The following is a 48,430-nucleotide window of genomic DNA, read 5'->3' as shown; positions in this document are numbered from 1 at the left end:
GATTGATTCAGGCAGTGAATCATCAGATCACCACATCAGCAAGATTCTAAACAGAAACAATTGTTACATTGGCAGAGCTCCGCAGTCATTCCATTATTCGGAAATAATGGAATGCCACAAGAAGGCCATTGAGGACAATTACACGACGGCCGTTGACTCCGCATCAATGCTTGAACACTACGGACACGAGCTGTTCTTCGTTCCGTGTTCCCACTTCAACATCAAGATCACAACCCCTACGGATCTTTACCTGTTCCAGTGTTATGAGAATAACAAAAAAACAGGCATAAAGGCATAAAAGCATAAAACCAGAATAAAAACATAAAGCTAATAATAAAATTCAATACAGGGATTCTTAAATGTTCTCGTTCTTTAAAAAAAATACACAGACATCCGCTCCAAAATCATCAGATAACACTGCTGAAAAAACAACAGTTCAAGTTGTTAAAAGCACTGTAAAAACAACTCAGGTTACGCCCGCAAACAAGCCAGCCAAAAAACCGACCGTAGCAAAAACTCTTACTCCGGCACAGAAAAAAGAGCAGGATGAACTGAACAAGTGTATCTCTGACTTTTCGACAATAATGAGGAATGAAAGAATTGGAGATTTGACAGTTGATTGCACACGAGAAAATCTGTTAAATACGGACAAGATTTTTACCCTCGTTATCTTTGCAACAAAGTGTTATTTTTCAACCAATATTCTTGAAGGTTTAAAAAAATACGTTCCTAATGGCATTCCTGTTGTATTTGCTTTAGACAGAACCATAAAAAAGAATAAAGAAGTTTATTCCAAAATCAAAGAATTGGAAGCATACGAAAACGTCGCTTCGTTCTACTTTTCCAGAGGAATGACTGCCAAAGACAGACTTCAGCATGTTTTGCCAAGAATCAGTTCCAAATTTGTAGGTATTTTTACCCCCAGAGACAAAATTAATGTTCGTTCTTTCCAGCAGGTTATCGAAAACCAGCTCAATGCCAATGCAGACGCAGACATCTTTTCGTTTAACGGCGGGTTTAATCTTGCTTCAACTAAAAATGCCTCAGTATCAGGGCTTTCCGGCCTGTTTTTCAATAAGAACTTTTTAGAAAAATCTTTAAACGCTATTCAGAATAATGCTGATTACTGGCTGGGATTCTATCTTCTGAATCAGTCCAAGAACGCAAACGTAAAATGCGTTGAAGACAAAGAAAAATATTGGCTTTCCGTCAATACCGATGACTATTCCGTTCCGGATCTTTCTTTCTTTATGAGAGACTCCATAGATGTACTTAAAAACCTGTGCAAGGATACTGACAGCATCAATCTTTTCGTTGATTATGTGATCGAATATCTTCAGAATTCCGTGGCTTACAAAAAATGCAGCGACAATAAGATTGCGCTTGTAGCTTCCGGATGTGCAATTCTGTGTTCCTCTATAAAAAAATACTATTCAACAGAAGAATGGAGAAAGATTATATACAGATTCTGCGTCATATTTGATTTTGACCAGATTACCAAAAAGGCGTTTATACAGAACATCCATAAAAAGGCCGTTACATCAATTATCTCTGTTAAAAAGGATGTTGTGGCAGTTCTCGAAACTGACTTTATGCAGGATTTAAAGGAATCTCTTCTTCCTGCCCTTGAAAAGAAATATACGGTTATTTACGAATCAAAACCACAGTACTATGACTACCATTTCTTTTACTGCATGGTAATGAGAACGGAAATTCAGCCTGCTCAGTATGTAATAAGCTCCAATGACATGCATAAGTATATTACCAGCGGAAAGCAGGTAATAATTCTTTGGCATGGTTTGGGAATGCTGAAGGAAGTTGCTGAAGCAGACAGAGTTAAATATCCGATGAACTATATGGTTAACTCTGCAAAATCATGCGTTGAGCCTTATGCAAAGTCATTCCATATGCCGGTTGATAAGGTACTTCCTCTTGGGCAGGTTCAGACAGATATTCTGTTCGATAAGGCATACTTGAGTTCATGCAGGAAATCCATCTGCGAGCTTTACTCCATTCCACATGATGCTCAGATTGTATTCTTTGCTCCTACATTCAGAAACGGAACCCCAAATAAATACTATGATTTCGGTGTTGATATAGAACTTTTATCCAAAGCATTGGCCGACAATAATATTTACATCATCACCAAAAAGCATCATGTTTTCTCTCACATAATGAGAGACAAGGGAATTGACACCTCAGGCGTCAAGAATTCACAGAATGGTCATTTTATTGTAGATGAACAGCATACATTTGTTGAGCTGATCTGTGCTTCCGACAAATTTATAACAGATTACTCCTCCGGGTTATTTTACGCATTTATACGAGATCTTCCTATCGTGCTTTATGCACCGGATGTTAAGAGTTATCAGGAAGGACCTAACGGATTCATGATTAACTATCCATCGGACATCCCTGTACCGTTTGTCGGTGAACCTGATGCATCTTTGCTGATGGATGCAATCCTTAATTCCGATGATTCTGTTAATACACCTTCGTATAAGAAATTTAAAGAAATTCACGTTGGCTCATGTGACGGTAACGTATCCAAAAAACTGCTTGATTACTTTGCAACATGGGACGGAAAGAAGTTTGCAGATTTAACCATCTAAGAAGAGAAATGTAGTTATGAAAGAATCATGGGCAAAAGAAAATTCTCTAATAATTGAAGATTTACAAAGTATTGTAAATGACAGGGTTATTCCGTGGAACAGGTTTAGCGGAAAATCTGTATTGGTTACCGGTGCCACCGGATTGCTGGGTTCACTAGCAGTAAAAACCCTGCTTTATTGTGCTGATGTTTACAATGTTGACTTAAATGTAGGAGCCTTCGTAAGAAATAAAGAGAAAGCTAATGTTGTTTTTGGCAATCTTCTGAAAGATCACTCTAACCTGACTTTTGAGGTTGGAGACATTTCACAGGAGATTAATCTGTCCGGAAAGTATGATTTTATAATTCATACCGCCAGTAACACATCCAGCAGTGACTTTGTAAATAGGCCTGTAGAAACAATTCTGACAACAATAGACAGTACAGCTGGTCTTTTAGAATACTCAAAAATTAATAACGTTGAGTCCGTAGTATTCCTGTCTTCAATGGAAGTTTACGGCACTTTAGATCATGAACTTGCTAAAGAAAGTGATTCAGGAATACTTGATCATAACGTTATTAGAAATTGTTATCCTCAGAGTAAGCGAGTTGCTGAAAATCTTTGTGTTTCATACTTTAAAGAGTATGGCGTACATTCCAAGGTTGTCAGACTGACACAGACCTTTGGTCCGGGGATTGTTCCTGATGACCAAAGAGTATTTGCTCAGTTTGCCCGTTCCGTAATCAATAAATCAAATATTGTTCTTCTTACTAAAGGAGGAACAAAACGAGATTACCTGTATACGGCTGATGCCGTCAGAGGAATTATCTCTGCATTGCTGCTGGGTGATGACGGAGAAATATATAACTTATCCAATAACGAATCCTACTGTTCAATTCTCGAAATGGCAGAGTTGTATAAGCAGGTATCAAATAATGAAATTGATATCGAATTCAACACAAATGCTGATGTGTCAAAGTATTTAGGGGAATTTTATCGATTGTTGGATAATTCAAAAATTTCCAAGCTTAACAATTTTCCACGAGTGAAGTTTGAAGAACAAATAAGAAGAACTGTTTCCTATCTTCAATCTTTAGAGAATTAATCTGTGAATTTATTTTTCAAAAATTCAATATTTGTTGAACTTTTATAGAAGGTATTTTTATGAAATATGGTCTTTTGGTTAACGAAAATAACAGCAATATAGGTGATGATATTCAGTCATATGCCGCAGCTCGTTTCCTTCCCAGAGTTGATGTTGTTGTAAATCGCGAAAAATTGGATGTATTTAAATTAGGGGATGGACGTGAACCTGTAGCTCTTATTATGGCAGCCTGGTTTATGTGGAGAAAATTCCATATGCCACCTTCACGTCAGCTGATTCCTCTTTTGGTAGGATATCATCACTATGACAGAGATACTGACCCACTTAAGAATGCTTATGCCATCCCTATTTACAGAGAGTTATATGATGGTATAGGGGGACAGTGGTTTAAGGATTTCGGTCCGGTAGGATGTAGAGATCTGTATACAACTGAAGTATTCAAAGAAAAGGACATTCCTTGCTATTTTTCTGGATGCGTTACCTTAACTCTTCCAAAACAGCCTGAAACAAAGGATAAGGGAACTTACGTTGTTTTTGTTGACCTGAATAAGGATGTTGAAAGTAAGATCAGAGCGATGATTGGTAATAAATATAAAATTATCAACGTTACTCATACAACAGAAAACATCAAGGGAGCTTCATGGGAAGAAAGAAAAAAGAGAGTTGAAAAGTACCTGACTCTTTACCAAAATGCAAAGTACGTAGTTACAAGAAGACTGCACGTTTCACTTCCTTGTCTGGCAATGGGAGTACCTGTAATGTGCATTCAATCCAAAACAATGAACGATCCTAACAGATTTGAGCCATATAAGAAGTGGTTACATTTTTGTAATAATAATGAATTTCTGGCTAAAGGATATGATGGTTTCGACTTTATAAACGGAACTCCTAATAAGAATGATTATTTAGAAACCAGAAATAATCTTATTAAAAAAATTGAAGACTTTGTCAGCTATTGTGAGAAGAACAAAGATAAAAGTCTAACGTTTTTCAGCAAAATTTCCTATACAAGACTACAGGAATATAGATGGCGTACTTCTTTTATGCGTTCTATCTTAGACAGAACTCATGTAGAAGCTAAAGCAATGCAAACACAATTGCGAGAATTATTGAATAATAAATAACGCAAACATTATGAATGGTCTGAAATAACATTTTCAGACCTAAATCTTATGCCGAAAACACAGTGCATACTTATCTATGACACTAGATAGCAAAGAAATAAACTTTTTTCATAACATGTCAAAAGATCGACCTAACTGATCGTGATGGTAAGTTATTCTAGTGTTTGGCAGTAAGGGTTTTATTAAGAACTGATTACTTTACTTTAAGGTTATTATGAGAATTATTACGAATAGAAGATTTTATGTAAATTATTCTAAAGACTATCAAATTCAGGATTTTTACACTATCAATGATGATAATGAAGAAAATGCATTCCCCACCTGCGATGCAGATTTTATTTATTTAATGTTTTCTAATGATTTATTTTCTGAGGGGAATATTGATCTAATAAATGAATCCACAAAAATTTTATCAAAAATTTCGCATGATTCACCTCTCTATTTGGCTGGTATTGGTTGTAAATTTGAAAATGAGAAGGATTTTTCTCATTTAAGTACTCAGTTGTTAGAATCTATTAAAAATTTCTTAAATGAAGTATTTAGACATACTGAGGTCATTGGTGTAAGAGAGAAAATTACTAAAGAATTTCTATCAAAGGTTTTCTCCTTTTCAAAGAATAAATTTAAAATAATTTTTGAAAAAGATAAGACTCGTGCGTACAACACTAAACTTATAACCGATTATTTTTATTCAGTTAAAGCCAATGTATCTACAGATCTAATTAATTCTTGTTTTGTGTACAATAAAAAACCATTTAAGGCTTTTGATGTTCTACAAAGTAATTTCAAGAAAGATATTGTTGCGTCCAAGCCTTACATTTCTTCCGACAATAATACATGCTATTTAAATAGTGATATCTCGATAAATGGAAAAATAAAAAAATTATGGGTTTCTGTTGATAATAACTACAAACAGTATTTAGATCTAGAAACCTCTGATGCGTTTCTTCTTGCTTTGATTCCTTATGCTATAAGAACAAATCATGATATTGTAATGGAATACCCTGTCTCTGATGAATTCCTTCATAATGTAAATGAATATCTGTTACCTAATCTATACGCAGCAGATCCTAGATTATACCATATCAAAATTAAGGCCAAAACAACAACAGTAAAGAAGAAAGGGGACGCAGTGGGATGCGGACTATCATGTGGTATAGATTCTTTTTATTCACTCGCAAAATATTCCAATGATGATTATCCTTCGCTAAAACCTACACATATTTATGTTGGAAATTACTTTGACGAAGATACAGACATAGATTACATTCATGACAAAGTATATAGAACAGCTAGCAAATTAAATCTCCCTGTTGTGAAAACTAACTCTAACATCACTTCTTTGTATAACCGATTTATACATGTATATGTTCATTTCTTTAAAATAATCTTCGCTGTTTATACATTAAAAAATCTCTTCAAAACATACATATATGCAACAGCAACAAGTCACAATCAATATACTATTGATGGTTGCAGTACTCTTGATACAGCAAAATATGAATTACTGTTAGTTGCGACTTGCAATACTAGTAATTTTCATATAATTGAAAGCGGAGCTGGGTATCCTCGTCATATAAAAACAAAAGTTATTACAGATTTTCAGCCAAGTTATGACACATTGGATGTTTGCTTAGATACATCTACACCTAACAACTGTGGAGTATGCAAAAAATGTCTTAGAACATTATTTGCCTTGGATCTATACGATAGCCTGGATAAATATTCTAAGGTATTTGATATTGATAAATATAAGAAGAATAGGAAACGTTACTTTAAAGTATTTAATAAATGTGATAACAATATATTTCTAAAGGAGTTATATCCTGGTTTAAAAGCAAAATATCCTACTTTATTTAAATAATATACTTTTTATTGGCAAATAATACTTCTTCACATAATGATTGGAAGAAGTATTATTCCTCGATAACAATAGAAATGTTCAAACGTATAATATATTGAATAATATCATTAAGTGAAGAAGCTTATGTCCCCAGCATCCCTTGACAAATCTACTATTACAAAATGTAGCATAAACTCAATACCCTTACTTCAATGTCCCCACTATGCTCACGACTACGAAAGAGGAAATAGAATTATTTTTTTACAGTGCGACAGAGATCTATCCAAAACCGAAATTAGGTTTGAAAAGGACTGTTGCAATAACACGTTGATACTAGGAAAAAATGTCACACTTAATGGAAGTAAAATAATATTTAAGGGAAATAATTCAAATATTTATATTAATGAATCTAAAAGAAATTATAAACTCATTATTCATATTTGTAGTAATAGTCTGCTTTATATAGGCAAAAATTGTTATTTCAACGATTTTAATAATTCTAAAGCTATTTTTTTTGTTTATGAACACCAAAACATAATTATTGGGGACGACTGCCTATTTTCCTACAACGTAACTTTACGTAATTCCGACAGTCATTTAATCTACGACATAGATACCTCCCTACGATTAAACAAATCAAAGTCAATCGTAATTGGTGACCATGTTTGGGTTGGCCCAAATACATTTATTCTAAAAGGAACTATCGTTGGTTCTGGCGCCATTATAGGTGCGAATTCTGTTGTCTCAGGGAAAAAAATTAAATCAAACACCATTTGGGCAGGAAACCCAGCGAGACAAATAAGGACAAATGTGCTATGGCGTAGTAAAAATAGTAACAATTTTACCGACTTTGATTCATTAGAATTCGCTAGATTTAATAATGATAAGGGATTTGGTATTTTTAAACAAGATGAAGAAAATACATTATTGAGATCCTTGGATTGTATTACAGTAGAGACGCTCTTAAAAAAGAATAAAAATCGTTTTTCTTTGTAGGCGGGAGTATTCTCAGAGACCGGGTATTATGGGCGTAAACAGACCCAAAATTTGGCATCTAAAATTTATCAGACTTCGCCATATGTCATACAGAGATTATTCCAATAACAGGTTTACAAACATTTTCTATAAATTCATCGTAAGTAGTGCCATGCTTTTTTAGAATCACGATTTATTTTTTTACATTCAATTAGTATGCATAGCACTTTCCAAAATATGATTCTTTGCAATTAAATTTTCGGTAATAGCATCGATGGCATTAGCAGTGTTAAATTTTATCGAATCAAAGCATTGACGAAATGAAATCCATCACCCTTTCAGCAACCTTGCCGTCACACTCCTGAACATTATACTTTCTGTACTCTAGATACGCCTGAGTCTGAGGAACGGAAAGACTTCTGTAGTAACCGTTAATAAATTCATCGGCATCGGGTTTATCAACCAGAGGCAAAGGAATATCATTAGGATAATCTATTTCAAATCCGTTTGGTCCCTTCTTATATTCTTCAATATCGGTAGCATATAAAAATATAGGCAATTTTAAAATAAATGCATAATACATGCTTGATGAATAATCTGTAACAAAACAGTCACAGGAACACATCAGCTCAATAAAATTAAATGACGAATCCACGATAAAATGACCGTTTTCTGAATCGTGAACTCCGGATTCATCCGTTCCGAAATCTCGGAAATCCTCCTGAAAAATATGATGTCTCTTGGTGATTACGTACAGATTGTGTTCTTTCATTTTCTCAGCCAGTTCATCTATATCGATTCCGAAATTGTAATAATGTCTTTTCCCGCCCATTCTGAAAGTCGGAGCAAAGAAAATGACTTTACAGTCATCAGGAATACCGTATTTCTGACGAACCATTTCCCTTGATGAATTTATAAAATCTTCGTCATACAGTCTGTCAGTCTGAACACATCCCAGACCAATTGCACTGTCTGTATGGAAATGCGCCTTATAACCTTCCTCGCAGACTTTGGATGAACATATGATGGTACCCACACTGTAATTCTGAGGAGTAAAAACAGTTTTTTTAAGCCACCCTAACCCATGCCACAGCGTAATGTGACGCTCAGGATAATAATACATGTCCCTGCGTAAGCTTACGGAACTGAGTGTCAGTCTGGCAGCCCTGGAATGCATTTTCAGGATAAGGTTGTTTAATCTGTAGTAATCAACGTATGATCTTTTAAGCTGATAATCAACCGAATACTTTTCCGAAATCAGTTCAAAAAATCTTGATTTTCCGATATCGGTCATTTCCGGATTTTCAACTATAAATATATCAGTCTGATTCTCTTCCACGAGAACCGGAAGTATTCGGCATATCATGCCGTATACTTCCTTATAAGTAAATGTATGGCAGAAATCCACAGACCTGCAAAATACCTGCTTCCACTTTTCCACATCAAGCTTATGTATCTCACACAGATAAAGAACATAGCACACAGAGGTAAATATTAGTGCTTTTTTCAGAACATCAATGTTACAGCGGAAAAGATCTCTTACAACCTGATTAAATCTTCCTAAAATAACGTCAGCCCCATCGCTGCCGAAATTCACGGACTCAAGTTCCAGAATGGTCTCTTTAGCAGCTCCGGCAATATCCGTTAACGTAATTTCACTTGATGCTATTTTATTAAAGAGATACTGTTCTTCATAAATACAGACACTTTCCTTTGCAACATCTTTAACAATACGGTTCAGTAGCCACTGATTCTTATTGGTGTCAGCATTTCTTAAAGATTCAGTCAGAAATTCACTTCTGAACACGACTCCGGAAATTCCCGATAATGACCAATTCTGATAAATACTTCCGTTCCCGGACGATTCTCTGCCTGCATTCCAATATTCCGAAGAAACGTAAACATCCTTGCCATCGTTCTCGGATATTACAGCGTCAAGTCTGTTTATGAAGGACCTAACATTAATTTTATCCATAAAGGTATAAAACACCAATTTCTCTGACCTGAGGCATTCAGTTGCCCTCAGAATCAGATCCACATATGAATGGTTGTCTGATACATCAACAATCACTGCATTACGTTTTCTTTTTAACCACTTAATCTTGGATCGAACCTTTTTCGTACAGTCAGAGGGATTGGTGTATATGAGAGTCCTGTAACCTACCTTTACAAGGTCATTCAGCGAGTCGAAAAGATTGTCGGAAACGTATCGACCAAAACAGAAGGCAACGAACGCATACTTCTGTTTCTCTTCCTTTTGAAAAACGTTTTTCAGTCCATCCGCAATATCCGCAGACAGACATTCATACTTTTCCTTATTAAGAATCTTCATCACTATAGAATTAACTAATTCTTCAGTGACATATTTGGTACCAAGCAGTGTATTTGTTCTTTTAATAACATTTTCAATAAGCGGTTGAATATTAAACATAATCAGTCCAGACCGTCACCTTAACGGATAACTCTCTCTTATTCTTATCAAACCGGGGTAACATTCACTTCCTAACGGTATTTTGGGGAAATCCATATCATAGAAAACGTCACGTTAATTTTAACCTTTCCCGAAGAACAGTTTTACAGTATTTAATGCTTCCGCGAAACTGTTATTCTTACAAAGGAACAAATAAGCACGAAGCAAATCCCACTGTCCGTTATAATGCTCCCCGTATACGGAAAGTATATTAAATACTGCCTTTACGGATTCTTCCCCGTCTTCAGGTTTTACGTTACTGAGTTTCTTTAAAACATACTCAGTGGAATACCTGTTGTACTTTTTATCCATAAAAGCCTCAAGAAGGCCGGAATCCTTAAGCCAAAGGAATTTAGTCTCCTGAATACGCAGAAGTTTTCTGAAATATCCCGATGACAAAACATTTGTAACCGAAGACTCCACGTCAGCATAGTATACCTGAATGTCCCTACTGATAAAATGAATTCTCAAATCACTGCAGAGCAGCTGCCAAGAATACAGGGTATCCTCCCCTACAGCACCCTCAATCTGGTTATGGGTAAAATTCTGCAGAACCTTTCTTTTTATAAGCTGTACGTGCAATCTCACGGACAAAAATTTCAGTTCCGGAAGGATGTCCTTCATTCCGTGTTCGAAGAAAAAAACGTCCTGAACCTTGGATATCTTTCCACAATTGTCCGCCCTTCTGATACAGTCGGTGCAGACTAGATGATTACCAGCCGAAATATCGTAATTTCCGGATTCAATATCGGCATAAAGCTCGGCATAACCGTCATTAACGGCCTCATCATCAGGATCAAGAAACGCCACGTATTTACCGGTGGCAAGCTCCACACCCTTATTACGCGGGCGGGAAGCACTTCCGCTTCCACCTGCCGGGAATCTGTATAACCTAACGTTACCGTAATGTCTTAAAAGATAATACTCAACTGCCAGAGTGTTAAAATCGGTACTGCCGTCATCAACGAGAATAACCTCAGTATCGCTGAATAATGAGCTTCTTAAAAGAGAGGCAAATGCTTTGCCGTAGAGTAAATAACCATTGTTGTAAACTGGAATTATCACGGATATCTTATACCCGGAGGTCTCCTGCCCGGTTATCTCCTCAATTCTTGAGGCATTAAGACATTCGTAACCGTCATGCCCGATTCCGGTCTGACAGTTACCTTTCTGAATCATGTCTGAAGTCAGCAGATTAAAATGATCCGCAGCATATCCGTTATCTGAATCATATATCCCCTTTAATATGTCCCCCGTCTCAAAATCATCAATCCAGAATACGGTATTGTAAAGAGATTTATATGAACCTGTGTAAGAATGTTCCATTCCCTGAACCAGGCCTTTCGCACTCATGTACGCATCTTTGGTGATAAAGCTTGCGGAAGTATATTTAAAGGCATTTACCATGTCTTCAAGATAAAATTCCTCATAAAAGAATTCATCGGAGAACCAGGCAATTACTTTATGCTTTTCAAGGAGCTTCTCCGTCAAATCACCATATGATACAAGCTGCTTTTTGGCATACGTCTGCCGCTCGAATGATTCCTTTATGCCGTCGGTTATATCCTCACAGACCACAAGAACATCGGGAGCAGAAACATTTAAATCAAACCCTGCTTTTTTCAGCATGCTGCAGAACTGATCAAACACCGTATACTTTGAATATGCGGTTCTGACGTTAACCATTCTGCTTTCATACAGATATTCCTCGCTGAGGCAGGACATAATGCGCCCCGCTTCGGAAGCCTCACCGACCATGCTGACGTTAGGGAAATAATTATTCACCGTGGAACCGTAATTGGCAATAACGGCCGAACCGCATGCGGATAGCGATACGGTTTTCCGTAAAACATCTTCATCGGATGAGGAGGAATCCAATGCAACGGCCCAATTAAAAAGCTTAGGTACAGCATACTTTAAACGGTTGGGAATCTTAGGAGAACAGAATCCGAAAAACTCTTCCGGGAATGTCCTTCCGTATCTGTTTTCAGGATAATTGACATCAAAAATCTTAAGTGATTTTCCTGCTCCGGTGACTCCGCTAAAAATTGCAGACAATCCTTCACAAAATCTCTTATCCTTTCCGTTCCAAGCCCCGGTGTAGAACACGTCATAAGGAGCTGACTGAGGACTGTTAATTGGATTGTAAATTGCCGGATTAAAAAACGGATCCATACTTAATACGGTGGAGTTTCTGCAGTCCTTAACGTATTTACGGATTTCTTCCTTTCTTTGTGAAGTGACAACATATCTGCACTTTTTTGCATACTCCACAAAACTCTCATAATCACCAACCTGATAAGCCGCAATGAAAAACGTCTGTATGTTTCGGGTATTACAATCATCAATGAGATGCAAAAGCTTTCTGCGTGATTCCCCCTTCAGATCGAGATGATTCCATCCTGAATCTTTTCCGTCATGGAGAGTCACAAACAGACAGTCAAAAGAGGGCCTGTCACAGACGGTGGCATAATCTTCAGGCGATATTCTGATAACGTCCGCAAAAACATCCCTGACGGTAAACATGAAATCATCATCGCCAACCAGACCAATCCTTAACGGAATGATATCATAGTATTTATTCTTCTGTTCATTAGGTTCCAGATTTTCCGCTCCCAAACGTTTCCGAAGCCAGTTTACCTGCTCTTCCGTCATTTGGGGAACATCTGACTCTAGCTTTTTCATTAAAGCATAAGATCTCAAATCATCAGAGCCTGAACAGAACGACTCACCTGATTTGGGTAAGAACTCCATGGATGACTTAAGCATGTTGACTGAACGTTCACACTTTCTTAATCCAAGCCACGTGCCTATTTCCTCACCGTTACCGTAGGCAAACGCTTTTTCGGCAAGTCTTAGGGCCTCGTCAGGATTAATTTCATATGCTTTTTTTGCAAGTGAAAACAGCCCCTCTGCCAGAGCAGCATCACAAAGATTACTTGCATATAACTTTTGTTCTTCAACGTCAAGTATAAAAGACTGCCCGCCTCCTTTGATCCCGTTAAAAAATGCAGACAATCTGTCATGGAATCTCTTATCCTTTCCTTTCCATTTTCCCTTAAACAATACATCGTAAGGGGCTTTGTGCAGGAAACTAATATGATCGAAAAATCTCAGATTAAAAACAGGCTTCATACCTAACACAACAGAGTTTTTGCAATCCTTAACGTATTTCAACATTTCTTCCTTTCTATGGGAAGTAACTACGTATCTGCACTTTTGTGCATATTCAACAAAACTCTCATAATCTCCAGTCCCATGATAATCCGCAATGAAAAGCGTCGGTATGTTTCTGGTATTACAATCATCGATGAGACGCAGAAGCTTTCTGCGAGCTTCCCCCATCAGACCAAGATGATTCCATCCTGAATCTTTTCCGTCATGGATAGTAACAAACAGACAGTCAAAAGAAGAACTGTCACAGACGGTGGAGGAATCTTCAGGCGATATTATTATGACGTCCGCAAAAATATCCCTGATTGTAAACATGAAGTCTTCGTTGCCCACCAATGCAATCCTTAACGGAATAAAGCCATTGTTTTTATGTGCATTAAGTTCATGATTTTCTGCTCCCTTACATTGCCTCAGCCTGCCAACCTGTTCTTCCATCATTTTGGAAACATCAGACTCAAGCTTTTTCATTGCAGCCAATGATCTCAAATCATCCGTACCTAAACAGAATAACTCACTTGAGTTATGTAAATAATCCATTGCTGACTTCAGCATGTCAACTGAACATTCATACATTCTTAATCCAAGCCAAGTACCTATTTCCTCACATTTTCTGCAGGCAAAAGCCTTTTTGGCAAGTCTTAAGGCCTCGTTAGGATTAATTTCATATACCTTTTTAGCTAATGAAAACAGCCCCTGAGCCAGGGTAACATCACTCAGTTCTCTTGCATATAACTTTTGTTCTTCAACGGCCGGAATCAGTGAATTCAAGCTGACTGACTTTTGAGACATAATAATGTCATAATTTTCGTTAACGTATTCCAGTTTTTCCCTGTCATACTTTGTCTTAAAACACGAATTTGGAATCTGACTCAAAATACTTTTGGCCGTAATGAACATTTTAATGTCACCGAATCTGAATCCGAGCCATTTGAGTTTTTCCATACTCGGTGACATAAAAAATGATTCCTCGGCAATCCTTAGTGAATCGTATTCTGCCACGTAGAAAGATTTTTGGGCGAGCCAAAACAGATTATCGGCAAGCTCATCCCCGAATACAGAATTCTGACGAATGGAAAGCTCTTTGGCATCGAAATCCCAAACCCAACCATATAAAGATTTAAATATATGAATAATTGACTCAAACACAATGGAATCTCAATAACTGAAATTAAAAATAGACTTTAGCCACAGTATCGGAAGTTCCTGAATATCTCCGTTAAGAAGTGTTCTTCCCTCGCCAGATTTTAAGTTCCCGTTCCAAATAAAATAAGGTACGGTTCCTTCAGGCTCCCCGAGGCAGGCATAAGGTTTCGGCAGGATCGGCACATGATCCCCATAAAACGCCATGGAAACGGGATAATTCTTTTCCCTAAAGTTTCCGGTAAGCTTTTTCAGCATGTCATTCTCGTTGGAAAGATGTCTTAGATATATGGCAAGCTCTCTGAAATCATCGGATCCCCTTTCCTTAAAATACCCCTGTACCTCTTCATTGCTAATGATTTCCAGATTTAGCGGACCATGGTTTTCCATGGTTATCATGAAAATGAATAGCGGTTTTCTGCCGTTCCATTCATCGCAGAGATCTATCATTCTGTCCGCAATTGCCGAATCACAAATATAAGGCCCGAATCTGTCAGCTTGGGAAAAACTTCTTATATCAAGAAATTCATCAAACTGCCACTTTTTAAAAATTACATCCCGGTGATAAAACCCTGAATGATAAGGGTGTATGCACACGGTATGATACCCTCTGCTCTTAAGGTAATTTACAAAGGACACAATTTTCCATGAGGTTGAAGATATCTGATAAGGACTGAATCTGTGCCCTTTCATGACCTCTGGAGCAATCCCGGTAAGAAATGAAAATTCCGTTCTGATGGTATTGGCTCCCCATGCCGGGACCTTCATTTTACCGCACATCAGGCTTTCTGAACGGATTGCGTCATAATCTTTTAGGACTTCTTCCTTTATGTTCTGATTCCATTCACGGGGATCAAAGAATGACTCACTCTGAATGGCAATAAGGTTCGGCAGATCTTTATTCCCTTCCGGGCTTAATTCACTTACGTCAGCGGTTTTATCTTCCGCTTTTTCGGACAATACATTGGCATCAGTGTGTTCATGCCCGACGATAAGAGACTCAAAAGGAGACTTAACCTCCGGTTTTTCCAGATAGGCAAGAAAATAACTCCAGAGAAAAACCGCAAATCCCATGTTATTCAAATCTTCACCGATATTGAAGGTATTAAGATTCTTTATGTCACGGGTACACCAAAGCACCAGAAGGCTGCCCATTTCAATTCCCATGACGGTAAGAAACGTAACGGCATCGGTAAATCTGTCAACCTTCGACGGATCAATGCAGAAGCCACAGATAATGACGGCCACGGCCGTCATTATTCCCAAAATTCCTGATACTCCCAGAAAAGGAAAGTACAGACGCGGGAACCTGAATGCATCGGTAAAATAATCATAATCGGAAAAAACCAGAGGTTCCTTAAGATTAAGGTACTTGGCGTTATTGATGACAATCAGTATACAGTAAAGCAGGAAGGTAACCATCGCGGAAAAAATAATCTTTCCGGTAATAAGAAGCATGAATCCGTATATAAAGCCGAAAAGACTTAAATGGATGAGCCCGATCTTAAAATCAAACTTTACATGACGGATTTTCGGCTTCACTGAAAGTTCAGCCGCAAATGTCGCCAATGCACAGAGAAGACCTGCTCCCATTATGTACGGCAGAATCATTTACTTCATTCTCCCGTAACCGAACAGAGCCGCTATCGGAGCCGCAAGGCAGTGAGGGAGGAACGACAGGGACCAGATTCCTAGATTTAACGGGAACGGGAACGATATGCGGGCAAGATTAAGATAAAGACCTCTCGCAATAATACCCGCCGCCTTATCTGAATGCATCAGGAACGGCTTAGGTCCCGGCATTGCCCTGCACATCGGTGAATCAATATATCCCGGGAGAATCACGTTTATTTTGATACCCTCAGGCTTTAACCAGGCACGAAGGGAGTTTCCGTAGTTACGGAGAGCTGCTTTGGTGGCACAGTACGTAGGGGTATATACAAGACCGTAATATGAAGCCAGTGAAGAAAGAATCGCTATCTGTCCCTTACGTCTTTTACGCATGGCGGGAAGAACGGAGTCAATAAGGGCTATGTCGGACAGCAGATTAACCTCCACCAGGGCTTTTGCCTCTTCAAAAGGTTCGCCTTCAAGATCCTCACCGATGTTGGTATTAAGACCGGCATTGGCAATGAGAAGATCAACCGGAAGCGTATCACCAAGGCTGTGGCCCCATTCCCTCAGTTCATCGGTGTTTCTTAAATCAAGCACCTTTATGTCAACTTCCGCACCGAGGCGTTCACACTCAGCCTTTACCTCACGAAGCTTGTCTTCATTCCTGCCGCTTAACGTAAGATGCATCCCCCTGCGGGCAAACTTTCTGGCAAGAGCCCCGCCAATTTCACCGGTAGCTCCGGTAATGACCACATGCTTTAATCCACTGAGATAATTGCTGTAATTTTCGGTAATACTCAAAAACAGGGATATACCGAAACCTGCGGTACAGATTGAGGTATAGAGAAGAGTCCAGCAGTTACCGTATCCGATGCTCAGCATCACACCGAAGAGAGCATATACGAATGAAACAATTTCGAGTATCAGAATTGTTAAGGAAACCCTGTTTCTGCAAAGTTTTGCCCCGCCCTTCGGAGTCGGAACAAAAGCCACGTTCACACCGAATGACACTTCAAAAATGGCCATGAAATAATATAAGGACAAAGGCAGATACATGAAAACGTAGGCCACATATTCCCAGAAACCGCGACCTGATGATGCCGGTACGGAACCATCTTCAGCCTTTTCTTTACCTTTATCGTTTTCAGAAACATCTCCATCCTCATCTTTTGCTGTGCAACCGAAAATTCCGGAAATATCAATTCCGCCGACACTGTTACATCCCCATACAATCGCCGTAATCAGAAATACGGTACATACGATGTCAAAGAAACATCCGAGATGTTCAGACACCAGAACGGCCGGAACGGTAAGAAGCAGCAACGCATAGAAGGATGCCAGTAAAAAATTTTGGGACATCATGAGTACGGCATTAACCTTTCTTGATACAGAGAAAGACGTATTCACGATAACCTCACCTGCGTGTAAAAAGGCATTTTTAACGAGACCGTAGGCCCATCTGTGTCTCTGCAGTCTTACTGCCGACATGGTTTCAGGAAGTTCCTCTTCGGATACGGTGTCAGCCAGATATCTGCAGTTCCAGCCCTGAAGCTGAGCCCTGTAGCATATGTCGATGTCTTCAGTCAGAGTTCTGTCACTGAATCCGCCCACGTCATCAAGGCACTTTCTTCTCCATACGCATGAAGATCCTGTTATGTTTACCAGATCCCCTGTCTTATTAAGATTTTCGGTCATGCCGTCCTTGTGACTGATTTCCCCTTCCAGAAATCTCGTCAGGAAATTGGCATTCTTATTTCTGAAGGAAATTGCCGTCTGCAGAAATCCAAGGGATTTGTCATTAAAGCACGGCACGGTTTTCATTAAGAAATCTGACGGAGGAATGCAGTCTGCATCGAAAATAACAATTAAATCACCTTTGGCTTTAGACAGACCGTAAGTTATGTTTCCGGCCTTAAAACCGTCCCTGTCTTCCCTTGAATGATACCGGACATAACCTGAATTCAGACAGCCGTCTTCGATATCGGCACCATCACTCATTCCGCGGAAGGTATTGAAATTATCAACCGTACGCTTAATGATTTCCGCATTTTCCGGATCAGAATCATCAAGAAGGAGAATTTCATATGCCCCGTCCACATACTCGATTTGGGAAACAGCCTGTATCAGCTGACCAACCACAGCTGTCTCATTGCAGACAGGAAGAAGTATTGAAACCTTTGGCACGTCATTCGTGTCATATTCGGAATCATCCGCAGCTGAATCAGCTGCCGCATCGTCATTGTCCGTGGGATCTGCAGCGTCGCGTGCCGAACCGTTCGTATTTTTACGGCCTTCAAAAACCTCGTAGCAGGTAAAAACCACAAAAAAGGCAACAAGAAGAAATAACAGGATCTGTATAATTACGGAAAAAATCATTTTTAGGGATACTCCGATAATTAACCGGATATTTGAATTACGAAGAAAGAGTAATTGTCGAATACCGGGTTACTGCAATAAAGCCCCGGCAAACGCATATTATCGGGGCTGATTAAACCTACTTATCAATCATTTCTTACGGAATGACAATACATAATTTTCATACAGATTTTACATAAACTTCACAAAAAAATCAGTACAAACGCTCTGAAATGATAACTAGAGCCCCATATCCTCGGCCATCTGTTCAAGTCTGCGTTCCCATGAGTAATGTTTTTTCACGAACTCACTTCCGGCAAACGCCCTTTCCATGTTTTCTTTTGAAGGAGCTTCCACCATGCCGGGCAGGATGTCTGAAAGTTCTTCTGGATTATCCACCGATGTACAGAAGTCCTTAAAATGAAGATCGACTGCCTTTGATCTGTTGGTCAGCAGGATACCGCCGCATGCAAGTATTTCTATAAGTCTTCTGGAATACATGGTTTCCGAATCAGTGACGGAATTAACGTTAAGGCAGACGTTGTAATCCTTATAAACCTGAGCAGTTTCCTGATTGGTAAGACTCGGATAAACGTTTATGAAATCACTTTTGGGGAACCTGAATTCAAAATAACCGGACATTCTGGAACTGTTACGGTCATAAGCATCCAGAATTACCGATTTTCTGTTACAGACGTCAAAAACCGCATCAAGAAACAGTCTTCTGGAATTGAGTATCTTACGGTAATAGGATCCCACAAAACACATTCTCTTTTTGGTGAAGTTAAATCCCGTAAAATTATGAATCCGCGGCTGATACGCAATCTGCATGACGGAAACATGCTTTGCACATGTTCCGTCAGAAGAATTACGTGCAACGCGTTCCCTGTATTTCGGAACACAGTTACTGTCAGTTGTATAGATGTAATCGCATTTTTCCGCCACGTCAATGAACGGTTCAAAATACGCCCCGTCATCCTTATTCCAAAAAACGGTCGGAATATGAAGATCATTGGCAAGCTTTATCAGCTCGGAAAATTCATTCAAATCATTGTTTCCGAACACGGCCAGATGCTTAACAAGCCTGTAGCTCCAGCTCCAGCGGTAGCCGTGAAATGCTGATTCCACAAAAACCAGATCAGGTTTCCAGTTAACCAGAACATCCTTAAAATTATGAGGTGTGAGATTTCTGACTCTGCATTCAAAGGAAAGATTCACGGACGTAAGATAATCCGTAAGGAGAGCAACCTTAAGAGAACCGAACTTACCGTCTCCGGCCCGGTCTTCATTTATGCGTGGATAATCGTACATGAACGTACGCGTCATTCTGATAATGTTGCCAAGCATTATGAATAAACCTCACCGGTAAACTGATTCCACTGTCTGTGGTTTATCACATATTGTCTGGCCTTGCGTCCCTTTTCACGAAGTCCTTCAGCGTCATAGATATTTTCCTTAAGAACACGTGCAAGATCATGAAAATCTCCTGACTTAAAGAAAAGGCATCCGGAATCCCCCAGACCGAGTTCATCCCTGAACACCGGAAGATCTGGAACGATAACGCATTTTTCCTTGGCCATTGCTTCCACCAATTTAATCGGAGGAACTATTCTGCACACCTCAAAAGGTTCCCTTGGGATACAGACAAGAGAACAGTCATCCTGTTTTCTCTCGGCTTCATCAGGAGTCACCATACCATGAAAAAACACGTGATTTTGAAGTTTCAGTTCGGCAGACAGATGTTCCAAAGCCTTACGGTACTCACCGTCGCCCAAAATCTCAAGTCGGACTTGGAGATGTTCGTCATGAACCAGTACGGACATAGCTTTTAGTAGTGTCTGTATCCCCTCGTAAACAATTAACGAACCAGCGTAAACTATCGTTACGGGAGGCTTACCGTTATGGAAATCATTACTTTCAGTGCCTGACAAATTACCGATTTCAGCCTCATTGTCTGCTTTATCCTTGGGCTTAATTATTTCCACATCGGCACAGTTAGGAAGCAGTCTTATTACGGACGGCGATACTTTCCAATTGTTTCTGATGTATTCTGACAGCTGTTCAGATATGACAAACACCTTATCGGCATTTGTAGCAACCATGGCCTCAAGGCTCAGTCCCAGCTTAAAATTATGGGATTTTACAAATTTCGGGTCACGGGATATTCTTGTCAGTTCCCAAAGCCCACGCATCTCATACTGAAATGGAATGCCGAGTCTTTTAGCAGCGATTAGTGCAGGGAGCGCATTGACGTGATTTGAAGCGGCATGAACGCAGGATATTCTGTTTTTAATGATATATTCCTCTATGCGCTTCGAGGCCTTAGCAACATACATAGCCGTAATAAAAAAATTTCTCGGAGATCTGAGATGATCATATGTAATTCCGTCAATTACGTTTGATTCACTTTCAGGGTATTCGAGGGAATCCAAGCGATCCCATGGATATCCAGTTCTAGTCAGAACAAACAGTTTTTGCTGTGCGTCTGGATTAATCTCGTTATGACGGACAAAAGCAGTCTTCAGTGATTTCAATATTTCATGAGTTCTTTTGGTATATCCGCTTATGTGAAAAGGCAGACAGCTTGCCGGAACATATAAGAAATTCCCCTTTTGCGGGGTAAAATCACAAGGAGGATTTGCACGATCTGCCGAGCTGATTAATTTTCTCAGCTTAGAAATGGTATAAGAGCTGTGTAAATCAAACATAAATTCCATTTTCCCAATGATTTGTTCTCACGAATGAAACACTTTAACAAAAAAATTAAAAATATTATCCGTACCGTATCTATTTTTTTTAATTTTTATTCCGAACGTCTAAATTTCGTGCTATAGATATAAAAAATGCCCAGCACACGGAACAACCGGAGAACAGACTCCGGCTCTCCTGTTAAAAACGGCAATCCTTAAAAATAAACGTCTTCACTTTCATGGAGTTTCAGATATCCGCATCAGTCATCACCGGCATCAATGCTTTTTGAAAGCTTAAACAAATCTTTGATTTCACCAATGGACATTTCAGTAATCCATTTTTCCCCGGACTCTACCGTAAGATCGGCAAGTTCCCTCTTGGCTCGAATCATTTCATCGATTTTTTCTTCAAAGGTGCCTTCACAGATAAAACGATAGACATTGACGTTATTTTTCTGCCCGATACGGAAAGCTCGGTCTGTCGCCTGATTCTCTACTGCCGGATTCCACCACAGATCATAATGAATCACGGCGGATGCGGCAGTTATGTTAAGACCGGTACCGGCGGCTTTCAGGGAAAGGATCAGCACAGGACGGTGACGGTCGGTCTGAAATACACTGACCATCCGTTCGCGTTCCTTAAGGGAAATGCTGCCGTGCAGAAAATCAGCGTCAATATTCATCTTATCCTTAAACCATGAGGCAATAAGCTCTCCGGTAGAGGTATACTGCGTAAAAATAATGGTCTTTCTGCCGGCATCCCTGAGGGATGATACCAGTTCTAGAAGAGTCCCCGCCTTGCCGGAGGTCTCCCATTCAGAGGAAGCTGTAGTGTCATAGCAGTGCGGAGCATTACAGATCTGCTTGAGAGCGGTAATCATTGACAGAATGATTCCCCGTCGCTGCTTCTGGAAATCACTACCTTCAGAATCTCCCTTTTCCAAAATGGAAACGGCATTATTCACGACTGACTCATAAAGCACCTTCTGTTCGACTGTCAGAGAACAGTACTGCTCGGTAACTATTTTCTCAGGCAGATCGCTTATTATGGATTTATCTGTTTTCATTCGACGCATGATAAACGGAGAGGTAAGACGTTTAAACTGCTCCAGAGATTTAAGATTCTTCTCCCGTTCAATCGGCACGGCATATGCCTTGTTAAATGATGACATGCTGCCGAGAAGCCCCGGATTGGCAAAATCCATAATTGACCAGTATTCCAGCAGTCTGTTTTCCACCGGTGTGCCGGACATGGCGATAAAGCCGTCTGATTTCAGAGAGCATACTGCTTTTCTGGTAGTTGTGGAGGCATTCTTGATGTTCTGAGCTTCATCAATAATCAGTATTCTGATTTTCATTGAGGCAAAAAGCTCCGTTGCAGATCTGAGTTTGCCGTACGTAGTGATAACCACATGCCCTTTCTCAGGAATCTCCGCTCCGGGACCGTATACTACGGAATACTTAAGTTCCGGAGCAAATCTGGTTATTTCCTTCTGCCAGTTGATAAGCAGAGTTTTCGGAACCACCACCAGCGCTCTTGCTTTATTAAATTCTCCGGCAAGACGCATCGACTCCAGAACGGTAATAACCTGCAGTGTCTTACCGAGCCCCATGTCGTCGGCGATGATGGAGCCTATGCCCAGCATGGCGTTGTTGTAAAGCCAGCTGAAACCGCTTACCTGATAAGGACGCAGTTCTGCCTTAACCGTGGCAGGCACTTCGATATTCCTGCGTCTGAACAGTCCGTTAAGAGTAGCGGTGGCAGTATCATCAAGGAGCACATCTATTCCGGAAAAACTTCCGGTAATGGCGGCCAGCACCAGTGCATTGCCGGAAACAGCCTTTTCCGTCTGTTTCTTCTGCTTAAGGAGATTCTTAACATCATCAGCGGTAAAATAAAGGTACCGCCCCTTGAAACGAACAAGTTTTTCGGCATTGTCGACAAGCCCGGCAAAATCGTCCGGTGAAAGCTCCAGATCCCCTGCCGTATACTCCCAGTCATAGGACAGTATCTTTTTAAGATTGATAAAGCTTAAGCTTCCACCCGGCATCCCTGACGAGGAGATCTTCATCTTCACTGCCGGTTTAAGAAGCTTCTGCATGCTTTTCGGCATGACAATCCGGCAGCCGATGATCTTTAAAAGAGGAAGAGAGCTGATAAGAAGTTCTTCCAGCTCCTTTATGGAAAGTTTTATTCTATCCTTACCGGTATTAAGCAGAGTATTCAGTGCAGGACAGCAGAATGTTAGCTTTCCGGAAAGCTTCAGAACATCAAAATAACATGGATCGGCTGGGTTCGCCAGCACTCTGGCAAGAGGAACAGCCTCATTTCCAAGACTTTTGGAACTTAAACTCAGAGAAAAATAAACATTTACCGCATCATCCGCCATTTCGGCTGATGTCCCTTCGGCTTTGGCAGAGCCGTGCTCCGCCGTGTTTTCACCGGCGGAAGATTCAGTAATCGAAATAAGCGGAACCATATCCCCGTCAAGCAGATGGAAGGAAACCAGCCATTTTTCCAAACTGATGTATTCAGGAAGCAGACCGTTATAGGCAATAGCGGCACCGGGAGTATCAAAAAGAAGATCAAATACAATATCATCCGAGTAGGTTTTATCGTACTCATCAAAATAGGTGTCCTGAATGATATTCGAAACAAAGTAGCCGATGGCTGTGGTTCCGATAAAAAGTGCTGACGGTTCCGCATCTCCCTCTACGGCCACTATTTTTCTGGAAAAGCCCTTCAGGATATTACCGGTCCTGGTACATAAAGCTCTGACATCAGGAGAAAGCAGTGCCGGAATCCAACGGCAGGATACAGCATCGGAAGACTCATCTTTTATAAGTCTTAACTGTTTAATCATCAGACCGTATTCCGGCTCAAACCTTATAATCTGAGGAATAATCGCACCTGAAACCACCAGCTTGAGGGCAATATAGTAAAGTCTGAGGCAGATTTCCTCCTCAGTAGAATAGCAGGAGCTAATCACTTCCGAACCAGGTATTCCTGGAAGTCCGGATACTCTGTCAGTGATATCGTGATTTACCAGAATACCGCAACCGGTGTATGCCATGACCGCATTAACGGCATCCATGCCTTTTTTCTGAACGGGATTTACATACTCATCAGCGTAGCTTTGACGTTTTTTACTCCATCTTTTTAAAACCGTTTTATTGACGGTATCACTAGAAATCAGACTGCCGGCCGTAACCACGTTTTCATTTTTCTCAGTGATTTCCGGAAAAACATTTACTCCTGGACGAAGATGCCTGAAAGCATCTTCGCCTATATCCGTATTTTTTAATACGGCTTTGGCTTTTTTAGCGGCTTTTTGAAGCAGTTTGCCGTATTTACTTCTGAAATTCCCGAAAACATAACCAGCAGGACTTTCCGGCAGCAGATTCATAAGATCTTCGAAAAGATTTGGTACCGGTTCAAAGGAAAGCCTGTCCAACATACTCAGAAGACGGTTTTCCTCCTCACTGTTTCCGGAAGTATCCTCCAGGAAACCGGTGCTGCAGTTTTCATCATCAGTTTCTTCATCTGTCGGCAGTCCAGATTCACATTCATGTCGCTTATCATCATGTCCGGAAAATCCGGATATCTCGTTCCATTTAGGAACACTGACCTCCATAGCCCTATCCAGATTAATCTTGCGCCGGTCAATCTCCATGCTCATCATGTATATAACAGCGGCAATATGTTTGCACGGCACGGCAAAATCAGGACAGTTGCAATTCATTTCCAGATCTCGCCACTGTCTCGGGAATATACTGATATCAAGAGACGAAGCAATATCAAGAAGATCAGGATCAAGTATTCTATTTGACAGAGAAGCCATAATATTCGGCTTCGTCATAATGAGATCCATCAGTTTTTCCATGTCATTGGCAGATACCTGAGGAACCGTAATGGTAATCCTGTAGGATGAAGCATAGTGACCTTTAACCTTTGCGGAAATAACATTTTCAGTAATAGTAAGATCCAATACCTTACCGGTATTGGCATAAGTTTTTCCGCGTGGAATCCGGTTGGCATTATCAATTTTAGTCAGGGATGCAAGCCATTCCTTTCCCCACCATGTTGTACCATAAGATGTAGCCATAAAAAATCCGTTTAAAAAGACAGATCTAAGTTAAAATCCGTCACCAAATCATCTGTTAATCATAAATGGCCACAGTATACCAAAACATCGACTTTCTGGAAAATTCAGCTATATTTTTGGGACAATCACTTTCTATGTGATTGCCAAAAATAAAACCGGTATTCATCACCATAACATCTCTTAAATATTGATATTTACAGTAAAACGCTTTAACATCTGAAGACAGTAAGTATTGTAACCAGTTTCATCCGGCGGTTGACAGCCGTAAATTACGCTTTACGACCTCAAAGGTGTCAGGGCAACCGCATAGGTGTCAGGCATTATTTGAAAATCAGGAATTCATTATGGCGGAAGAATCAGTAAAATTATTAAATTCCCCTTATGGTGTAGTTGCATACGAAAGTTTTAAACTTCGAAACCGTGCCTTTGCAGATAAAAGCGGCATAATTCTGCATCTTGATGATGATGGTATGACACCATACCCTGTTCTTCTCCGTCCGAGACGCTTCGGTAAAAGCACCTTTGTTCAGATGCTTAAGTGCTTTTACGACATATCGTACGCTGACAGATATGAAGAACTGTTTTCCGGAACTGCCGTATATAATGAACATCTGGAAAGCCACAACACATACCATGTACTGGACTTTGATTTTTCAGGAGTATCCGGTGATGACAAGAATACATTAATCAATGGATTTATCACGGCAGTTGATTTAGGAATTACCGATTTTATTGAACGTTATCCAGATTTTGTTTTCAATCCTACAGAGGAGGAAAAGAAAACACCTTCCAGCTTTATCAGATCCTTTTTTAAAGCATATAAGCTGTATCTGTCCAAGAAATCTCTTTACTTAATAATTGACGAATATGATAATTTTGCCAACAGTATTCTCTCTCAGGATTTGGAACTCTTCAAAGCAATTACCGGTACGGGGGGATTTCTTAAGGATTTCTATGCTGCCATAAAAGACGGGGCTAAACGCGTTGTCGCCAAAACCTTTATTACCGGGGTATCATCCGTTTCCCTGGATTCACTTACCTCCGGATTTAATATTTCACTGAATGTCACTTCTGATAAATGCTTTAATGAATATGCCGGTTTTACTGAAGATGAACTTGAAAAGCTTATTCCGCAACTAGTTGATATTGAAGAGCTTGGCGTAAGCACAGATGAAATAATAGCCAGAATGAAACCGGTATATGACGGCTACTGCTTCAGTCAGGAGGCCGAACACACCGTATTTAATTCATCCATGTGTCTTTATTATTTAAGAACAGTACAGAATAAACAGCAGTTCTTTCCTCCGGAAGACTATATGGATCCAGCTTCTGATCACGACGGTTCAAAACTGCAGCAGCTGTTTGACATCGCCGAAAACGGTCTGGTAGATGAGATCGTGGAAAGCTATTTGAGTAATGATTTGTTCTTTCTGGACAAGCTGGCGGAAAACATTAATTTAAATAAAGTAACCGGATATAACCGGGAGCAGCTTCTCTCCATGCTCTATTATCTCGGGTATCTGACTATTGATAAGGAGGCTTCCGACAGTTCCTCTCTGGCTCTCAAAATACCTAATCTTTTCATGTCAAAGCTGTTTGCTCAATGCATCGCTGACATGCGATTAAAAACAAATACGGTATTTACCGATACGGTTCTTGATATATCATCGTTACGTGATGTTAATGATGACATCAGTTCATTTGCCTCATCCTGTACGGAATTCCTGAGCGGAATCTTCACCAATCAGGTACTGACTCACATGAGCGAAATGGCACTTAATCTGACACTCTGCACCAAGCTTAAATCCTTGCGCGGGATATTTGTTGAAATGCAGAAGTCTCTCAGAGTTGTCGGAAAAGGAGAAAAGTTTGCCGATCTGGTAATAACCGTTAACAAGGGGAAAAGTAACCAGTGCATTTATCTTATCGAACTGAAATACGTCACCAAGACAGATGCTACGGAAGCAAAGATTCAAAACACTATAAAAGATGCAACCGAACAGGTTAATACCTACAAAACAGCCTTGGAATTCAGGGACAAAACGGTCAAAGCCTATGCCATGGTCTTTGCCGGCTCGGAATGCGTGTACTGCGGGTAACTGATTTAAAGCTGACTTAAAGATCACCGGAGAAGACTTTCCATAAACTTAATTATCATGGCTTCCTCACGTTTCCAGTTACATGTAACCGGATTTTATGACAGATCTAAAACTTCACCGGATTAAGGATGCCGTGGTTTAATCCGGTTAAAAAAAGGGGGGGCAGACCATTTACGAAATTAGTGAAGCAATCCCACCGAGCCAAACGAGCTTATGCCACATGGCTCGGTATCAAATTCGGTATAGGGATTTCGCTAATCCTTTCCTCTAGCGGACGGATTTGGGACTTTCACCCTATAGATTCTCCCCATGCCGAGCACACTATGTAAAAGAGCCGGCAAACGCCGGCTCTTAAAGTCTGCATAATGTCAGTGAAGCTGATTAATCAACATGGTCAAGTATTACGGACTTGAGAAGCTGCAGCATGCCGAGCACTAAAAGTGCTATGCATAAGGTGGCAACAAAGCAGTAGAACCTTTCAGGCTTCAGTGCATACTCAGGCTTTGAAGGACTCTGTAAAACGGACACATGCTTAATAAGTCTGGCGGCATTCATCTTACCCTTTACAAGACCGGTAAGAGCGGATGAATAAATGTCCTTCTTGAAGTCAACATCCATCTTCAGAGCCTGTTCCTTATCAGCCAAATCGTTAAGAGAAGTTGTTTTGTCTGAAGTAATAAATGATCTGACGTTTGCAATCTGCTCGTCAATCGCCTTTATGTTACTTCTTAGTGACTGCTTAATCTGATTATCGGAACCGATTGACTGAGGCAGAGACTGAATCTTAATGATGAGTTCACTCTTCTGCTTTTCCAAATCAGCAATGATGCGCTGATAATTTTCAACTTCGATGGCAGGTGAAGCCATGTTTTTCTGATTCTGGAATTTAAGAAGACGATCATTGGCTGCACGGAGGTCGTTTCTTGCTGCATCAACCTGTTCTTCAAGGAACACAACCTGTTCGTTAGCAACGGAATGGGTCAGTTCATTCATGAAGGCTTCGCCTTCCTTTACCAGAAATGCCGAAATCTTTTCGGCTGTTTCAGGATCGAAAGCCTGAGCTTCAATTCTGATGACTCCGGTATAGTCATCATATGTCGCAAAAACACGGTTCTTGAAATAAGAATAGAACCACTCTATTGAAACATCCTTATCCCAAAGTCTGGAAACAATGTCATGATCGGTAGAACTGTAATGGCTTCTGAGATCAAACTCCTTATCCAACTTATTCAGCATATCAAGGGAAGTCAGATACTCTACCAGCAAAAGCTGATCACTTTTATTCCCGGTGGTGTTGGAAAACAGGTTCAGAAGATCCATAGACTGGGTGGAACCGCCGGTATCGGTATTCTGAACAAGAACAACTGCTTCGGAAACGTAACGATCTGAGGCGAAACACCAATAAATGAGGCTTAGAAAAGCCGCCACGTAAATTGCATTAAAAATATACTTAAACGCACGGTTTACGACTCTGGTTGTTTTGCCCAGATCCCTTAACGCCGCGGAATTAACATCATTAACCTGTGTTTCACTCATACTTTTATAGTTTCCTTATAAGCAGCCAAGGCATCATCCAATTTGTCGTACCATGTTGCCTGACCTTTATACAAAAAAATACCTGATTCGCAAAAACTCTTTAACATTTCATCATTATGGGCAACCATAATGATGCTTGATTTTCCCGCCAAATCCCTAAACGCTTTTTTCGCCTTTTTTTTAAATGCCGCATCACCTGCTGATGTCACTTCGTCAGAAACATAAACATCAAAATCAAAGGCCAGAGACAAAGCAAACTGCAATCTTGAACGCATACCTGAAGAATAAGTGTTTACCGGTTTGTCAAAAGCCTGACCGATATCGGCAAAATCCTCTATTCTGGCTATACGCTCTTCCATTTCATCTTCAAAGCCGTGCGCTCTGCAGATGAATTTTGCATTTTGTCGCCCTGTCATTGTAGGCTCAACACCTCCGTTACCCATTGGCCAAGACATCCTACAGTGACGTTCTACAATACCGTGGCTCGCATAGTCCGCACCGCATATTATTCTCAGAAGAGTGGACTTACCTGCTCCGTTACCTCCAACGATCCCAACGCTTCTGTTTTTGGGAATTACCAGATTTATCCCCTTTAAAACCCAGTCTCCAACACCTTTTTTAGTGGTATAACGCTTATACACGTCTTTAACAATAATCATTACTGAGTCACCAATCTTGTTTCTAATACTCTGTAAAGAGCCATTCCTATAACAACCAACAAAAGATCCACACAGTACAAATACCATAAGGAAGCATCAACTGTATGATAATACGGCCAAAAGCCCAAACGCATGGATTCGAGTCCGTGGACTATGGGATTGAGGGTCAGAAGACTCTGATAAGGCTCAGGTATTCTGGCAACCGGAATAATAACTCCGGAAATAATCATCAGAGGCATCATCAGAATCTGTAAAATATGCCCGGAGTCCCTGACGATTCTCATGGAAACGGACGAGATAAGTCCGTATCCCAATCCTAAAATCCATAAACCGAAAAAGCCTGCCAGTACCCTTAAGATATCAACTGGGATTACCTGATACCCAATAAAAGCAAAAATTATAACCATAAGAACGGTTACCCAGAACATGGAGAACAGTTCAACGGTGGCACAGGTCAGTGCCGTATCAAAAGGTCTCACCTGTCTGAAGGCAAAAAATGCCTTGTTACAATCAAGGGCATGAATCCCCTGTACTGCAGTTCTTCTGAACAGAAAGAACCCCATAAAACCCACCATCAGCCAGGATGCGACGTCAACGCCACTGACCTGCTTGGCTCTTATCACCGTGAAAACAAATACCATAAACAATATGTGAATGCACGGTTCAATAAGCATCCAGGCCCAGGCACCGCGACTCCCGAAAAAACGGCTTAAGGCGTCTTTTAAAAAAAGAGCCTTCCATACCATCAGGGTATTTTTTACAGGATTACCACTCATAGCACTCTAAACCAATTATTCCGTTATCTTGTTAATGTTGTTGCCCCATGAAAGAGCAGGATTAACTATCAGACCGACAATGCGCAGGAACTTAGACAGTTCATAGCTTGAAGCGGTGGCAATGTAAATCACGTCACCATTCTTGACACTGAAGTTCTGTGAAGAAAAGAATGAGCCGGGCTGATTTAAATCAATCTGGTATACCATCGGTATTGATTCCAGTCTGCTGTACTTGTCAACCTGTTCCATCGGATATACCCATGACTTTCCCGAAGCTTTGGCGTTAGTGCCTTCAGCTGAAGCATTGGCTGAATTAAACGCATCGGAAAGTTTTTTATAGGTCTCCTTATCCTCAAAACGGAACACAAACACACCTGACGGATCGGCCATGTTGTCATTCAGACCGCCGGCACGTGACAGCGCCTGAAGCAGACTTATGCCGGTGGCTTCGAAATTAATTTCCTTGGCTGAACCGAGATTTGCTCCCATAATGGAATAGGACCACGGCTGATTCATGGCCACAAGCACGTCACCTGAATTGAGGTAAACGTTCTGCTTCGGATCCTTAATAATGCTTTCGAGAGGCATGGTTACGGTCTTGCCGTCTCTGGTGAGCCCCACGGTAATTTTATTGAAGGTGCTGGCAATTCCCGCAGTTGACGCAATGGCGTCAAGCACCCTTTCGCCCTTAGGTGAAAGGAGAATGCTGCTGCCACCCTGTCCGTCACCGATAACGGTAACCTTGTCAGCAGGTCTGTCAGAAACCTTTACCAGAACCTGAGGATTATTGGCCTTGTTTTCAAGAGCTTTAAGAATATCCTTTTCAACCTGACGGACAGTCTTACCGACAACGGAAATCATGCCGACAAACGGTACGGAGATTTTACCGTCATCTTCAATTATCTGAACCGGAAGCTTCTGGGAACTTACCGACAGATTATCACTGTCGACGGTGTTGGTCCCGAAAAGAAGTGCCGGAGCACTTTCCCAGATGTACAGTTCCAGAGAATCACCGTAATTTACGGTATAGGTATCCGGCTTTCTGTCACCGAACACGTCATAAAATGAAGACTTTGAAACGTCTTCATTGAGAAGATCCGTTACTGCCTCGTCAACCATTACCAGAGAAATCGGAGTCTGCTGCTGAGGCTGTTCCCTGGAGGTTATGTCCCCGTAGCTTGGTCCCGCATGAGGGAGTGTACATCCGGAAAGAGTTACCTGTGATGCCACAACTGAAAGCAGTAATGCTGTTTTGATGCAAACGGCTATTTTTGAAATCATTTAAATCCCTTCATTCTTACATAAGGAAGACAATATTTCACATGTCTTCGTGATTTGTTCTGCTGTATGTTCTGAGGTTATAAAGAACCTCAGTCTTGCCTGCCGTTCCTCCACGGCAGGATGAATTATCGGCTGTACGTTTATTCCTTCCTTAAATAAAGCGGCAGACAGCCATACCGCCTTTCTGGAACTTCCGGTGATAATCGGCACTACGGAATATCCCAGTGATTTTCCGGTGTTCAGATTCAGTCTTTTTGCGGTTTCAAGGAACAGCTTTCCGTTATCCTGAAGTCTCCTTACCCTTGACGGATCCTTTTTCATCAGATCCAGCGCCGTTTCGGCGGCAACCGCCATGGGAGCCGATATACCCACGCTGAAAACGAACCCCGGAGCATTATACTTTAAAATATCAACTATGTCCTGCGTGGCGGCAATGTATCCGCCACATCCGGCCAGTGTTTTACTGAGTGTTCCCATCCAGAGATCAACATCGTGAGGATCCGCGTCAAAATGCTCGTAAACCCCCTTACCTGTTTTACCGAGAACTCCCAGTGAATGAGCCTCATCAATCATGAGGAAACAGCCGAATCTCTTTTTGAGCTCTATAAGCTTAGGCAGATCCGGAATATCCCCGTCCATGCTGAAAAGTCCTTCGGTTACAATCAGTACCCTTTCGTAATTACGGCGGTTCTTTTTAAGAAGGTTCTCAAGTGAATCCATATCGTTATGAACGAACGGAAAATGAGTTGCCCCTGAAAGCTTTATACCCTCGATGATACTGTTGTGAACCAGCGAATCATTGATGATTAAATCATTCGCTCCGAAAAGAGTGCTTATGACGCTCACGTTGGTGGCATGACCGCTTACAAAGACAATGGCGTCATCGGCATCATAAACATCGGCAAGCTTCCTTTCAAGACTCCGCTGGAAAGGCCTTTCTCCGGCAACCAGTCGGCTGGCGCCGACTGACGTGCCGTGAACCTTAACGGCATTAATTACCGCTTCGTTAAGTTCGGCACAGCCGTTAAAGCCAAGATAGTTATAACTGGAATAGTTGACGTAATCCTTTCCGTTGATTCTGGTAACGGTTCCGTTAAGTCTTTCATGTTCCCTGAAAAACGGATCTTCAATGTGAAAGGTAGAAGCCAGGGTTCTCATGGTACTTATCTTCTGATAGAGAGGATGCTCCCTGAAGGAAGTAAATTTCTTATTAACCTTCGGCTGCGCGTCCTCTTCCACAAGCTCCCTTGCGAGCTTCTCGTCTTCTGCTTTTCCGGACTTTTCCTTCATTATGGAATTAAGCATTCCGGCAAATTTAGGCGGATTAAACATATTGCTTATTTACTTTCCCATATTTAACTGTCGTCCGATGATGTCTCTTTCCCCCTCATCGACATGAGCCGAGATGACCTGACTTACGGTTCCCTGTTCATCGCCGTCGGAAGATTCACTACCGCTAATCTTCATGAAGATCTTTTCAGCTAGTTTAAGTACCGTAGGATTATCCTGGAAAGCCATCACGGAAAGCTTAATCTTTGTTTTCTTCTCAATGCTTACGATAAGCTCCATTGCCATGAGCGAATCAAGACCTATGCTCTGCAGGTTCTGATCCTTTGCTATCTGATCGGAACTTAGGCCCATGGTATCGGCTATTTCAGATACCAGCATGTCGGAAATCACGGCTATAGCCTCTTCACGGCTTCTGCCTTCAATTACGGAAAGCAGATCATCGGAACCGAAATCCTTAAGTCTTAACTTATCCTTCTGAACCAAATCATAGATTCTTGACGAAATTCTGCCGGAAGTTTCGGCAACGCCCGCCCAGTTAAGGTTGGCAAATATGTTCACGCCGCCGCGTCTTAATGCCTGAGGCAGCAGAGACAGAGCCTCGTCACACGTGAGAGCCTCGGCACCGAGCACGGATTCGAGAGATTTCTTAATCTGTGTTCTTGAACTTAAATAACCGGTATCACTGATTGGGCCCCATTCAATACAGCAGGAAGGTAATCCCTGTGCCTGTCTCATGGCAGTCAGACCTTCAAGACCTGAATTTGCGGACACGTAATTTGCCTGACCGATGTTACCGATGGCTACAGATATTGACGAATACACCACAAAATTACGCAGTGCTTCGGAGTTAAACACCTCGTGAAGGTTACATGCTCCCACAAACTTAGGATTCATAACCCCTGCATAAAGCTCACGGTTCATGGCCTGAAGCATGGTATCAGCAAATACCGCGGCGGCATGGATAATGCCGTTTACGCTAATGCCGGCGTCATCAAGCCGCTCCCTCAAGGCCCTGACGTCCTCTGCTGAGGAAACGTCACATTTTTCCACGATAACGGACAGACCGTTGGCCACAATAAGATCTTCAAGCTCAGCCAGTACGCTTTCATCCCTGATACCGCTTCTGGAGACCAGTACCAGCTTCTTAATCCCCTGACCAATGAGATAACGGGCTGTTGCAAAACCGAAACCGCCGGTACCGCCCGTAATCATCCAGACATCATCAGCCCTGAATACTTCGCAGGATCCGGATTTTTCAGATACGCCACGTTCAGCTTCTGTTCCGGCAGTTGCGGAATGTTCCGTCCTTTCAACGGTAATCTTACCAATCTGTCCGCCCTGCTGCATGAACTTGAACGCCTTAACAACGTCACGATCACTGAACTTCGTAAACGGCAGCGGGGTGAATTCCCCTTCGGCGAAGAGACCGATTACCTCATGGAACAGTTCCCTTGCGCGCTTTGGATAAACCTTAAAGAGCTGATCCACGTCAATGGCAAAGTAGCTGATGTTTTCCTTAAGACTGCGTAATCCCACGGTGGTATTTTCCACGAAGTCACGCTTGCCGAGTTCCATGAATCTGCCGAACGGCTGAAGAACGGACATGCTCACGCGCATGGCCTCACCTGACAGGCAGTTAAGAACGGCATTAACACCAACACCGCCTGTATCCCTCATTACCTCATCATGGAAATCGAGATTTCTGGAATTGTAAATGTGTTCAACACCAAGCATCTTCAGGAAATCACGCTTTTCAGGAGAACCTGCGGTTGCATAAACCTTAAGCCCCAGATGACGTGCTATCTGAATGGCAGCAATGCCCACGCCGCCTGCGGCACCGTGAATAAGAATGCTTTCGCCTTCTTCCATTCTTGAAAGGTGGTGAATGGCATACCATGCGGTAAAGAATACTATGGGAGCAGTGGCAGCGGCATCAAATGACCACTCGTCAGGAATCCTGGCAATTGCATATTCAGGAACGGTCAGCTTATCGGTAAAACAGGCTGAACCGAATCCGAGCACCCTGTCACCCTTAACGTATTCGGTGACGTCAGAACCTACTTCCGAAACCACACCGGCAAATTCAAGACCGAGAGCAGGACCTGAGAAGCCGTTTTCCAGAGCATCATCAGGAACCAGGCCCATGGTGAGCATGATGTCCCTGAAGTTAAGCCCCGTTACCTTAACGTCAACAATAACCTCATTGGCCTTTGGTGCGGAAACGGTCTTTTTCTTCCAGCAGAGATTTCTTAATCTGCCGGGACTTGTGAAATCAAGACAGTAGTTTTCGGAAATCAGAGAATTACTGCCGTCGCTCTTATCGACATTATTGGAAGCATCCGCAGGAGCATTTTCACTTTCAGAGCTTCTTACTACGGTACGGAAACGTTCAGCCCCGGAAAGAATGACTTCATCGGAACCGTCAGGAACCAGTAAATCCTTCAGAAGAGATGCTTCAGCAGCACCGGTGTCTGTTTCTGCCTTAAACGACAGATCAATGCTTCTTACGTTAATCTCCGAAGCTTCACTTCTGATTACGCGTGAAAGGCCGATGAGTGCCGACTGTTCCGGAACTGTCTCATGAGTAAGCATCTGGTTTCTTACAGAAGAACCGTTAACGGTAACAACTGAGAGATTTATTTCACCGGCTCCGGCATTCTTCTGCGCATAGCCGTTAAGCTTATTGGCAACGGATGTGAGAACACTGAGGGCATCACTGATATCGGTTGAATCACCTGATGCGGCTGTCATTCCTGTCTTTTCTGACATGGAATTAAGTAACTGGTGCGAAGCCAGTCCGCATGATGAAACAAACACGAAGCTGTCATAATCTGCGATGTTCAGACTGTCTAAAGAGTCTTCATCAGCAGCAATAACATCCGCCTTAACCCCGAGTCCTGCAAGTTCATTACGAATGAATCCCGCCTGAACAGAATTCCCTTCAGGAGAAATGACGGCATAGGCATGTTTAACACCGCCGGCAACATCACTTAATGAAATTTCATCGCTGTTTCTTACGAACATGAGATAAGCGCCCATCCGGTATTCGGAGGCGGCAGGTTCACGATATACGGAAACGTCGTTAAATGACTTTTCAAAAACAGTCTTCCAGTATTCAGGACTTCTGAGAGGGCTTATGGCATTACCGTCACTGCGTTCAGACCACCAATCTGAACCGAAACCGCTGCACATGTTGGCAGACCAGTCTGAATGTCTTTCAAGAACGGCAATTACACCGCCTGAAGCCAGCATGTTTTTAAGACCTTCAACGGCTTCAATCACTGATGATGCCCTGTAAAGAGCTTCCTGAACCACGATTAAATCGTATTTCTGAGGGATGTACGGATCCGCCACGTCTCTTTCAACCGTAAACGTTTCAGGATCAAACCTGACCTTTCTGACGTTTTCGGACGGAATGACTTCGGCCATATCTTTTTCGTTAAGGGCAAGAACCTCAACACAGGAACCTTCAGCAAAACAGTCAGCAAGAAGCTCTCCGAGCTTAAGTCTGTTGCTGCCGATTTCAAGCACCCTGAACTTAGCGCCTTCGTCTGCCCCGGTGCGCTGACTTACGTCGGCTATGAATGAAGACATGGCAGCCTTCATTCCGGTATAGAGAAGAGAATAACCGTTTCTTTCCTCTCCCCTCAGATCTTCTGCGGATACTCCGTCAGAGGCTTCTCCGTTCACGAGAAGATCCTTAAGTCTGTTACCCACGCGGTAAACCGGAAGAAGATCCGGCAGGGCTTCAGGTGCAAGATGATAGGCATATCTTATGATTTCGTCACCAGTGCCAATATCATCCTGACTTACAAAATCCGTCGGAACTCCGTCAGCGATCTTAACGAGGTTATGCTTTAAAAGCAGATCGGTAAGATATCCGTAAAGCGGACCGCTTCCTGCCTTAGCAAAATCACTGGCATCGGAAGCCACGGCCTTTACCGCTTCCACGGAATAAGCCAGTACCGCCTGTTCCATAAGCGGCATAATCCGTTCATACCAGTTCTTTCTGTCCTGAGCGTTTACAGTTTCTGAGTCGTCGGCGCAGGCTTCAAGGAAGCTTACGATTTCAGAAGTTGAACGGACGACTCCCTTACATGCGTTCAGCGCATGAGGAGCGGCTTCAGCCTCATAATGCCATGAAGCAACACCTTCTTCTGCGGACCTGTTTTCGGTCTTAGGCATCATGTTGAATCTGCAGTTGTCCATTATGCCGACACATTCATCCGCGTCATTAAACAGACGGAATGATGCGAGAATGCTTCTCGCACCGATTCTTTCAATCATTGCCACGATATATGAAACATCGGCATTCTTCATTACGGAAATACGTCCGAATTTAACCGGAAGGTAAGCAGAATCGGCTGAACTCAGCTGTTTCATGGCGAAAAGGGAATGGAATCCGGCATCCAGAATTCCCGGATGTATGATGTATTTTTCGGAATGAGCCTTAAGTGCTTTTCCATCGAGATGAATCTTCAGAACGTCATTAAGAATTTCCACCCTTTCCGTAAGAGCAAACTGTTCGCCGTAATGAAGACCAAGGCTTTCGGTAATGGCGTAGATTTCATCTCTCGTCACTACAACCGGAGAAACGCTGTTCTCCCCGTCATTCTTTTTGGCTTCGTAAAGGTTTACGGCATTTCTCAGTGCGGCGTCATCCGTGGTCAGAAGACGACCTTTGACATTTCTGGTCCATTCGTCGAATGAGAGATAATCTCTTGAATATATGTCAAAAGACATTGTTTCCGGAACAACGCGGAGTCTCATGGACTTGTAGTGTTCGCCGTCGAACACCAGTGAACTCAGAATGTCGAGATGTTCGATATTGATGCATTCACCTGAATTTGCGCATGACGCACCTTCAAGCACCGTCTCGATAAAATCGGCGGCGGCATAAACGTATTCACCGTCTACCACGTGATCACGGAGCAGTGCGTATTTTGACGGTTCCAGAACATTCTGCCAGGTTCTGTCAGCAGAAAGGATATTCCAGCCGAGGAGAGGGAAAATTCTGAACTCATCAGGACGCTTTTCAGAGGATTCATGATATTCAAATACCTTTTCCGACCAGGGGTAGTAAGGCAGTTCCACCAATCTGCCGGCCTTAGGGAAGAATATGCCCTTATCGGAGGCATCGGCTGACAGGTGATAATCCATGACAACCTGTCTGATACGGCGGACACCGTCATTATTGACAAGAAGTGTAGAACCAACCCTGGCATCAGCACCTGACTTCTTTGAGATATCACGCAGGTAGCGCTGCAGAATGGCATTGGAACCTATTTCCACGATATAATCGAAGCCGTCTTCGGTCATGGCCTTAACAGCCTGCCAGAACTGAACCTTATCTCTTATGTTATGCCACCAGTAGTTATTCTTGAGTGAGAATCCGTCCTCAATCCTTCTTCCGAGAACAGCGGAATAGAAGGCAGTACCGCAAGAAGCTTTGCTTACGGTTCCCACATCGGACAAATCAGTCATCACGTCATTTTCAATAACGTTCATGAAAGAACTGTGGAACGGATAATCAACATCCAGAATCTTATAGAACACCCCCCTTGATGAATAATATTCCTTCAGTGCGATAATGGTTTCGGTACGGCCTGAAACGGTAATGTTGTCTGATGAATTTATGGCGGCAACATCAACGTCGGTAATACCGAGTTCCGCCCTGACGGCATTGAAATCATTCTCGGATACGGATACGGCGGCCATTTTTCCGTGACCGCGGGTACGATCCTGCAGCATGCTGCGGATGCAGATAACCTTAACCGCCTCATCAACGGTGAGAAGTCCTGCCACATAAGCCGCGGCTATTTCCCCCATACTGTGGCCGACAACGGCTTCAGGCTTTAATCCGCCCTTTTCTAACACCGCTGACACGGCAACCTGAATGGCAAAAATCAGAGTCTGGGCAATCTTGGTATCCTGAATGAGATCCGCTTCGTTTACAGAGTCTTCTTCAGAGGTTTTACCGGACACAATATCCTTTAACGAAACGTTAAGATACTTCTCAATCCTTTCTGAAAGATCATCAAACACGGATGCAAACAGCGGGCATTCACGGTAAATGCTGCGCCCCATTCCCACATACTGGGAGCCGTTTCCGTTAAATACAAAACCCACCTTCTTACAAGGCTTTTTGGTTAAGGCACTGAACACATTGACATCGGTTCCGGTCTTAAGCCAGTTATCAAGTGAAGAAAGCACCTCATCCTGACCTGCACCTGTTACGGCAAGTCTGTGCTCATATGTATCCCTGCCATATACCGCAGTATATGCCACGTCATAGTAATCATACTTTCCGCTTCTTAACAAATCGGCATAAGATTCACCGATTTCCTTAAGGGAATCTTTGGTTTTTGCGGAAATAAAAAGCGGAGGAACTGAACCGTTCTTCTCGGTATCAGCAATTTCCGATACCGCATCATTGTCAAAAGACTGCAGTATCACATGGGCGTTGGCACCGCCGAAGCCGAATGAGTTAACGGCACCGGTATGAATGCGCTTATCGGAAAGCTTCACACCATCCTGAGAACAGAGAATGTTCAGTCCGTCAAAATCAATCTTCGGACTCGGTCTGAAATCAAAAGGAATCGGCGGAACGGTACCGTGTTTTAACACGGTAATAGCCTTGACGATACCTGCAAGACCGGACATCGGTTCCATATGACCAAGATTGGCCTTTACGGAAGAAACGGGGAGTCTGCCGTTACGATCCTTGGCATACACGGACGATATCGAACGGACTTCAATAGGATCACCCACCGGAGTACCGGTACCGTGAGCCTCAATGTAATCAACATCATCAACGGAAATACCGCTTCTTTCAAGAACCTGCTTCATGAGCTGGGACTGAGCCGTTTCCGAAGGAATTGTAAGACCGCTCTTGCGCGAACCGTCAGTGTTAACGCCGGAAGCCTTGATTACGGCATGAATTCTGTTGTGATCTCTTATAGCGTCTTCCAGCGGCTTCAGCAGAAGAGCAGCCGCACCTTCGGAACGGACATAGCCGTTTGCCCTTTCGTCAAACGGTCTGCATGTTCCCGTAGGTGAAAGCATGGATGCCTTGCTGAACCCTACGAAAGAATACGGTCTGAGGAGAAGATGCGCACCGGCAACAATGGCACACGGGATCTCTCCGCTTCTTATGGCCTGACAGGCGTGATGCAGGGTAACCAGAGTGGATGAACATGCAGTATCCATGGTTACCGAAGGACCGTGAAGATCAAACACATAGGAAATTCTGTTGGCGTCGATGCTTAAGGTATTCCCCGTCATGGTATAAGGAGAAACGGCAGGCAGGTCCTCATCGGCACGCAGGAAGTAATCGAGGGATGAAACGCCGGCATAAACACCGCAGTCAGAGCCCTTAAAGTCGCTGATTTTTATGTTGGCGTTTTCAAGACACTCGTGAGTAACCTTCAGCAGAAGACGCTGCTGCGGATCCATCCATTCGGCTTCTTTAGGTGAAATACCGAAAAACGCCGGCTCAAACTCCTTTATGGAATCCAGAACACCGGCATTGAAGGTAACGCTTCTTCCAGGAACGTTTTTATTATCATCCTGATACAGATCCGTTGGCCATCTTGAGGCCGGGATTTTGGTAATTGCACAGGTTCCGCTGTTTACCAGAGACCAGAACTGCTCTTCGTTCCTTATTCCTCCAGGGAATCTGAATGCCATGCCCACAACGGCTATATCTTTATTTTTACTCACTAATACGCCTTTATTCTTCAGTTATTCTTGTAATTATTAAATTCAAATCAAAAAGCAATGGTCCCCGACTTTTCAGGGGGCCATGCCGTATGCTGCACCGCTACTTCCGCCACAGACCTCTGGTGTCAATCAGTATCTGCTTTTCATCAAAGTCAGGGCTGATGCTCCTGAACTCACGATGGTCTACCAGAAGAAGAATGATATCAGCCTTCAGAGCCTCTTCAGCGGATACCAGTCTGAGACCGGTGCCGTCAAAAATTTCCGGGAGTTCGGTTATGTTTGGTTCAACTGCCATCACACAGCCCGGATATTCCTTCGCCAGATCACGGGCAATGAACACTGACGGACTCTCTCTCAGGTCGTCTATGTCAGGTTTGAATGCAAGTCCCAGACAGGCAATGTTACAGTGTCTGTTAAGCTTTGCTATGGCATTTCTTACCTGCTGCTTCACCCATTCAGGCTTTCCGTCATTTACAAGTCTTGCGGTATGAATAATCCTTGCCAGATCCGGAGTCCTGCTGACGATAAACCACGGATCCACCGCTATGCAGTGGCCGCCGACTCCGGGGCCCGGATTAAGAATGTTTACGCGTGGATGGTGATTGGCAAGAGCTATCAGTTCCCATACGTCAATGTTCAGTCTGTCGCATATAAGGGAAAGTTCATTGGCAAAAGCAATGTTTACGTCCCTGAATGAATTTTCGGTAAGCTTGGACATTTCTGCGGTTCTGGCATTGGTTCTGAGGAGTTCCCCCTTAACAAAAACCGCGTATATGTCAGAAGCCTTATCTGCGGAAACCCTGTTTATCCCTCCGACAATGCGATCATTATCGACAAGCTCAGTCATGATCCTGCCCGGAAGAACCCTTTCCGGACAATATGCAATGAATACGTCACATTCGTCAGTGTTTTTAGACGCCATTACCAGATCCGGACGCATTTCTCTGAGGATTTCGGCTACCCTTTCGGTTGTTCCCACCGGAGAGGTTGACTCAAGAATAACCGTATTTCCCTTTCTCAGAAACTGAGCTATCTCGGCTGTGGCTGACTCAACATAGCTGAGGTCAGGTTCATGAGATTCACCTTTGAAAGGTGTCGGTACGCAGATTATGAATGCATCAGCTTCACACGCTTCGGTTGAAGCGCTCAGCATGTTTTCCTTCACGGCCTGTCTGACAACTTCACCGAGTCCCGGTTCAACAATATGAATCATTCCCTTGTTAATTGTTTCAACGGCATGGACGTTTACGTCAACCCCGTGAACACTGACTCCGTGAGATGCAAACATGGCGGCGGTAGGCAGTCCTATATACCCTAATCCGCAGATACAAAGTTTCATTTTTTATCCTATGCTACCATTTCAGTAGTCTTATATTATTTATTATTATTTTTAAATATCATGTTCCGTGCAGGTTTTGACTTACCTGCACGGAAGTTTATCTGAAAATTCTATACGGCCATCAGATTGGTTTCATACCCTGACGCGCGAAGAATGGCACTCACGATTTTTTCAGAAGAATGTCCGTGTCCGTACGGATTCTGGGCATTTTTCATTCTGTTGTACTCTTCAGCATTCTCAATCAGTTCAGAAACCCCGTCAACTATGGCATCGGTGCCAGACCCCACAAGTCTTGCACATCCCGCCTGAATTCCTTCTGGTCTTTCGGTAACCTCCCTCATTACGAGAACAGGCTTGGAAAGAGCCGGAGCTTCCTCCTGTATACCGCCGGAATCCGTCAGTACCAGATATGATACGTTGAGCACAGCCTGAAAATGAAGATACGAAAGCGGAGGAAGGAGCATTACCCTTGCGTGATTGCTGAGTATTGCCCTTACCGTATTCTGAACTACAGGGTTAAGATGAACCGGATAAACAAAAATACAGTCCATGTACTTGTATGACAGATGTTTAATGGCATTACAGATGTCAACAAGGCCGGTGCCCTGATTTTCCCTTCTGTGGCCGGTTACGAGAATGATTTTCTTCCCCTGTTCAACGGCTTTCCTGACATCCTCATGCAGATATTCGTTTTTATCCTTAAGGTAATCCCTTACCCACATAAGAGCATCAATTACGGTATTGCCCGTAATATATACGTTATCGGGAGAAATCCCTTCCTTAATGAGATTATTGTATGCCAGTCCGGTAGGTGCAAAATGAAGATCGGCAATTCTGGTAACGGTCTGACGGTTTACCTCTTCCGGGAACGGAGCATACTTGTCGTAACTTCTTAATCCTGCTTCAACGTGCGCAATCCTGATATGACGGTAAAAAGCACACATTGCCCCCACCATAACAGTGGTGGTGTCCCCCTGAACAATGACCCAGTCAGGTTTTTCCCTTTCAAAAACCTCATCAATGGCGGTAAACAGTTTTGCAGTCAGACTGGCAAGAGACTGACCGTGACACATGACATTAAGGGAAATGTCGGGAACAATGCCGAAATCCGAAAAAGCATCCTCAATCATCTGCTGATGCTGTCCCGAATTACATACTACCGTTGTAATATCTTTATGTTTTTTTAATTCCATAACCACGGGAGCCAGTTTTACGGCTTCTGGTCGGGTTCCCGCAATCACTATAATCTTCATACAAAACTCAAAAAAGCTCAAAAAAAGCGGCTACATACAACTGTCCGGCATTACACGGTTGTTTCAGCACCAAAAATAAACTTGTTATCGGCTTCACAATTTTAATACAAAGCTTCAACATGTATCATTTTTTTTTACAGGTTTAAATTTAATTTTAAAACATTAATCATAAATATTAAAATTTTTATTTCAGCATACAGTTCCACTCATAACGCCAAAATTACCGACAACAGCCACATGCGTGTATGCGGAAAACCTTAAAAAATCACATTCTCATGAGTCTTTTTAAAGGAATTCAAAACAGGTCATGAAAGTAAAGTAAGCCTTTTTCTTTCGTTAAAGTCTTTATCATTTAAACGGCCTTTTCCTCAACCGACGCGGCAAACTGATGATTTTCTGAATTATTAAGTTATAATGTCTGCCTGTTTTGCCATGTATAAAGTATCGGATAACCAGCATAGGACAACAAATCGATAAATGGATACCATGAAAAATATGGAAATTAATTTTGCATCCTGTTTAAAAAAAGAACCGGATGATAAAACTTTCAACAGATTCATTGATGCCCTGAGCGGACATTATCCGTTTGTCCTGTATTCGTCCCACTCATACTTTCCGGCCAAAAAAACGAAACTCATAGCCGATAAAATTTCCAAAGGACTGATTTACGTTCATAAAAATCTGGATACCGTTACCTGCAAGTCCTTCAGCGACATCGATTGGAACACTGCCGTAAGCCGTCAGCCCAATTCATATCAGCTGTACCTGCACACCCTGAATCCGCTGTGCATCCTTTGCGAAGCCTGCCTTGCGGAAAAAGAAAAGGAAGGAAAGGATTTTTATATAAAAAAAGCCGTACGGCTGTTCGACTCATGGCTGAATTTTGCCTCAACACCAAATCTTTCTTTCGGAAACATTTTTATCTGGGGAGACCATACCGTTGCCGGGAGAACTTTCGTACTGCTGCTTTTCCTTCTTGCACTGCACAGAACAGAGGCTCCTCTTGAATACCGGAAAAAGGTGTATTCCGTCATTCTGTATCACGGTGAATGGCTGAGAAACGATTCCAACTACACACCGACAAACAATCACGGAATTATGCAGGATCGCGCACTGGTCTTTCTTGGAGTACTTACCGGAAATGACGAATGGCTGAATCATGCGGTCGATAGACTGGTAAAACAAAAGGAAATATCATATACCCGAGAACACGTTCACGTGGAAAATTCATCATCGTATGCCCAAATGGTTTATACAATGTTCATGGGCATTCAGCAATTTCTGGCGGACAACGGTAAGCATTCCCTGAGCTACAGACTAGGAAAAAACTCGAGAAATTATGAAGAATATCTTAAATGGCTCACCATGCCGAACGGATATTTTGTACAGATGGGGGACTCAGGAGCATATAGAACAGAACATGCTCCCCCTGCAACAGCAACCAAAAAACTCTACCCCTTAAGCGGTCTGTACTTTTACATAAGTTCTACCGCAGATGGAGAGGACAGCGTAAACCGCACGTATAAAATGTTTAAATGCGGGTTCTGTTCACGTACCCACAAACATGCTGACGATCTTTCTTTCGTTCTTTATTCAAAGGGGAAGGACATCTTTACGGACTGCGGATATTACGGATACGGCAAAAGTGCCTACAGAGAATATCTTACTTCCGCCCTAGCTCATAACACAGTAACAGTGGATAACTTCAGTTATGTCCCGTATCTTAATGACGTAAGATGCAACGTCATCATATATAATGCTGAACTTAATAAAAAATACGACCTCACTGAAGGGGTCAACAAACTTTATACAGGAACAATCATTCGCAGATCATTTGTTTCCGCTGACGACATGACCTTTATCCATGACAGAATTTCATCGGATAAAAGGCATACCTACTCCCAGCTGTTTCACCTGAACGAAAGTATTGAAATCATCTCTGCCAGTGACAAGGAAGTACTGTTAAAAATAAATGACGAATTTACCGTAAGACTTGTTCAGTATCTTCCGGCAAAACTCTCCGTTTATACGGGAGACATACAAAATCCGGGATACGGCATTGTTTCCAGAAAAACAAACAAACTCACACCGACCACAACCCTCAAATTTGACACCGCAGGACGTAACGGATGCTTTATAACGGGAATTTTCATAGTTGATCGGAATAACCGCGTCCGCCATTTCGATAAAAAACTTTCCTTTGAAAACATTACCGTTGACACCAAATCACTTACGGTAAGAGCCGGTTCATCAGCAATTAAACTTCATACCCTTAAGGGAGAAATGAAATTCACGTGGTTGCTTCTGAAGCACTGGATCATAAAATTCTACGACAGACACATGAAGCCCTGGCTTCAGAAAAGAGGAAAGAAAACTTAACGACACGAAAAACATGTGATGCAGTAACGGAACGATGTCTAAGTCGAAAAAAACGAATCTTAGATCGCATCATTCCACACGGCGTGACGGAAAAATTAAACTTCCTGAGTTTTATACTTAACCGGTGCCCCCTGTATTTAAGTAAAACTTTCACAAACCTCAGGACTATAGAAACCTTCTTGTTCTAGTATCACTACGAAATTAATACGAACTCAAACTGTAGTAAAAATATGTTCAAAACCTTGATTTATAAGGCTTTTTGAGAAATATAGCAACTTACACCAAAGCAAATACGTGAGTCAGACCACTTATACCCAGAGCATTTATTAGCCACGGTTTAACTATACACCTCATAGTCAGCTAAATAATTGAAAAATAACGAAAAATATAAAGGTGTTAGCTGAGGCCTAATTATTGAATCAGGCTTCAGCAAGGGAAAATTAACGACCTCCGTAACCTTATCTAAATGATAATTTATCTCATTATCTGGATCTTATCTATGACTTTTGGTTTTCGCAATTTGACTTTCCTAACAAGGCTAATATTCCGTATAAGTCCAATTATGGAGCGATGTGTTTTTCTCAAAAATTACGAAAGATGATCCCTCAAGGTTGGGAGGTGGTTCCTCTGAAAAGAATTGCCACAATTAGTTCAGAATCCGTTATTCCTCAACCCCAAACTGAGTATAGCCATTACAGTATTCCTTCTTTTGATGAACTTCGACTTCCGAATATTGAATTAGGTTCATTAATAGGAAGCACGAAATACAAAGTCTCTTCAAATATGATACTCGTTTCAAAACTCAATCCCCAATTCAAAAGGGTTTGGCTAATTAATAACGCCGAAGAGGATAGTATTTGTTCCACGGAATTTATTCCGTTTCAAACCAAAGATATTCCTATTGAATATCTGTTTGGTATTCTTAACAGCTATGCCTTCAATAAATACATGGTTCAATGTTCGAGTAGCTCAACAGGAAGTCGTAAAAGAATGACCCCGGAGTTATGTCTGCAATTTAGTGTTGCTTTACCCCCTACCGAAATTATTAATGAATATTCAACCAAAGTAAAAGGAGCCATTAAGTTGATTTCCGACAATCTCAATGAAAATTCTAAATTAAATGCTTTACGTAAAACGCTGCTCCCCCTTCTCATGAACGGTCAGGCAACTATTACTGATTAGACCTCTAAATTATCATTTAGATGAGGTTACCCAGTCTCGATAGTGCTAGAAATTTAAGATCCTAGCTACCATGTCGTTCTCTTATAAGATTTGTTATAGGAGAACGATTATGAATGAGAGATTAATGGCAGAAATTCTGCAGGCCATGTTGCAGCACCTTGATAATTCTAAGATGATGTTTCTCAAACAAGTATTGGAATTGGTTCTTTCACACTATACCGTGGAATCGATAGATGAAACTTGTAGGAAAGAAGATAGTAAAGGTTTAATTGATAAGTTTATTTCGGCAAAACGCATCGAAGGCTGTTCAGAAAAGTCGCTTAAGTATTACCGCTCTACGATTGATTCTTTGGTTTCTTCAGTTGATAAAAGTGTAACATGCATTCTTACAGAAGATTTACGTTTATACTTGACGGAGTATCAAAGTAAGCGTCAGTCTAGTCGTGTAACGATAGATAACATTCGTAGGATCTTGTCGAGCTTTTTCTCCTGGCTTGAGGATGAGGATTACATTGTTAAGAGTCCTGTACGCCGTATACACAAAGTCAAGACAGCAAAAAACGTAAAGGAAACTTTTACAGATGAAGAGCTTGAAAAGATGCGTGATGAGTGTGATGAATTGCGTGATTTGGCAATGATAGATCTGCTTTCGTCAACAGGTATGCGCGTAGGGGAAATGGTTCTGTTGAATAAAGAGGATATAGATTTTTCCGAACGGGAATGTGTAGTATTAGGTAAAGGCTCCAAGGAGAGGATTGTATATTTCGATGCCAGATCAAAATTACATCTGCAACAATACTTGGATTCTAGGACAGACGATAATCCGGCTCTTTTTGTATCTCTACGGGCACCATATGAACGAATTACGATTGGCGGCGTGGAGTGCAGATTTCGGGAAATTGGTAAGAGGTTGGATATACACAAAGTTCATCCTCATAAGTTTAGACGAACATTGGCAACGGTGGCCATTGATAAAGGAATGCCGATTGAGCAGTTACAGCAGTTGCTCGGACATCAGCGAATAGATACAACGTTACATTACGCTATGGTCAAGCAGAGCAATGTTAAGGCTGCTCACAGAAAGTATATAGGATAAAAATATGAAAAAGTGTCAACTTAAATCTCTTATTGAAGTTAAAAGAGGGGCATCTTTAGCAGGTGAATATTATTCAAATGAGGGAAGTCTTGTTAGGCTTACTCTTGGAAATTTTAAAGAAGAGGGAGGCTTTAAATCCAACACTTCTAAGGAAAACTTATATTACACTGGGCCTGTTAAAGATGAATATATTTTAAAAAAGGGAGATATCATCACACCTCTCACTGAACAGGTAATAGGATTGCTTGGGGCTACAGCTAGAATACCTGAGTCTGATAAATACGTACAAAGTGGGGATATTGCTTTAATTAAAAGTATATCTGATGAATTATATGAAGGATACTGCTATTACCTAATTTCCTCTGATGTGGTTAGAAGACAATTAAGTGCAGCAGCACAGCAAACAAAGATAAGGCATACCTCCCCTGACAAGATCAAAAGTTGCCAGGTGTTTTTACCTGATGTTAGCACACAGAAAAAGATTTCCAATTTGCTTGATGCTATAGATAAAAAAATCTCATTAAATATAACAATAAATGATAATTTAGCGGCTTAATCAGGTATTGTAGCTTGACCGTTTAAGAGCATAGGAAGACTAAAATCCCTCAGCGAGCACAGCTTTCTATTTTCG

At 41.8% G+C, this 48,430-nt stretch carries 26 protein-coding genes; 11 read left to right on the top strand and 15 right to left on the bottom strand.

Features of this window, described 5'->3' with window-relative positions; all coding sequences use genetic code 11:
• The 6 genes from QZU58_RS06810 to QZU58_RS06785 form a co-directional block, all read left to right on the top strand.
• Positions 1 to 298, top strand: a 298-nt coding sequence (locus tag QZU58_RS06810) for a 2-C-methyl-D-erythritol 4-phosphate cytidylyltransferase (RefSeq protein ID WP_294495805.1), incomplete at its 5' end; no start/stop codon positions are given.
• Positions 299 to 359: 61 nt separating this feature from the next.
• Positions 360 to 2,612, top strand: coding sequence for a CDP-glycerol glycerophosphotransferase family protein (locus tag QZU58_RS06805; RefSeq protein ID WP_294495804.1), 2,253 nt, complete (start codon positions 360 to 362; stop codon positions 2,610 to 2,612).
• A gap of 16 nt (positions 2,613 to 2,628) precedes the next feature.
• Complete coding sequence (locus QZU58_RS06800; protein WP_294495803.1) at positions 2,629 to 3,696, top strand: NAD-dependent epimerase/dehydratase family protein; 1,068 nt, start codon at positions 2,629 to 2,631, stop codon at positions 3,694 to 3,696.
• Between the two features lie 59 nt (positions 3,697 to 3,755).
• Entirely contained in the window at positions 3,756 to 4,820 is a 1,065-nt protein-coding gene (locus QZU58_RS06795; RefSeq protein ID WP_294495802.1) for a polysaccharide pyruvyl transferase family protein, read from the top strand.
• Positions 4,821 to 5,034: 214 nt separating this feature from the next.
• Positions 5,035 to 6,684, top strand: a complete 1,650-nt coding sequence (locus QZU58_RS06790) for a hypothetical protein (protein ID WP_294495801.1) — start codon at positions 5,035 to 5,037, stop codon at positions 6,682 to 6,684.
• 306 nt (positions 6,685 to 6,990) lie between these two features.
• Positions 6,991 to 7,659: an acyltransferase gene (locus QZU58_RS06785; protein WP_294495800.1), complete on the top strand. Its 669-nt coding sequence runs from the start codon at positions 6,991 to 6,993 to the stop codon at positions 7,657 to 7,659.
• Between the two features lie 283 nt (positions 7,660 to 7,942).
• On the opposite strand, the gene QZU58_RS06780 is transcribed toward QZU58_RS06785, so the two are convergent.
• The 7 genes from QZU58_RS06780 to QZU58_RS06750 form a co-directional block, all read right to left on the bottom strand.
• Positions 7,943 to 10,069 carry a CDP-glycerol glycerophosphotransferase family protein gene (locus QZU58_RS06780; RefSeq protein ID WP_294495799.1) on the bottom strand — a complete coding sequence of 709 codons (2,127 nt, stop codon included), beginning with the start codon at positions 10,067 to 10,069 and terminating at the stop codon, positions 7,943 to 7,945.
• A gap of 120 nt (positions 10,070 to 10,189) precedes the next feature.
• Positions 10,190 to 14,428, bottom strand: coding sequence for a glycosyltransferase family 2 protein (locus QZU58_RS06775; RefSeq protein ID WP_294495798.1), 4,239 nt, complete (start codon positions 14,426 to 14,428; stop codon positions 10,190 to 10,192).
• Between the two features lie 9 nt (positions 14,429 to 14,437).
• Positions 14,438 to 16,033, bottom strand: a complete 1,596-nt coding sequence (locus QZU58_RS06770) for an LTA synthase family protein (protein WP_294495797.1) — start codon at positions 16,031 to 16,033, stop codon at positions 14,438 to 14,440.
• Positions 16,034 to 18,412 (bottom strand): SDR family NAD(P)-dependent oxidoreductase, encoded by a 2,379-nt coding sequence (locus QZU58_RS06765; protein WP_294495796.1) that lies wholly within the window; start codon positions 18,410 to 18,412, stop codon positions 16,034 to 16,036.
• Positions 18,413 to 18,631: 219 nt separating this feature from the next.
• Positions 18,632 to 19,738 carry a glycosyltransferase gene (locus QZU58_RS06760; RefSeq protein WP_294495795.1) on the bottom strand — a complete coding sequence of 369 codons (1,107 nt, stop codon included), beginning with the start codon at positions 19,736 to 19,738 and terminating at the stop codon, positions 18,632 to 18,634.
• Positions 19,738 to 21,099 carry a glycosyltransferase gene (locus QZU58_RS06755; protein ID WP_294495794.1) on the bottom strand — a complete coding sequence of 454 codons (1,362 nt, stop codon included), beginning with the start codon at positions 21,097 to 21,099 and terminating at the stop codon, positions 19,738 to 19,740. Before QZU58_RS06755 ends, QZU58_RS06760 begins: the two co-directional genes overlap by 1 nt.
• A gap of 242 nt (positions 21,100 to 21,341) precedes the next feature.
• Positions 21,342 to 25,187, bottom strand: coding sequence for an SNF2-related protein (locus tag QZU58_RS06750; protein WP_294495793.1), 3,846 nt, complete (start codon positions 25,185 to 25,187; stop codon positions 21,342 to 21,344).
• A gap of 344 nt (positions 25,188 to 25,531) precedes the next feature.
• Between QZU58_RS06750 and QZU58_RS06745 the strand changes: the two genes are divergently transcribed.
• Entirely contained in the window at positions 25,532 to 27,286 is a 1,755-nt protein-coding gene (locus QZU58_RS06745) for an AAA family ATPase (protein WP_294495792.1), read from the top strand.
• 381 nt (positions 27,287 to 27,667) lie between these two features.
• On the opposite strand, the gene QZU58_RS06740 is transcribed toward QZU58_RS06745, so the two are convergent.
• The 8 genes from QZU58_RS06740 to wecB form a co-directional block, all read right to left on the bottom strand.
• A complete protein-coding gene (locus QZU58_RS06740; RefSeq protein ID WP_294463346.1) occupies positions 27,668 to 28,822 on the bottom strand; it encodes a Wzz/FepE/Etk N-terminal domain-containing protein in 1,155 nt (384 codons plus the stop codon).
• Positions 28,819 to 29,481 (bottom strand): ABC transporter ATP-binding protein, encoded by a 663-nt coding sequence (locus tag QZU58_RS06735; RefSeq protein ID WP_294495791.1) that lies wholly within the window; start codon positions 29,479 to 29,481, stop codon positions 28,819 to 28,821. The genes QZU58_RS06740 and QZU58_RS06735 overlap by 4 nt, the downstream gene beginning before the upstream one ends.
• Positions 29,481 to 30,257: an ABC transporter permease gene (locus tag QZU58_RS06730; protein WP_294495790.1), complete on the bottom strand. Its 777-nt coding sequence runs from the start codon at positions 30,255 to 30,257 to the stop codon at positions 29,481 to 29,483. Before QZU58_RS06730 ends, QZU58_RS06735 begins: the two co-directional genes overlap by 1 nt.
• Positions 30,258 to 30,272: 15 nt before the next feature.
• Positions 30,273 to 31,538, bottom strand: a complete 1,266-nt coding sequence (locus QZU58_RS06725; protein ID WP_294495789.1) for a polysaccharide biosynthesis/export family protein — start codon at positions 31,536 to 31,538, stop codon at positions 30,273 to 30,275.
• Positions 31,539 to 32,870 (bottom strand): aminotransferase class I/II-fold pyridoxal phosphate-dependent enzyme, encoded by a 1,332-nt coding sequence (locus QZU58_RS06720; protein WP_294495788.1) that lies wholly within the window; start codon positions 32,868 to 32,870, stop codon positions 31,539 to 31,541.
• Positions 32,871 to 32,879: 9 nt separating this feature from the next.
• Positions 32,880 to 40,550 carry a type I polyketide synthase gene (locus QZU58_RS06715; protein ID WP_294495787.1) on the bottom strand — a complete coding sequence of 2,557 codons (7,671 nt, stop codon included), beginning with the start codon at positions 40,548 to 40,550 and terminating at the stop codon, positions 32,880 to 32,882.
• 100 nt (positions 40,551 to 40,650) lie between these two features.
• Positions 40,651 to 41,889 (bottom strand): UDP-N-acetyl-D-mannosamine dehydrogenase, encoded by a 1,239-nt coding sequence (wecC, locus tag QZU58_RS06710; RefSeq protein ID WP_294495786.1) that lies wholly within the window; start codon positions 41,887 to 41,889, stop codon positions 40,651 to 40,653.
• A gap of 110 nt (positions 41,890 to 41,999) precedes the next feature.
• A complete protein-coding gene (gene wecB / locus QZU58_RS06705; RefSeq protein WP_294495785.1) occupies positions 42,000 to 43,142 on the bottom strand; it encodes a UDP-N-acetylglucosamine 2-epimerase (non-hydrolyzing) in 1,143 nt (380 codons plus the stop codon).
• Between the two features lie 495 nt (positions 43,143 to 43,637).
• On the opposite strand from wecB, the gene QZU58_RS06700 reads away from it, so the two are divergent.
• The 4 genes from QZU58_RS06700 to QZU58_RS06685 all read left to right on the top strand — a co-directional run bounded on the left by QZU58_RS06700 (position 43,638) and on the right by QZU58_RS06685 (position 48,355).
• On the top strand, positions 43,638 to 45,521 hold the full coding sequence (locus tag QZU58_RS06700; RefSeq protein ID WP_294495784.1) for a heparinase II/III-family protein: 1,884 nt from the start codon (positions 43,638 to 43,640) through the stop codon (positions 45,519 to 45,521).
• Positions 45,522 to 46,139: 618 nt separating this feature from the next.
• Positions 46,140 to 46,703: a hypothetical protein gene (locus QZU58_RS06695; protein ID WP_294495783.1), complete on the top strand. Its 564-nt coding sequence runs from the start codon at positions 46,140 to 46,142 to the stop codon at positions 46,701 to 46,703.
• Between the two features lie 109 nt (positions 46,704 to 46,812).
• Positions 46,813 to 47,799, top strand: a complete 987-nt coding sequence (gene xerA, locus QZU58_RS06690) for a site-specific tyrosine recombinase/integron integrase (protein WP_294495782.1) — start codon at positions 46,813 to 46,815, stop codon at positions 47,797 to 47,799.
• 4 nt (positions 47,800 to 47,803) lie between these two features.
• The gene (locus tag QZU58_RS06685) at positions 47,804 to 48,355 is read left to right on the top strand and encodes a restriction endonuclease subunit S (RefSeq protein WP_294495781.1); all 552 of its coding nucleotides are present in this window, start codon (positions 47,804 to 47,806) and stop codon (positions 48,353 to 48,355) included.
• The last annotated feature ends 75 nt before the right edge of the window (positions 48,356 to 48,430 follow it).

This window comes from uncultured Ruminobacter sp., assembly GCA_902764345.1.
Lineage (GTDB): Bacteria > Pseudomonadota > Gammaproteobacteria > Enterobacterales > Succinivibrionaceae > Ruminobacter.
Note: the sequence above shows the minus strand (reverse complement) of the source record. Positions and strands in the feature narration are given on the sequence as shown.

Excerpts from the sequence above, each read along its gene's own strand:
- QZU58_RS06805 (WP_294495804.1), top strand. The coding sequence starts at position 360 with ATGTTCTCGTTCTTTAAAAAAAATACACAGACATCCGCTCCAAAATCA.
- QZU58_RS06800 (WP_294495803.1), top strand. The coding sequence starts at position 2,629 with ATGAAAGAATCATGGGCAAAAGAAAATTCTCTAATAATTGAAGATTTA.
- QZU58_RS06795 (WP_294495802.1), top strand. The coding sequence starts at position 3,756 with ATGAAATATGGTCTTTTGGTTAACGAAAATAACAGCAATATAGGTGAT.
- QZU58_RS06790 (WP_294495801.1), top strand. The coding sequence starts at position 5,035 with ATGAGAATTATTACGAATAGAAGATTTTATGTAAATTATTCTAAAGAC.
- QZU58_RS06780 (WP_294495799.1), bottom strand. The coding sequence starts at position 10,069 with ATGTTTAATATTCAACCGCTTATTGAAAATGTTATTAAAAGAACAAAT.
- QZU58_RS06770 (WP_294495797.1), bottom strand. The coding sequence starts at position 16,033 with ATGATTCTGCCGTACATAATGGGAGCAGGTCTTCTCTGTGCATTGGCG.
- QZU58_RS06765 (WP_294495796.1), bottom strand. The coding sequence starts at position 18,412 with ATGATTTTTTCCGTAATTATACAGATCCTGTTATTTCTTCTTGTTGCC.
- QZU58_RS06760 (WP_294495795.1), bottom strand. The coding sequence starts at position 19,738 with ATGCTTGGCAACATTATCAGAATGACGCGTACGTTCATGTACGATTAT.
- QZU58_RS06755 (WP_294495794.1), bottom strand. The coding sequence starts at position 21,099 with ATGTTTGATTTACACAGCTCTTATACCATTTCTAAGCTGAGAAAATTA.
- QZU58_RS06750 (WP_294495793.1), bottom strand. The coding sequence starts at position 25,187 with ATGGCTACATCTTATGGTACAACATGGTGGGGAAAGGAATGGCTTGCA.
- QZU58_RS06745 (WP_294495792.1), top strand. The coding sequence starts at position 25,532 with ATGGCGGAAGAATCAGTAAAATTATTAAATTCCCCTTATGGTGTAGTT.
- QZU58_RS06740 (WP_294463346.1), bottom strand. The coding sequence starts at position 28,822 with ATGAGTGAAACACAGGTTAATGATGTTAATTCCGCGGCGTTAAGGGAT.
- QZU58_RS06735 (WP_294495791.1), bottom strand. The coding sequence starts at position 29,481 with ATGATTATTGTTAAAGACGTGTATAAGCGTTATACCACTAAAAAAGGT.
- QZU58_RS06730 (WP_294495790.1), bottom strand. The coding sequence starts at position 30,257 with ATGAGTGGTAATCCTGTAAAAAATACCCTGATGGTATGGAAGGCTCTT.
- QZU58_RS06725 (WP_294495789.1), bottom strand. The coding sequence starts at position 31,538 with ATGATTTCAAAAATAGCCGTTTGCATCAAAACAGCATTACTGCTTTCA.
- QZU58_RS06720 (WP_294495788.1), bottom strand. The coding sequence starts at position 32,870 with ATGTTTAATCCGCCTAAATTTGCCGGAATGCTTAATTCCATAATGAAG.
- wecC (WP_294495786.1), bottom strand. The coding sequence starts at position 41,889 with ATGAAACTTTGTATCTGCGGATTAGGGTATATAGGACTGCCTACCGCC.
- wecB (WP_294495785.1), bottom strand. The coding sequence starts at position 43,142 with ATGAAGATTATAGTGATTGCGGGAACCCGACCAGAAGCCGTAAAACTG.
- QZU58_RS06700 (WP_294495784.1), top strand. The coding sequence starts at position 43,638 with ATGGAAATTAATTTTGCATCCTGTTTAAAAAAAGAACCGGATGATAAA.
- xerA (WP_294495782.1), top strand. The coding sequence starts at position 46,813 with ATGAATGAGAGATTAATGGCAGAAATTCTGCAGGCCATGTTGCAGCAC.
- QZU58_RS06685 (WP_294495781.1), top strand. The coding sequence starts at position 47,804 with ATGAAAAAGTGTCAACTTAAATCTCTTATTGAAGTTAAAAGAGGGGCA.